Raw genomic sequence first — 41,012 nt, 5'->3', positions numbered from 1 at the left:
TACGCTACCAGAATCGTTGGGCTGTCTAGCACAGTTGACTAAGTGTTCTTTGAGACTGGATAGTCTAACAGCACTTCCCGATTCGATAGGCAACTTGACAAAGCTTACTGAACTCAGATTGACGGGGCATAATCTAACTACGCTACCAGCGTCGTTGGGTAACTTGATGAAGCTTACTAGGCTTTATTTTAGTGGTAATCACTCACCTGAGCTATCTGAATCAATATGTAATTTAACACAGCTTACTTATCTTTCTTTGAGTCTGGATAATCTAGCCGAGCTATCAGAATGGTTTGGCAACTTAACTAAGCTTACTAAGCTTACTGAGCTTAATTTGAGTAGCAATAACATAACAGAGCTACCGGAATGGTTAGGTAACTTGACGCAACTTACTCATCTTTCCTTGAATTTTAATAGCCTAACAGAGCTACCGGAATGGTTAGGTAACTTGACGCAACTTACTCATCTTTCCTTGAATTTTAATAGCCTAACTGAATTACCAGAGTCGTTAGGTAATCTCACACAACTTACTTATCTTGGTTTGAATAATAATGACCTAACAGAGGTACCGGAATGGTTAGGTAATTTGACACAACTTACTCATCTTTCTTTGGGTTTTAATAGCCTAACTGAATTACCAGAGTCGTTAGGTAATCTCACACAACTTACTTATCTTTCTTTGAATGATAATGACCTAACAGAGCTACCAAAATCGTTAGGCAAACTAACACAGCTTACTCAACTTGATTTGAGAAGTAATAATCTAACAGAACTACCTGAGTGGTTAAGCAACTTGACACTGTTTACTTGGGTTAATTTGTATGGCAATGACCTGACTGAACTACCAGATAGGGTACGTGACAACCCGAATGTAAATACTGAATATATTAGATAATACCTAGTATCAATAAGCGAACGAGCTTCTGAATTACCACTAACATAAATAAACACGTAAGACTAATTATGCAAGAACTATTAAAAAGATTTGAGCTAATCAAGACCTGCATTAGCTTAGAAGACCACACTATTATTGATTTACAGTTGCCTTTGCTAAAAGAGTTAACTGTTAGCTCTGCTTCTGATGCAATTATATTACTTTTAGAACGTCAGCTATACATCGATGCACAGCAAGCCATTGAATATTTTATTAAATCTCAACACGGACTTATTAGTTATGAAGATGCGCAAATAACAGCTATTCGATTAGAGTTAAAAACATTAGAACAACGCTTACAGAATCTAATTGCTCATCGAAATGATGCTCAAAATTCATTACAAGATTTTAATCGAGAATATCACCTTAATCTAGGACCTGTGGTATTGCGTGTTCTATCTTTGCAAGAGCAAATTGCAGCCCAAGCATTAGCGATAAAATTAAAATCATATCGTAGTTTAGAAACTCAATTTAAAGACATTAATACACAAATAAAAAACAAAAAAGAACATATAAACCAAGTAGAGCAGGAAATTGAAGCAGTCGATTTTTTAAGTGATGCTTATGATGAACTTATTTCAGAGTTGATGTTCCTGAAGCAAGAGTTAGGTGTATTAGAAGCTGAACTTGAAGAAGTACGCCTACAAGCTAAAGCAGAACTTCAAAGCGTTAAAAAAGATGATGATGGAATTTTTCAGCAGCATCAGGAAGCGCAACAGGATTCGGATAGCTTTGAGTATGAATATGAAGAAATCAAGAGTTCTGTAACAACTAAACTTGATGCTGATGAAAAGCAGCTACTTAAAAAACTGTATCGTAAGATTAGTAAATTATGCCATCCAGATATTGTCAGTGATGAACTGAAAGATAAAGCTCATGAGCTTATGGTTGCGGTTAATGTTGCGTATCAGGAACAAGATTTAAATCGATTGAAACAACTTCTAATTCAAATAGAGAATGGTGGGGAACTAACGTGTATAAGTGACGTTATCGCTGACAAGGAGTTTTTATTACAGAAGCTGAAAGAACTAAAAGAACTATACCAACAAACGCTAGATGAAGTGCAAGTATTAGAGAATTCAGATTCTTATCAGACCATTATACAAATGGATGATGATTTTGAAGGCTACTTTGCTGAGCAACAACATGAGCTAGAACAGTTTTCCCAAGCTTTAGAACAGGAACTAGCCCAGTTAAAAGAAAGCGAAGATATGGCTGCCACCGTATGACAACCTTTACTACCCATCTTGGTTAATCGTATCTAATCCAATTTCAAGAACATATTAATACCTTGTATCCCTAATCAGACGAGGTATTAATATGATCAGCAACACCACATCCAATAATCACAATCCCATCACCACCAAGAAATTCAAATTCACCAATGCCAATCTAAAGTCCCTACTATCTAATCCAGCCAATTCATCATCAACAGAACTAGAAGTCTCCGATACAGAAATCATCGGCTTGAAATACCTATCCGGTCAAATGGATGATTTTTTCGTAATTGGTAACAACAGGTAAATCCTTACGAGATAAGGTACTTGAGAGGGTGTGTAATAAGCACGTAGGGGATAGATAACACCGCACACTATCAGTATTCACTATCGGGTATTACCTCATTGCTATTTAATTCATTCATAATTAAGGAGTATCTTTATGGAATACTTTCAAATCTGTGATATTCACGATAGTTCTGCTCTGATTGCCTAATGTATTATCAAATTTATAGTCTTGATTTTTAAGAATAACGGAGTTTTCGTAGCTGTTTTGGCTGACGATCCTAAAGGAATGATAATGGCAATTTGGGCGTTTAATAAACCTGGTGATGAAGCGGTGAAATATATATCAAACAGTGCTAAAAATGGTGTGTCTCGCTTTGGTTGGAGTTGGTTTGATTCAGCCAACTTAAATGGTTTGAAAAGCAAGCCTTGGGAGAAGATGGATGATGATGAGCACAATGTTTGGAAGCAAGCTAGATTCTTATTAGACATTACAGAGGGCGATTGGATTGTTCATATCAATGTTCCTTCTTGGGGGAAGTGTTTAGCCGCGAAAGTTGATAAGCAATATAGTTTTGATGCAAAAATTGAAACCGATGATTTTGATGATTATAGACATTGCATAGGTATTGACAGAGAAAGTGTTGTTATATTTGATCGTAATGACGCTAATGTTATGCCACTAGTCAGTCGGAAACTGAAATTGAGAGGACGATATTGGAGAATATATTGTGAAGATAAATTTCATGAATCTATAACTAACTTAAAATCAAATAATGTTGATTTAAAAGGTGAAAGTCATGGTACTTACTTTTTAAAGAAAGATTTATCGGCACCTTTGGCTACTATTACTTCGTTAATTCAACAAAATCATCCAGAGAAAAAACTTGAATGTTTTTTGGCTGAGGTATTCCGTAATATTCCAACTGTAGAGAATGTAAAAGTAAACGGCTCTGGTTGGGGTACAGATTATGGCGCAGATCTTATCGTTGAATATAAATCAGGCCTTCCTATTGTAGGATTGGAGACAATAGAGAAAGTTGTCGTTCAAGTTAAGTCATATACAAATGAACATTGGGAAACCAAAGCTGTTGATCAGATTGAGGTGGCTATCCAGCAGTACGATGCAGATGCGGGTATGTTGATTACAACGGGTAATAAGACTGAGCATTTAGAGCAAGCGATTGATAAGTTATCTTCCGATATTAACAAGCCTATTTCTCTGTTGGCTGGTACTGACGTCGCAAGGTTTGTGCTGAAATTTTACGGTGATGAGTTACTGTCTGGTATGTAAGTATCATTATGACAAACAGGTACAACGGAGCGCAGGTTTGCGAGTATCTGTTGTACCTGTTTGTGTATCTGGTACTTTCGTATGTAGAATCTGTGCGCAAGGCAATCTCACTAGATCCAAGGCTGTCCTGTACTTTACGGTCCATTTCTTGTCCTAGTCCATCAACTACCCGTTGGCATCGGTATGCGTAATTAGGCTTATTTATTAATGTGGAAGGTTGAAACGTTATTTTAATTATAGTTACACGTTTGATGTATAAGAGTTTTATTTACATGTGGCATAATAGTAAGCAGTAACATCTAAACACACCCATTATCGTTAATTAGGACGTTGAATCGCAGGTAAGTAAGTGAATAAAATAAATAATAGATGGTTGATAGGAGCAGGTCTAACATACTTATTCTTGCTTTTCTCAATACCAAACCCTAAATTTTTACCAATGTTTTTAGAATATAAGAGGCAATTTACTTTGTTTTTCGAAAACTCATCGAATGTACTAGCAACATTATCTGCGATAGCTGCAATAGGCTCTTCTATCGCTACCTTTTTATCTTTCAGAGTTGCGAACTCATCAAGAGAAATTGCCAGAAGTGCCTTAAATTATCAACATAAAGAATCTATTAACCAATCGATAAATATTATTATTTCAACGTTAGTTGAAATAAAATACATCACAGTAACTGTAGGAAGTATTCAACCTAGTGTTAAAAACTATAATCTTTCATTGAAACGAACGGACTGGATTTTTGCAGCTCAAGAAGTTCAAAATATTATTGATGATATTAGAGAGCTTGCTAAAAGTGAAACGGATAGAGAAAGGCTGATGGAGAGATATGGGAGAATATTAAGTGCTAAGTTATGCCCAATGAATACCACTGCAAATGTCGGATTATTTACAACTTCGAAACCAGGTGATACATATTTAGATGTTATGTTTTTAAAAAAAACAAAAACTGTACGCGATAAGGATTTATTCATTGTATATATGTTTACAGAGAGATATCAATCTTATCAAGAAGGCTCAGGCCAATACCCATCCCCAGATCGTTGCTGCTATTTCAATAAGACTACCAATTTCGAACTTTCGTAATATCTATTCGTCGTAAAGATACACACATGACCTACGATAATTAGTGCCCCCAGTGTCGTATAGAATGAAGATATCAGATAATGATGCGCAAGGGTTAGTTTATAATTTCTCCCCAGATAGTAGCAATGTAGAAGTGTTGCTGATATTCCCGCATTGATATTGTATCTGTTATTACCTGTAGGATAATCACCATAATCAAATATAAAAATCACCACTATCAAGGTTTGAGATTTAACCTAAACCCTGATTTACAATTAGGCTACTGATTATTGCTATACTATTCATATGATGGTTTAGTAATTTTATATAGAGTCAGGTGCAACTAGAATAACTTAGAAAAGTTCTCTCTGATTTGGTGAACAAGTGCTTGCAACGAATATTTTTTCTAATGTTTTAAGTCCAATTCCGTCAATTCTTGCTAACTGGTTTAATTGTGTGATGTCATTTGACTGCATGGCGTTTATCACTTTAACAACATAATCTTTCCTTAGCTTTGTTGATGAAGATATAAAGTCTAAATCATTAGAAAACAGCCACAGTTTTGTTTTTTCATATAGATCATCTTTTGACTTTGGATCGTATCTGTATATTTCAACTTTTATTGAAAGATCTTCTAAGTACGACTTCATAATTTCTAGACTTTCCTCTTGCTGTATCCCACCTTTATCCGCCCCAAGTAATGGGAATGCAATTGATTCAATTCCTTTTTCTGCATATGTTTTGACAAACTTTGAAAGCCCCTGATGCAAATATTCTTTTTTTGACGGATGCTTCCAGTCTCTTTTCGTCGGAAAGTTAAGAACCCATTTATCAGTAGATTTATATATCCATAAAAGTCCGATATCAATATTATTGTTTTTACACAACAGGATGTATTTTTTATACATATCTGGATAGCGTAAACGGCACTCGAGTGCAATACCTGCTCCCATTACACCAACACAGTTAATTGTATTTACAATAACCTGACAGTCAGTAGTAAAAATATTCCCATTAATTACTCTTAAGTTCATACGTATCTCATCATTGAATAACACCGACAGTATCACTAGTGTCAAAATAGAAGCTCTTATTGACGACTACCGGAGTATTTATATTTTCAACCGCTAAAAGTTTACTTACAACGTTTTGTGTAGATGGGTTCTTACAAATAAATTTAAGTATCGAGCTTGGTTCTACAGAGCTATAAACTAACACTTCAGACATGCTTTTTCTTTTTCCATCAAAAAAATCATTCCAGTATTTTGAGTTTATGCATTCCCAACTCAGAACGTTTAAATCATCGGATTTATTAGAAAACCCAGTATTGCTTGATGCTGCATTACCATCCGTTGTTAATGAAGATTTTGCATAAATCAAACTTCTATCAACAGCTAAAATAACTATGCTATCTTGAATATGCTTCCTTGAGTACAGCATTGCATTTCTTGGATTAAAGTAAAAAGGTACATAAGAGTGAATACTTCTATTATATATAGGTTCAGTTTTGATTCTTCGACTATTCACATCAGGGTCGCTAATATCGTGTAGTACAGGTGCATTTTTATGTGAAAGAAGTCCTTGCTTCAATATACTTTCAATATTATCGATATGTGTCATGTGATAAATATAATTAATATTTAATTTATCTAAAACACTGCTATTTAATAGGTCTGCCTCTAGGGCTTCTAAACAAATAGGATCACGTTTGTCTCTTAAGTAATCCAGCCTTAATTTTGCAGTATCATGCCCTTGCTTTGCTGCGGAATAATACCATTTCATAGCCTCTTCGTGATTAGGTGGTATTCCTGATTCCATCATAAAAAGTGAACTCAGTGATGGCTCAAAATATTTTGGAATAGTTATTGGCTGGGGGGGGAAGCGTCGCGTATTCTTTATAGGGTGGTCTTTGGGAAAATATTTTCCCCCCTCAAATAACAAACCGAGGAGGTATTGAGCTTGTGCATGCCCCAATTCGGCAGCCGTCATAGCCAACCTTGAAAGTTCCCCGCTGCTACTATTATGTTCAAAGTGCAAATATTTTACAGCTAGATTATATTCATCCTGTCCTAGATTTTGTTTACAAACTACCGCAAGGTTCCTTGAACCGTCCTTTCGGTATCCTTCATCATCAAACCGACAATCTGTTTTTTTGTGAATTGCATTCCTATCCCAGCCATTCGTATTCCAGCCGTCTTCGTCATACCCCCATTTTTCACCCCTCACATCATACTTTGTTCCCGTTTCTCTATTAACACCATCTTTATTCCAAGCATCCCTGTTAAAGCCTGCTCTATCGAAACCATTATCAAAAGCATCCCTCCAAGCCTTTGTATGTGCCTTAACGTCGGAGCCTTGGGTATATTGAGGTAAACAACCACTATAACCATCTTTATTAAATCCGTCTGGATCTAGTTGTGTTCCTGTTAACCTATGAATTGCATTCCAGTACCAATTATTTCGATCATAACCGTCCTTATCGTAACCATCTTCCTTATACTTAGTACCTGTTACTTTATGAATTCCATTACGATCAAATCCATTTGACTCGTAGCCATCTTTATCGTAGCCATCTTCGTCTTTCCCCCATTGGTCAAATTTGATTCCAGTGGTTTGATTTATTCCATCTCGGTTCCAGCGATAATGAATATTAAATCCTTTGAAGCCATTTTTATCATAACCATCAACATCTTCACCATCTCGGTTAAAGCCAAATTTATTATAACCGTTATCATCAAATGCAAAACCTATAAAGTATAAAATTGATTTCCAAAAAGACATTATTTTCCTTTCCTTTCCTTTACTAGTAATCTCTAATATTACAAGCCAGTTATAAATCTGACATGTTGAAATTTCTTTTTATTTATATGTAGCTATTAAGTTAACCACTTAACTAGATGTGAATCTGTGTAGTGGTCAACAAATTTTGGCCACGGTTTTGTATTTTAACCAGTATCTTCGTACCTAACTCCATTTCAAGAACATATTAATACCTTGTATCCCTAACCAGACGAGGTATTAATCATGACAACCATCACCACCAAGACATTTAAATTCACAAATGCCAATCTAAAACCCCTTCCATCCAATCAAGCAAATTCATCATCAACAGAACTCGAAGTATCTGACACTGAAATCATCGGTTTGAAATGCCTAGCCGGTAAAACAGGTAATAAACGTTTTCTATTACGTTATAAATTCAGCGGACGTAAATGCAGTGTCACCATCGGACGTTCCCCTGATATTGATATTAACCAAGTAAGAAAGGTAGCGCGTAAGTATATAAAGTATGATTGCTGATGGGGTAGATCCTAAAGCTGAACGTGACAATCAAGTTGATTACCCAACCGTTAAGTCATTCTTCTACGATACATACTTACCACTAACAAAACGTCGCAAGAAAACATGGGGTATTGATGAAAAACGATTTCGTAAGCATTGTAATTCTATTGCTAACATTAAATATAACGAGCTAACTGTTAGCCATGTAATGAAGCTTCACTTAACCCTGAGTGAAACTAAGTATAAAGATAAACTATAGGCACCGCTAGTTGTAATAGGGTTTTGGCACTCCTCAAGACTATGGGGAAATTGACGTACTCAATGCACGATATAATCAATGTGGCAGACTACCCGAGAATAATGCTCGTACTCGTTATTGTGACATTAATGAGACTAAACGCATCATCAAAGCTGCTAGAGCCTATCCGAAACCGAGTATTGGTAACTTCATTGCATTGCTACATTTAATTGGCTGTCGTGAAGGTGAGTTACGTTTCAGACAGCATAGTGATATTAACTACGAGAAACGCACCCTAACCATCCCACGCACCAAGAACGGCACATATCACATCATTTATCTCTCCGACTTGATGATAGAGATCCTGCAATCGGTCCCTAAAAGATCGGGCAATAATTACCTCTTCCCTGCACCACATAAAAAGGGGAAGCCAATAGCGCGTCCTCGTGACGCCTTCGATATTATTAAACGAATAGCGAAGATAGATAATCCTGATGAAGTATTGCTGCATACGGCAAGGCATTCGGTAGCGAGTAACCTGATCTCTAACGGTGTTGATATCAGTGCCGTTCAGAAGCTGCTAAATCATAAAGACATATCTGGCACATTACGCTATGCCAAATTAAGTGAGGGTAAGCAACGTGAAACGGCATCAATGATATCGAGCATGGTAGAAGGTTAATACAGATCAGTAGCGTAATAAAACAAGGCTGAAGAATATATAAATATCATGATTATTGATTATTGATTGTTGATTGTTGATTGTTAATACATAAGGAATACAACCAATGAAAGTGATTAAGAACTTCAACCTTATTAATGAGCTCGCACTACCAGAACAAGTTAAAACAGCATTGAATAATGAGTTGATTAGCCCATTCAATGGTTGCTTGAATACCACTGTTGACATCTGGAGTGAATACGATGCCTTTCTCATACTGCTGGAAGAAAGTGATGTTGATAGTTCATTATTTGATGCTGATGAAGAAATCCAATATTTCATTCAACGAATGATAGATAACCCTGAATTTGTCGTGTTATTGAATGATGATGCCTGTCACTATCTACTCGCCTTATCAGTCATTACCGATGCAGGTGGTGGTTGTTATCTACTAACACCTTTAACTTCGTTGACCAGCGCTTCCAGTGTTGAAGAAAGACCTGTTCATCAATCCAGAAACCCTCGATTAACTAATGCCTATTGTACTGAGACCAGTTGGTGATTTTATGTTTCGATTTACCCACATTGATATTTCCGATAGCAACGTTAGTTGATCAGATTGCATATTTTGGGATATCCGAACACAGGGGGAATAGCCGATCGGAATTAGCACTCTAAAACCGGCATAATTATTTATGAGAGGAAGGACATCTTATGCGGTGGTAGGGCTAGGCTAAGATGGTCTGTGATTATTTAAACATATCTCTTTGATTATTTTTAAGGCATCTATACTTTTATTTATATAATAGATAGTTACGTTAAAGAATTATTTGTTTTTGCATCACAAACCGTCCACATAATAATTCTCTTCTATTACTGTATTTTTATGTGCTTAAAATCAATGTCTTACAATTTACGTTTCATAATCGTGCCAATAAAAAGTAGGCTGATCACTTACGTTTTTAGTTGTTGTTTTTTGTAAGTCTTTGGTCATGTTAAGCCTTATCCGGGTAAATATTAATCGAATTAACGATTTGTTTTCTGTTTTGCAGAGCGGCGATATATCTCTCTACTAATAGCTTGAGGTTAAGCTAAGCGCAGCAAGAGAGCAAGAAATTAAGCTTTACAGAGGCGAGTTTGCTATGAGTGTGATGTTAACTTGGCTGAAATTTATTCAGAGTGACAATTGGAACGTCATGATAGAAGGAAAGCAGCGGTTAATTTAGACGTACACAGCAAAGATTACGGTGTACGTCTTTGTGATTTCTTATGCCTTAGTCAAAATGATTAATTTAATGCGTTGATTAAGATAACTTGCTGCTGTAATAACACTTTGTCTTGCTTTGATGCTGCTGAGATCTGTTGTTTAAGTTCAGTGAGTTTAAGCTGCGCTTTTTCTGTAGAAGCAAACATAAAATCTTTGACGTTGATAGCGGCTACATTGCTATAGCGACCATTTTTGCTTTTCAGTACGTCCACTTCTCCGCTATTGATGAGCTGTGTTACGATCTGGCGCTGCTGCTCATATCCACTAAGACCGGATAGTTTCCAACGTTGCATTGTTTGGCCTTGATATTGACCTTTTTTCTCTTCAGTCAAATAGCGCATGGTTAGATTACGAATTGTGCCCGCATCTTCACCGTATTTCGCTTTTGTATCAAAAATAACAGGGAATTGTCTACCCGCTAATACACCACCTTTTCGGGTTAAATGTCCCATGCGGTAACTATTCATGCCCAATCTAATGTCACTGTCCATCTTAACCGGTGTACCATCTGCAAACTGTAATGCAGTAATACGATCGCCTGCTGGTTTAGTGAGGTCGATAGTGTAAGTGACGCCAGCAAAAAAATCATTGGTCGAATATTTTGATGAACGTCTTTTTAGATCAAAGCTATACGTTACATCGCCTGCTTTAACAGAGTTGAAATAACCCGCAGACCATTCCATGTAGGTTTTTAGATCTTTGCCGGTCATTTCATAAACCGTTATTTCACCACCCGCATATTGGTAGTTATAAGCAATGTCTTTGGCTTTTATTTTACCCGTATCTAACTCGGCAAAATCATTATCAATTTGTAATGCGATCACATTTGCTTTGGGCGCATAAAAGAAGCTAGCTTCTTGGTATAGGGCGCTAATACCGGTATCTTGAACGTGTACTTGCGGGATACCGCGGACTTCATTTTCTGGGACTAAGTCAGTGCCAGTTAACGTGGCGACAACGCGGTTAGCATTGGCACGAAGGCGTTTGTGGTAAGGCTGGTAGAGCGCTTCCATTTTTTCATCAGAGTGAGTGCCTGAAATTTTGTAGGTGAAGCTATCTTTGTTTACTAATGTGAATTTACCGTCTTTTTCCACAAATTGTAAATCAATACGCGATAGTGCGCGTCCGTATTTATCTGGTTCGGTAACAATCACCCCGTTAACGACGGTTTTGTCTATTTTCGTGTGCATATGTCCAGCAACAATGGCATCAAGTTCTGGGTTTGCGTTAGCAATATCGGTCACACCAGTATCGGCGATGTTGTTTTCATTATCGAGTCCCATGTGGGCGACAAGCACTATCGAGTCGACGTTATCTTTTATTTTACTGATTACTTTTTTAACTTCAAGCGTAGGGTTGGTAAAGGTCATGCCACCTAAACGGTTGGTGCCTTCTGCAAATACTTGGGTCATCGGTGTATCCATACCGATAATACCGATCTTAATGCCGTTACGCTCTATGATCTTGTAGCTTGGTAGGAAAGGGTTACCGTCTTTTGTTTCGATATTACCTGCAAGTGCATTGCCTTTAAATTGTGTTAATGCACGATTAAGCACTTTTAACCCAAAATCAAACTCATGATTACCTAGCACCCAAACATCGTATTGCATTTCATTAAATCCAAGCATCATAGGGTCTGTTTTTTCATGCTTAAACGTTTCGACAAAATTGCCTTGGGTAGTGTCACCAGCATCGACTAAAATGACATTCTTTTCATCGTGGCGGATTGCTTTAACTTTGGTTGCTATTTGGCTGAGACTGCCGCGTGTATTGGCTTTATCACTGGCATAATCCCATGGCATAAAGTGACCATGTAAGTCTGATGTACCTAAAATCGTAACATCGTGTAAATCGCCATCAGCGGCAAGTAGAGGTAAAGAAAGCGATAAAATAATAGCACTAGAGAGTAATTTGATTTTCATAGTGTAACTCATTGTTTGATTGAGTAAATAGTGGGCCATATTAGCAATGCAAACTAGCAAGTATTGTGATGTTTATCTAAAACGCCAGATTGATGCGATATTTTATACTAATTTATGGGTTAATAATTCTATTTTAAGCCTCAATTTTAGCTTGATTAACTTTCATTGAATTCGCTGTCATTTTGCCCTATTTATTAAAATTAAACACAAGTGTCCTGTAGTGGACAGTTTAATTTCCCATTGAACTTTATATTAGCTGACGATGTCATTTGATAAATATACATATGGTTTTATATTTATTTATATAGCTAGGTCTAGTCGTAAGCGAGTTAGGGAACATAATGAAAAAAGAACAAGTTGAATACACGGTGCAGTTATTACGCGAAGGTTATGCATTAACTGATGTGGCTAAGTTAGCTGGTATCAATGTGATGTATGTTAGTGTTATTCGCAAATTAATGGTGATGGGGTTATTGAACGTTGATGGTTGATTTTATTATTGATAACGATAATTTAATGAGGGGCAAAGCGGACTGCGACTGCCCCAAAATTTGTTTGTAGATTAGTTACTCGTGATCTAACAATCTAAAATTCCAATTCTCAACAATATTTGTTGCTAAGCGTTTACGCGCTGTATCACCCCAGATCGGTGACAGCGCAGGCATGTCGATTATGATCGCCAAGTTTACTTTGTTCAACGGCTTACTAAAGAATAATTCACAGACTTGTCTCACTGTTGTTGGTGACTCAAGTCGTTTAATACGGATTAGCGCATCGTTGTGACTGACCAACCCCGGTTTAATCACGCGATATAACCAGCCACAGCGGCTCAGCGCTTGCATTTGAACTGAGATGTCTTTGGTATCCCAACGTATATTGAGGTTGTTACAAGGCAGGCGAGGCTGGCTGACTTCGATCACTGCTTCACCCCATTGATATTGATCGCCAATGCAGACATTTTCTTCTGTCATGCCTATGGTACTGATATTTTCGCCCATGCCTGGTGCTTCAAATTGCGGTTGAGTATCACGGCGTGGTGAAAATGTTTGTTGCCAAAATGAATAATGCTCGGCAGGGTATTGATGGAGTGCTCGTTCCAGACCACCGTGGTATTCTTTATCCGCGCTGGTGTCTTCTGCAAGCCCCATTTCTGATAGATAAATACGGTCGTTGACCGCGTCTTTATCAATGGCAGAATCAAAACCATAATGTTGCTTAACCTGACCGACATATACTTGAATCGTGTGTTGTTGCTGGGCAGGTGGTGATGAGTAATCAGCCATATTGATATTTCCTTATAAATAAGCATTTAGTTTGGGTGATTTTACAGAAGCAATGCTAAATCGCAATGAACATTGAAATACGCTGGCATAATAGACTTTTAAATTTAGGTGTTATTATCATGGCTAAAAAATAATGTTATTTTTTTGTTCAGCTGGAACACTAAAAATTTAATTTAGTCTAGTCTAAATGGAGTTGAAAGTGCATATTTATGAGTTAACACATTATTTTTAGGTTTTTTTTATAAATATGCTTTTAATTTCGGCGGTAAAGGTATAGAATCCGCCTCCTAATTTTTACAGAAAGCTACTAAAATGTAGCCGGTTATCTGCAAGGTAGACAATGAGTCATTACACAGTATTAGGTTTATCAACATGGTTCGAACTAGTCGAACGCATCGGCTCAGAAGCAGAAGCCAAGACATATTTCTCAGAAACGAAATTGGTTGAGTATAACAACAGAACTTGCCTAGAATTAGTTGAAGCAGGTATGTTAATGCATTTGAAAAATTGGTTAGCAGTACAATACCAAGAATTCAAATCAACGGGTGAACGCTTACGTCGTGAGCAAGTCTCACAGTCGACAAACTCTATCTCAAGTAAACTTTACTCGATAGAAGTGATTAGAACTCGTCCGCAAGCGGATGTGCAACAACAAGCGCATCAACAAAGACAACATGTTGCATCGTCACAGTTTGCGACGAATCAGGTTCGCCCTGTACATGCAACAGCTGCACAGCCTGTTAAACCGGTTGTACCTGTAGCACCTGTTGTTGCGGCACCAGTTGTACCAAGAAAACCACGCGTAATTACGTCAAAAGCGCCAGCGCCAGAAAAGAAACCTGCTGCTGCGTCAATGGCTAATTTCTTTATGCGTCAGGTTCGTGCGACTAAATCTGAATTGGAAGATCGTAAGCACCATAATTAAGTAACGCTTGACGCGTACCTAAATATGTTAATGACCTAGTAGCAAGTGTTGTCCCACGACGGTGAGATAGAACTTGGTACTGGGTCATTTTTTTATCTGTAATTTAATCATTTATTTTTAAGTGGTATCACTTTATGCGCATTCATAATGTTCATCGATTAGCAACACAGCGTTTAGCTGACAGTACCAAACCTTTCAATGCCCGTGGCGGTCGATTAATTCGTTGTGATTTCTGTATGTTGGGCAAGCAGTTTTGCATTTGTGAGCATCGACCATCGGTCAAATCAACCGCTGGTTTTATGTTGGTGATGTTTGATTATGAAATGATTAAACCAAGTAATACCGGCCGTCTTATCGCCGATGTAATTGAAGACACGTTTGCTTATAAATGGTCACGTACAGCGCCGAATCAAGAGATGCTCGACATCATTAATACAGATTGCTGGCAGCCATTCATTATCTTCCCAGAAGAGTACGTGATTGAGCGTGAAAGAGTGCAAACCGGTGCGTTAACGATTGCACCAGGTAAACGCCCGTTATATATCTTGTTGGATGGTAGCTGGCGAGAAGCGAAGAAGATGTTCAAGAAGAGCCCTTGGTTGCATGATCTTCCGGTTATTTCATTTGATCCCGAGGTGGTTTCACAGTATCAGATCCGTAAAGCCGCTAAAGATAATCAACTCGCGACAGCAGAAGTTGCGTCATTGGTACTTGGCCATCACGGCGAAACATTAAACGCAGACATTCTGTCTTGTTGGTTTGATGTTTTTCGTGAACGTTACCTTGCAGGCACCAAACAAATTGATGTCGGTGTTGACGCAGCGCTTAAACGTTTACAGACGTTAACAGTCTAATGCTCTGTCGTCATGTTTAAATAGTTATCAGTAAATAACGCCCAATAAATAGTTATTTAAACAGTATGGTTGTATACATGGATTTATGTGTGCAACCCATTTCAACATTCCGCTTTGGTTTTATCTCCCCCTCTTTCTTTTTTAATATCCATGTTCTTTTCTTATTTATATTAATAGCCTATATTACTACCTCGCTTTATAGAAAAATTAAAATGGATAGAATATGCAGAACAACATGCTAACAGCACCTATTCGCTGGGGTATTATTGGTTGTGGCTCGGTAACAGAGCTGAAAAGTGGCCCTGCTTATCAAAAAACAGCTGGTTTTGAACTCTCCGCTGTCATGCGCCGTGATCTTGGACTTGCTAAAGATTATGCACAACGACACAGCGTAAAAGCATATTCTGCAAATGCAGCTGATATTATTAATAACGATGATATTGATGCCGTGTATATCGCTACACCGCCTGATAGCCATAAATTTTATGCCCTGCAGGTTGCAGCAGCGGGTAAACCTTGTTGTGTTGAAAAACCACTTGCACCGAGTTACGCGGATAGCCTGGCTATTGTGACGGCTTTTGAGGATAAAAACATTCCGCTGTTTGTGGCTTATTACCGCCGTTCATTACCGCGTTTCAACAAAGTGAAAGCATTACTTGAATCTGGTGCGATCGGCGACATAAGAACAATTAACGCATTTTTGAATAAACCCGCCAATGCATTAGATTTATCGGGTGAGTTTAACTGGCGCACAGATAAAACCGTTGCTGTGGGTGGCTATTTTGATGATCTGGCCAGTCATGGTTTGGATCTGTTTGCGTATTTGTTAGGTGAGTTCGATATTGTTAAAGGACTGGGGTCGAATCAGCAAGGCCTGTATTCATCGTTAGATGCGGTAACGGCATGCTGGCAGCATAAAAGTGGCGTGACGGGCATTGGCAGCTGGAATTTTGGTGGCTGCACAAGAGAAGACCGCGTTGTTATAACAGGCAGCAAAGGCGAAATCAGTTTTTCAGTGTTTGACGAGGCTGCGGTTGTGTTGCAAACGTTAACTGAACGCCAAGAATTTAGCATTGATAATCCCGAAAATATTCAATTACATCATGTCGAGAATATGCGTGAACATCTTGTGAATGATGTAACTCACCCCTCAAGTGGTAAAACGGCGTTACATACGAGCTGGGTAATGACGCAGATTTTACATGGTGAACCTTAAAGTGTCGCTTATACCCATCTCTTTTAAAGAGGGATTTATTAAGTATGTTACATCATGTTCGTTATAAGCTGTAAATAACAATATATAAAAGCGTTCACCTATACTTTTTTGTTATACATATGTTGTAAAAATGAAAGCGTACATGATGTCACTTCATCGGGCTTATCACAAAACTACCTCTTTATTTCCATTTTATGTCGTTTAGATCATATTTCTTGAAAACGGTATATTTACCGTATTTTATATATGTAATAGTCTGGATAATGAGACAGAGTGTCTAAATAGTAAAATATAGTTCATATGGATAAGAAGGTATTGCAATGGAATCGCACCGCAGAGAAGTCATGTTTGAATACGTGCCGACCACCCAAGAAGTGGAAACTCTATTACAGCAAACACCGAATGCAAAAATTAATATTGCCAACACGAAGCAGGCTTTTGATATTAGTCAGATCAGCCATCTCACACATTATGGTCATTGTATTAATGGTATTAATATCGAGATTGATATATGTGACGAATCAGAGATCGCGCCGTTATGGTCGTTTTTAGAATTAGATTTTTTAAGAGTTAGTTTTGCCAGTGATCAAGTACTTGAAGATGACTTTAATGGATTTTTGACTTGGTTAGAAAACGCAGACAAGCTTGAAGCCTTATCGGTCGAAACGCAGCTGTTACACCAAGAAGATGGATTACAATTACTGTCGATTTATTTTGCCGCGTCGAAACAATTTCCAGTTTCTTTGTTTCTACAACAGAATACCAGCACAATGACAGTGCCATCGATCCCATCGCTGCAAGTATTTAATCATGCTAGAACGGAGATGAGCATCGCGAGTTATAATTAAAGTAACAAACCAATAGCAATTTCAGTAAGAATGGTGCTGGTGTACTCGCGCTAGCGCCTTTGATACCGACTGTCGCATTGCACGCTTGCTGCTAATTTTTCGGTTCGTTATTTGCTAATACGCGTTGCATCAGTGTGTTCAGCTGTTGGCGTTCTGCAGTTGATAAAACACTTAATAAGTCTCTTTCACTTTGGTGCAATGTCGGCATAACAATCTCAATTAATTGTTTGCCTTTGCTGGTCAACTGCACAAGCTTACTGCGTTTATCTTCAGGGTTATCAATTCTATCAATCAAGTCTGCTTGGCTTAAACGATTCAATACCTTTGTTAACCCCCCCGAACTAAAGATCATCGATTGATATAATACCGTTGGAGATAAAGAGTGGGGGATTGGGCTACGTCGTAACGTACTCAGTACGCTGAACTCTGCACGTTGTAAATCATAAGTCGCGACCAAAGCTTCCATCTGTTTGTGAAACAAGTCACTGACTTGAAGTAAACGCAGCAAGTCTGGAGACACTGTTTCACCACATTCAGGCCAGTTATCATCCATCGCTTTTACTATATCGTTAATGCTATTAGCCATTACTCTTTCCCTCTCCATTTCTATCGGCCTGTACAATCGTTTGACAATATATCTTGCCAGAAAGCTAAAGTCTAGTTACTCTCTTTCCAGAAAGATAAGTTTGAGGCGTAATATGACAATCAGTAATACATGCTCGGCGGTGAAGCGCGAGATGAGAGTAGATAATAGTAAGCAAGACGTTAGCGCAGAGCAAGTCTCTGGGACTAAACAATCGGCGGTTGCCGGTAAAATGAGCAAAACATTAATACTGACTCTGGCGGCGGTATTTGCGCTTACCCCATTTACGATAGACAGTTACCTGCCTGCGATGCCAACAATGGCGAAAGCAATGGGTGTCGATATCTCGTTGATGTCCGTGACGGTGAGTTTATATATTTTTGGTCTGGCGATAGGGCAGTTAATAGGCGGGCCTTTATCCGATAAGAAAGGCCGTCGTTATGCCATGATCGCCGGTTTAGTGGTATTTGCCTTGGCCAGTATATTGCTGACGACAGCAACACAGATTGAAGTATTGTGGTTTTGGCGGGTGATACAAGCTATCGGCGGTGGTATGGCCGTGGTCGGTGTACCGGCGACAATTCGTGATACAACCAGCGGTAAAGAAGCGGCTAAACTGTTTTCGTTAATTGCACTGATTATGATGATAGCCCCTTCTATCGCACCGACTGTTGGCACGATTATTATGTCGGTAGCAGATTGGCGTTGGATTTTTTATTCATTAGCAATCATCGCTGTGCTGGTGGCGATGCTTGTTATGCGTTATATGCCCAAGGCTGTTAAAAAAGAGACTGTTGCAGACAAACCTGGCGAAATCCCACAAAAGTTTGGGTTATTGTCTGTGTTCAGTGAAAAACGCGCTTTAGGGTTTATGGTTGCTCAAGCATTTGCTTATACAGTCATGATGATCTTTTTAACCAATGCGTCGATGATGTATATGGAAGTGTTCGGGCAAACGCCACAACAATTTTCAATGCTATTCTTTGCCAATATCTGTGGCTTGGTTGTGGTTAACCGCGCTAATACATTCTTATTAGCGAGTTTCGAACCTGAGGTGCTACTCAAGGGCTTTTTATGCTTACAAGTACTTGGCGGTATAATATTAGTGACAGCATCTGTATTCGTGCCTGACGCTTTATATGTGATGGTGGTTGGGTTTGTTATTACGATTTCAGCCAATGGCGCCGTTATTGCTAATGCCAGTGCCTGTTTTATGAAACGATTCGGTCGGAATGCGGGTTCTGCTTCTGCGGTATTAGGAGCAACTCAATTTACCATTGGTGGTACGGTGAGTGCGATATCGGCATTTGTCAGTATGGGGTCAGTGCAACCTGTGGTGATCATCATGCTCATGTCATCTATCACGGCACTGACGGGCGCAACGATTGCTGCTCGCTATTCTCTTAAATAACGGATTTGCGAGATAAGTAACGATAAAAAGTGACTGGAAAGTCGTCACGATAAAATGCCAATGTGGTGAATAGGCTGATGAAGGATTACCAGCCTGTAGTGTACTTTTTATCACCGCGATTACTGATTCAGTAAGTGCGCGCACAATTTAACAAAGTCAGATGAAGTAACAATGCCAATGACCTTATTGTCATTATCAATAACCGGTAGGCAACCGAGCTTATTATCAATGAAGTATTCAACAACAATTTTCAGTGGTTCATCTTCCGTTAGCTTTTGAAAATCTGTTTCCATCAAGTCTTCGATTAACTGGCCGCGTTCTTTCCTTGCGAGTGCATCTGTACCGTATTTGTTGATCATTGACATAACCGCACTGATCATTTTTTTATGCGTTAGCACGCCAACCAGAGTGCCATCAGTTTCGGAAATAACAGGTAAATGACGTACCCCACGAGTTTGCATTAATTCATGTGCGTCTTTTAAACTGGCTTTGTGGCTGATACAAATTACATTGCTGGCCATTATATCTCTTACTTTCATACTTAACTCCGTCGTATTTTACTATTAATAGGGTAGAGACTCATTCGTCTAGCATACGTTAATATACCCCAAGTTCACATTGCTTTATTTCAAATAATCAATATGTTAACTATACTTTTTGTTTATTTTTTCAATAAATTTTTAAGCCGTTATGCTGTTAAATTAACCGCTGAGCATAAAACCTTACTTAATTTATGTTTTTATAATATAAAACTGATTTATGTATTGTTTGTAGGGTTTTATATAAATATACTCACACGCTTTGGCGATACTCGGTTTAATTCAATTAACCGTTATTTTATTATAATTTATGTATGATTAATGAAGATGAAACTACCTGTCATTTTGGTGTTATTGTTAATAATTGTGTGATAATTTAGTTACTTATATATTATAAATGGAGTTTAGTGATGAAGGGATCGATCCTTGAATTTAATATTGGGAGTAAAGCAGGCATTATTTCTGATAAGGATGGGTGTCATTATAGCTTTAATACCGCGCAGTGGATGGACAAGAGTAGTCCACGAGTCGGCAGCGACGTTAGTTTTATTTTAGAATCGGGTAAAGTGGATAAAATAAAAATGACAACCAAAGGTAAATCCAAGAAAATATGGGCAGTATTATTATCCTTTTTCTTTGGTGCTGTGGGCGCGCATAAGTTCTATTTAGGCTATTACAAACAGGGCCTGTGTATGTTGGTATTGTTTGTATTTGGCTATGTATTTCTCGGTTTACCTTCGATGGTTATTGCGGTGATTGCCATGGTTGAATTCGTTATTTATGTGTGTAAATCAGATGTCGATTTTGAACGTGATTATGTGTTAGAAAACCGTCCTTGGTTCTAGGTTTATTTTTAGTCTCAGCCTTAATTTGATTAAGCTATTATTTTTTCAATGGCTTTACCCGAAAAAGTCCCCAAAATAACATTCTTACGTTTGTCTGAGCGTGGCTTACGCATATGTGACGCTATAAATTCAGCGACTTCATTAGCTTCTAGTGGTTGTACTTGTATTACGATTATCGGTAATGGTGCGGTCACTGTTTTCAATCCCGATACCTTGACAATATTAGCTGCTGGCTGCACTTTTACGGGTCTACGCACGCGCAGTTCATGTTCTGCAGTTGTCGCGATCTTTTGATGTAACTGCGTTAATGCCAATTGATTATCTGGCGTTGCTCTGTCCTTCTCCGTATTTATTTCCCCTAACAATTTGATCTTATCAGGTTGGTGTAACGAATCTTTACGTTGCCAACTGAAACGGACTGATTTAACCCCCTCATTATCTAAGCAATGTATCTTGCGGTACAGGTGCACTGTCATCACGCCTGGGCAATTATCATGAATGGCACTGAAGCGAGCTTGGCGCGTGTCATTCTCGCTGACAACGGCGTGTTCTATTTCGGCCTTGAGGCTATTAATGGTGCTAATTTGAGCCACGATCTTAGCGCTGTTTTCGTGTTCTGGATGTAAGTGAATAATCCCCACATAACGACGGGCCGATTTTTGCGAGAAGGGGTGCTTAATGTGGATGTCTTTAAACGCTTCAGCTGCGAGTTTCATTGCCAGCATATCGGTTGCTAACTCGGGTATTATTTCGTTGATGACGGCTTGTTCTTGGCCTTTAAGCACGGCAGGGATCCGGCTGACTAATGCTTGCACTGGCTTTGTTGTTGCCAATAGCTTTTCTAGTTTTTGTAGGTGTTCTGTGAGTTGATCAAATAGGCTTTTAATATCCGTCATGTCTAATTCTAGTGTCCGTTATCGGCGTTATTGATAACTAGCATAGTAACGAGTAGACCATCATGCAATAGGGAGAGGATCCGGATGATCACTATGTGATCATCACTGATCATTCGTTGATCGATATGAAGAATTAAAGGGTTATTTCAATATTTTGTGACCGGTGTTGGTTAGGTCGGGCGACTTTTTTATAAAAATGATACACACACAGTAAAGCAAATTTGTACTTACGTTAATGTAGACGTTACAATAATATTAATGCCATAAGCTGTATATAAAAGAGGTAGTAACAGATGTATTCTTACGTAGCCAGACAACCGATCTTAGATATCGATAAAAATACGATCGGTTATGAGCTGCTATTTCGGGATGGTCCAAAAAACGCGTTTCCGGATATGGACGCAGACCAAGCAACTAGCCGCTTGTTATCTGATCAATTTATGAATTCATGTTTCAATACAACAGGAAACAAGCTTGCTTTTATCAACTTTCCATACAATAGCTTAATTTCACTCATACCTACGTTATTCCCCAAAGATAAACTTGTTGTTGAGATCCTGGAAGACTGCGAACCAACAGATGAATTGTTCGAGGCTGTCGTTACTCTTTTTGAAAAAGGCTACAAACTGGCGCTTGATGATTTTATCCCTGACGCTAGATGGGAACGTTTTCTACCTTTCATCGATTTTATTAAGTTTGATATCCAGTCTTTTCCACTCATTAAAGCAAAATTTTTTATTCATCGTCATCTTGAATATAAGATTAAATTTTTAGCTGAAAAAGTAGAAACATACGAAGAATTTCAAAAGGCGAAAAAAATTGGCTTTGAGTTTTTTCAAGGTTATTTCTTTAGTAAACCTGAAATGTTGCAGCAACGAGTTATTCAACCATCAGAACAGGTGACATTGCAATTATGCAAAGAAATTGCCACTCCTAAACTTAATTATGCGGTGATAGAAAAGCTGATCGTTAAAGATCTGACTTTATCTTACAAACTACTTAAATATGTAAATGCATCCTCTGTGATTGTCAAAGAGATAACCTCATTTAAACATGCGATTATTTATTTAGGGGAAGATAAATTACGCCTGTTTATTTCTTTAATGACAATCGCGCATGCTAACCAACACAAACCTCAGTCGCTCTATGTCCTGTCTATTCAAAGAGCGCACATCTGCGAACAGCTAGTGACGAAAGGCTCATTCAAAGCAGATCCAAGCCAAGCCTTTTTAATGGGCATGTTTTCTTTGTTGGATGCTTTACTGAATAAACCCTTACCTCTGCTTATAACCGATCTACCGCTCAGTGACGAACTTAAATTGGCATTGAATGAAGGTAAAGGTGAACTTGGGCACCTGCTTAATGCAGTAAAATCGTATGAAAAAGCAGACTGGGATAAAGTGAGTCATTATTGTAATGAACTCGGCATTTCAGAAGAACACTTCGCAAGTCAATACGCTGATTCAGTTAAATGGAGCGATGTTTATACGCTTGATGATTGATAGGCTAAGTGTTAAAGCAATCAATAGCACCTTATTATCCCCTGTGTTAATATTAATAGGTTAATAAATTGTTATTTTTTGCTGCACTTTACCTATAATGCTAGCAGCTACCCCTCTCTGCGTTACGGCTCAGGGTATCTTGCGGAGAGAACGATGAAAATATTATGTCTTTGTGTGTTTGTATTTTCATTTTCAAGTTTTGCAACCTCGCTTACGTGGAGTCAGCAAAGAGATTTGTATACGCAAGCGGCCGACTTACAAACCCAAGAAATGTGGTCGGAAGCAGTACAAACAACAAAGTTAATCCCCGCATACCCATTAACTTATCTCCTAGAATACCAACAACTTAAAGCGCATTTTAGTCGCGATAGTTTGTCTGCAGTACAAGCTTTTATAAAGGATAATCTTGATCGTCGAGCCAGTTATGATCTGCAGCGAAATTACTTATATTACTTAGCAAAAAACCAGTATTGGCATGAGTATCTGTCTTTCTATCCGCAACTGCCCAACTCAGTCGACTTGAAGTGCTACCATTTTCAGGCTCGAATAGCAGGAGACCAAGCGGATGAAATTTGGTCTGATGTGCAAAAAATCTGGTTAACGGGCTCTTCCTTACCGAATGCCTGTGATAGCGTTTTAGCGCATTATCTTGATAGCAAGCAAATATCGCAGGCATTAATTTTAAAGCGTTTTCATTTAGCTTATACAAATAATAAAAAAGCCCTTATGTCCTATTTAATCACCTTAATGGACAAGGAAAATGAATTGTTGGCTAAGCAGTTATATGCTTTACATAGAACCCCGAAAAAGCTATTAAACAGCCCCTTATTTAACAACAAAGAAGATGCTAGCCACGACTTTTTAGTCGCCAGCATTAAACGATTGGCTAAAAAAGATATTGAGTTAGGATTAGATGCTTATCTGAGTTATGAGCGTCAAAAATCATTTACATCGGCAGAGCAAACCAAGTTAAAAAAGTATCTTATATCACGCATTATGAGCCGTAATGAAAGCACATTGTTTCCTTGGTTAGATAAAACGCTTTCGGCTTTACAGGATGTAAAATTAACGGAGCGTCGTATTCGTTATGCGATTAGATTTAATCATTGGCCCGATATAGAACATTGGCTGTCGCAGTTGAACGAAATTAAGCAAGTGGATAGTAAACAGCTGGATAGTAAATGGTTGTATTGGCAAGCACGGGTATTTGAAAATAAACAGCAACAAGATCAAGCTGATAAACTTTATCAAAATATCGCGACAGAACGTAATTATTATGGCTTTCTGTCTGCGCAAAAATTAGGGATGGATTATCAATTTAATGCGAATATTGTCAGCAGACAGCAGCAAGATTTAGATCCCCTTAAAGCACAACTTGCACATATTGATGAACTATATTTCCACAAACACATGTATTTACTTAAACGTGAGTGGCGGGTCTTAATTACCGGTAAAAGCATCAATTTGCAAAGGCAGTTAGGTTTGTTCGCCTTTCAAAAAGGCTGGGCGCACCTTTCAGTCGTTGCTAGTATTCTGTCTAAAAGTTGGGATGCTTTAAATATCCGTTTTCCCGCTGCTAAACCCCAATTGTTTTATGCGAATGCCAATCTGTATGAACTTGATTCAAGCTATATTTATGCCATTACGCGCCAAGAAAGTTCGTTTGACGAGTTTGCCAATTCGCCGGTCGGGGCGCGTGGTTATATGCAACTGATGCCGGGAACGGCAAAAGAGACTGCACTTAAAATCGGGTTGAAAGATTATAAGAGAAGATCACAATTAACCGATGGCGAGATTAATGTCCAGTTAGGTGCAGCCTATTTTGATAGCTTACTTACGCGATATGAAGGGAATAGGGTGTTGGCAACTGCGGCGTATAATGCGGGCCCTAACCGAGTTGATCGCTGGCAAGGTAGTGAAGACGGCAGGGCAGAGAAAGCCTTAGCCATGGACAGTTGGATTGAAGCCATTCCCTATAAAGAAACCCGACGTTATGTCAAAAATGTTTTAGTCTATAACGTTATTTATCAGCATATCTTAGATAAACCGCTTGAGTTTCTTAAGCCTAAAGAGCTCAACGCGCGTTTTTAATCTTCTCGTCAGCATTGCTTATTGGTAGTGCTGCCTTCACTATTGCTTTTGCAACAACTCTAACTCGATTCTGCCCCAAAACCATTTAGCATCAAACATTCATGATTTACTCACACCTCTCTGTTGCCCAAGATTTTCTAATGGTTCATTATGCAATGATGGGTCATAGATACGATAAGAACTTGAGACGTCATAATGGACAGAATGCTTGAACTTTTCCAACAAGAAAATCAACCTGTAAAAAGGTATTGGCTACTCATGAAAGTAGCACCTTTAGAACGTTTGCAGCAGATGCAGAAAGGCCTTCTCTATATGAATAGTATTGACTATTTCAGTGAGCTTAAAGGTGAAGATGGAGTAAAGGTTCGTAGTGATGAATTGGAATCTACTTATGTGCAATTTCAAACAGGCGTCGTACATAATAATCACAGAATAGAGATTGCTTTGAACCATCCGTCGTTTAGTGAAGTAAATATACCTAAAGGAACAGAGGTTTCTTTGGGTGTTCCATCACCTAAAAACACCTTTATTTTCTGTATGAGCTGTATAGGTGAGGATAAGCAAGGAAATATCCGTCACTTAAAAGATGATAAGTATCATATGGATCGAAGAATGAAAAAGTTTGGTTCACATACTCTACTCATTAATAAACCAGCAAAGTTCTTCCAGCGATATTCTGACGCTATAAATCGAGCCGATTTTTTCGTTAACGACTACATGGATGGAGGCTGTGGAATTGTTGACTATAAGAAAATGTCCAAGCACAAAGGCAAAATCGGCCTATTCGTTAAAGATAAACACTATGATTGGCAACGTGAGTATAGGTTTGTACTAGGAGCCAAGGATTCACTTCTAAACGCAAGTGGAGCGCTAGAACTGAATATTGGTGATATCAGTGATATTAGCTCAATCATTGAAACTAAACGTTTAATTGAAGAGCCTATCACTGTGACGAGAGGTATAGCCTCATTGAAAGCAGATGGAAAATACCACTGGAGGAAGTTAGACGTTTAGTTGTAGTTAAGGGGCTTGGTCTCACATTAGCCAAAAACAGGGTTAATTCCCCTATGCAAACATTTAATACTCCAAGATACTTTTTCTTATCTGAACCATTCGCGTTAGAGTGAAATCCCTAACGCGTTTCTGTCCATTAATGGCTTAGGGTGATCGAACCAAGCCTATAATAACGCTAAGCCAAAAACATCCCTCATCCATGTTCCATTTTACTGGATGCTTAGCGCCTCACGTTTCAGTATTCAACGTCAGCCCTTCCTGATACATCATCTGTTGAATAGAATTTCGTTGCAGCATCGCTTGCTGGTGGCGGAGTAAGTTTGGCCAGTCCTGCGCACTACTATCATATCGACGGCTCCAATAGGCTACCATAAACAAATGAAAGTCGGCGCCGCTTATGTTGTCGCCTAAAAGCCATGGGCCTTTGTTACCCAGTTCATCATCGATGATGCTCCAACAACGGTTCAGATCTTGGGTTGCTTTATCCATTATTCGGTTCAAATCAGTATCGTTATCATCAATGACGTTGTCATTGTTAGTAATATAGTGCTCCGGGTGAGCCCAGCGGTTAGCTGCGTCCTGTAGTGTGTTCGACATCCAAGTGAGGTATTGATAATAATGACCGCGTAGTGGAGACGTTAGTGCGGGCGCTAAACCACTTTCTGGGTGTTGGTCAAGTATATACATTAGAATCGCCGCCGATTCATAAATGATCTCGCCGCGGTGCTGTAATGTCGGCACCTTACCGTTCGGGTTTATCGCTAGATACTCAGGTGTACGTTGCATTTTTTTCGCTAAGTCGATCTCGACTAACTCATAAGCCACGCCTAATTCTTCCAGTACGGCGTGAGTGGCCATGTTGGCGCCACCACGATCCCAATATAATGTGTAAATAATATCTCTCCTTTTAATCAACGCAATGAAACTACTATATCACCATCGGTATTTAATGCTGTTTTTCATGCTAAATCATCTAACTAACAGTATAAAGTTCATAAAACACCCGTATTAATGCAAACACTATAGTTTATTACCATTTAAAGCATTATTGATTCACTAGCCATTAAGAGGTATTTGCGTATGGATCAATTATAAAAATACATAAAACATGCTGATTCAGAGGTCGAAAAAAACATTCGTCATATTCGCAAATCTTTGTTTTTAAAAGGTGATCAAAACCCACTTTATTAAAAACAATAGAACGTATTATCCTCCCATAATCTTTATATATCCTTTAGACATTATCCAATTAGCAGAGTGTACTCATGACAGTATTAACAACCAATCCAACCGTAGAAACTAACCTAGAAACCCGTCTAGAAACTGATTTACTCGGTGTGAAACAAATACCAGCTCAGGCTTACTACGGTATTCACACATTAAGAGCGATGGTAAATTTTAACATCAGTAAAGAGAAAATTGGCGATTGTCCTGAGTTTGTTCGCGGCATGGTAAAAACCAAAAAAGCAGCGGCATTAGCTAACGGTATTCTCGGCACTATCCCAGAAGAAATCAGTGAAGCTATTGTTAACGCATGTAATACATTGTTAGCAACCGACCGTTTTTACAATCAATTCCCGGTTGATGCATTCCAAGGTGGCGCGGGCACATCGGTAAACATGAATACCAATGAAGTTATCGCCAATATCGCGTTAGAGCAGATGGGACATGCTAAAGGTGCTTATAACCACATCAACCCAAATGACCACGTGAATAAAAGTCAAAGTACCAATGATGCTTATCCTACTGGCTTCCGTGTAGCCTTGTTTGAACGCAGCAATGCAGTATTAGTGGCGCTAACGTCATTAAGCGAAACCTTTTTAGACAAAGCCGAAGAGTTTAACGACGTATTGAAAATGGGCCGTACGCAGTTACAAGACGCAGTACCGATGACATTAGGTCAAGAATTCCACGCCTTTGGTATTACGCTAAAAGAAGAAATTAGAAGTATTAACCGTTGCCAAGAATTATTGCTTGAAATCAACCTCGGCGCGACTGCTATCGGCACAGGTTTAAACTCGCCAGTTGGTTATTCTGAACTAGCGATTGAAAAATTAGCTGAAATTACAGGTCATGCATTTGTACCTGCAGAAGACTTAGTTGAAGCAACGTCTGACTGTGGCGCTTATGTCATGTTGTCGAGTGGCTTAAAACGTTTAGCAGTGAAACTATCTAAAATTTGTAACGATTTACGCCTGCTTTCTTCTGGCCCGCGTACTGGTTTAAATGAAATTAACCTACCAGAAATGCAAGCTGGTTCATCAATTATGCCTGCAAAAGTAAACCCAGTTATTCCAGAAGTGGTTAACCAAGTTGCGTTTAAAGTATGTGGTAACGATTTAACTATTACGATGGCTGCTGAAGCGGGTCAATTACAATTGAACGTAATGGAACCTGTGATTGGTCAATGCCTGTTTGAATCATTGTCGTTATTAGAAAATGCGTGTTTCACGCTACAAGATAAATGCGTTAAAGGCATTACTGCTAACCGCAAGGTATGCCAAGACTTCGTGTTAAATTCAATTGGTATTATCACTTACCTAAACCCATTCATTGGACACCATGAAGGCGACGTTATCGGTAAAATCTGTGCTGAAACAGGTAAGAACGTACGTGAAGTGGTATTGGAACGTGGGTTATTGTCTGAAGCAGAGTTAGATGAAATCTTCTCTATCGAAAACCTAATGAAACCAAAATACACAGGCCAACGTTTTACTAAAGCGGTTTAATCAACGCTAGATAGTATAAAATCAAGTTAAAAATATATTGACTGTTCGCTAAGCATAAATCTGTATTCGAAAAATACAGATTTATCTATCAGATATTTTTTAATCTTAATCGGAGTTTACTATGATTGTTGTACAACTTTTTGTCGTACTGCTGTTCATCTATTTAGGTGCGCGTATTGGCGGTATTGGTATCGGGTTTGCGGGTGGTGCGGGCGTACTTGTCTTAACCATGATCTTAGGTCTCGATGCGGGTTCTATCCCTATCGATGTTATTTTAATCATCATGTCAGTGATCACCGCAATTGCAGCAATGCAAGTGGCTGGTGGTATGGATTGGCTAGTTGATTTAGCTGAAAAATTTCTACGTAAAAACCCAAAACGCATTACTTTCTACGCACCAATCGTGACTTATTTCATGACTGTGTTAGCAGGTACGGGTCACACGGCGTTCTCGACACTGCCTGTGATTGCTGAAGTAGCAAAAGAACAAGGTATTCGTCCATCGCGTCCCTTGTCTATTGCTGTTGTTGCGTCGCAAATTGCTATTACTGCGTCGCCAATATCAGCCGCAGTGGTATTCTTCTCAGGTATTCTTGAGCCACTTGGTGTTGATTACTTATCACTATTAGCTGTTTGTATTCCGTCAACATTCTTAGCGTGTATGGTGGGTGCATTTGTTGCAAACTACTTAGGCTGTGAACTAAAAGACGATCCTGTGTATCAAGACCGCCTTGCAAAGGGTCTGATTAAAATGAACGGTGAAGGTAAACGTGACATTTTACCGACAGCCAAAACATCTGTTTATATTTTCTGTGCCGCTATTGTGGCTGTTGTCGCTTATGCAACGATGATCAGTGGTAGCGTAGGTCTTATTGAAAATCCAACAATTGGACGTAACGAAGCCATTATGGCGTTAATGCTGACTGCTGCAGCGTGCATTGTGAGTTTCACTAAGATTGATGCCTCGCAAATTGCTAACGCGGCGACATTCAAATCAGGCATGAGTGCTTGTGTGTGTGTGCTGGGTGTTGCTTGGTTGGGTGATACGTTTGTGTCGGCTCATATCGGTGACATCAAAGAGTTTTCAGCCAGTATCCTTGAACAATATCCTTGGATGTTAGCGGTTGTTTTATTCTTTGCGTCAATGTTGCTTTACTCTCAAGGCGCAACAACGACAGCATTGATGCCAGCGGCGCTTGCGATTGGTGTTGCACCTATTACCGCTGTGGCTTCTTTTGCTGCTGTAAGTGCGCTGTTTGTATTACCAACTTACCCGACATTGCTTGCCGCGGTAGAGATGGATGATACCGGCTCAACACGTATTGGTAACTTAGTCTTTAACCACCCATTCTTCATTCCTGGTGTCGCGACTATTTCAACGTCTGTTGCACTTGGTTTTGTGTTTGGCGGGCTTATTCTTTAATTGGCACTAGCCTAAATAAAGACAGTGAAGCGAACAAAGACGTCATTTAGTTAAATGTCGTCTTTTTCGTTCAGGCATAAAAAAACCACCAAGCAACTATATAAGTAGAGCGGGGTGGTTTTTTATTCTCATATAGATAACTGCTTAAACACGCAATTGTTTAGTGCGTATAAAGCAGCTCTAGATACTGTTTAGTGCTTTCTTGCCAGCTAAAGCGTGCTGACTTGGCGTTGTCTGCAATCTTAGCCCATGTCTTTGGCTTGCTTGCGTGAAGCTTGATCGCATCATTAAAGGCGGCAATTAAGTTATCGCTCTGTTCTTGTAGTGATGAACCATTAAAGCTAAAGCCATTTTCTAAATGCTGCACTGTGTCTTTCAAACCACCAACCGCATGTACAAGACAAGGTTGACCGTCACGCATTGCTAACATCTGGCTGATACCACAAGGTTCAAATGAGCTTGGCATTAAGAACAGATCGCCATGTAGATACATCTGATCTGACAATGCTTGGCCATAACCATTCAAGAATAAGAAATTGTCATGACTTGCCATTAGCTGCATGAATTCAAATTCAATTTGAGTATCACCCGAACCCAGAATAATCATTCGACCATTCACACGCGCAAGATCATCAAGCAATACCGACAATACGGTTTTACCTTGATAAGGTTGACGTAACAACAGTGCTTTTTGATCGGTTAAACGGCCAATGCTCGTGACTAAGAAATCAGTGAAGGGGGCTTGGCTGTTCCAGCTATTAATCTGTTCGTTAGCGAGGTAATGTACAGTTTTTAATTGTGCTGATTGTGCTAACCAACGTTTAACTTGCTGTTGTGCTGGCGCTAAAAATGTTTTTAGCGCTGGTTTCTTCGCGCGTATCTTACTTACCGTGTCTGCGTATTCACAGCCATTTAAAATACCGACTAAGCGACCCTGCTTTTTAGCGGCTGCTAAGTCTTGTTCTAGGCCTTCACCACCGAAGAAACCATTTGCAGCATCACTGGCGTGTAATACTTCTTCTGCGTACGTTGGTGATACTACATGGACTTTATTACACAGGTTGATACCAGCACGCATTGGGTTATAGCAATGGGTATAACGCGGGTCGCAAATAACACTTTGATCAAAATTAAGGCTAGGGAACCAATGGCGTAAGCTTGATTCATCGTCTGCAATAGGTCGAATACCTTGCAAAGCAATGTTGTGTACTGTGTACACGGTATGAATGCTCGCAAGCTGTTTATACTGCGGTGCGTATTCGCTTAATACCGCGACTGTTGCACTGTGCCAATCATGTAAATGTAATACATCAGGTCGGGTGAATTTCGACTCGATAAGCAGTTGGCATACAGCAAGGTTGAATAGCGCGTATTTGGTTGCGTCAGTGGCGAAAGGGCGATTGCCTTCGTCGTGACTGTAAACACTGCCGTCTTGAGAAAATAGCGGGTGTTGCAATACAAATTGACGGACTTTCGCAACACTTGCAGGTAAGAAAAGTTCGAATAGGGTAACTGTTTCTGTTTGGCCGGCAAACTCAACGTTAACACGAGCAAGTTGATGTGACTCAAATTTTGTCGCGTAATGACCATAATCTGGGATCACAACGTCAACCGTTACATCATGTTGAGGCAAGGCTTTTGGTAAATCTCGAACGACGTCAGCAACGCCACCAACTTTAGCACCTGGTATCGCATCATTTTCGGCCGCTATCATTAAAACGTGCATGAATAAATTGTCCTTAAAGCAGAATAGTAAAGTGGTATTATTAGGGATATCTTGAAGTTATAAAACAAAAACAGCAATAAGTCACTTAGTTAAGTGGCTTATTGCTTATTGCTTATTATTTATAGCGCTTGTTGACCGTAGTTGGCAATAAATAACCTAGGCTACTTATTGCCAATGTCTCGTTATTAACTATCCGTTAAACAAGTTCCGGCGTTGTTTTCGGCGCGAGTTCAGCAACTAGCTCCGGCGCTGCTTTCGCTTGTTTCTCTGCCATTCTTTTCAGCATATCAGAGGTGATTAACGTGATGCCTTTTGGCGATACACGGAAGCCATTAGCAATATCTTGTTCTGCATCATGACCAACGATTAAGCCTGCTGGTAATTCGCAGTTACTGTCAACGATAGTACGACGTAATTGACAGTTTTCACCGATATTAGCACCCGGTAGTATCACCGACTCTTCAACTGTCGAGAACGAGTGCACATGTACGTTAGAGAATAACAGTGATTTACGGATCGTTGATCCAGAAATAATACAGCCACCTGAAACCGTTGAATCAACAGCCATACCACGACGTACATCGTTATCAAAAATAAACTTAGCCGGTGGTAGTTGTTCTTGGTACGTCCAAATCGGCCAGCTTGAATCATACAGGTCAAGCTGTGGTTCTGGTGTAACCAGTTCCATATTCGCTTCCCAGAATGAATCCAGTGTACCTACATCGCGCCAGTACGGTTGTTTGTCGCTATCAGGGTCGCTGAATGGGAATGCAAACACTTGATGATCATCAATGATTGATGGAATGATGTCATTACCAAAATCACGATCTGAAGTTTCACGAGTTGCATCTTTTTCTAGCTGTTCGAATAGGAACTCAGTATTAAATACATAGTTCCCCATTGATGCTAAACATTGACCTGGTTTACCCGGAATTTCATTCGGTTGTGCTGGTTTTTCATCAAAACGTTTAACACGGTTATCAGTATCAACTGTCATTACACCAAATTGACCAGCGGCTTCTTCCGTTGGTACTTCAATGCAGCATACCGTCATGTCTGCGCCATTTTCCAAATGCTTAGCTAGCAGATCACCGTAATCCATACGATATACATGGTCACCAGACAAGATCATTACGTATTTTGGCTTTTCAGCGCGGATAATATCCATGTTTTGGAATACCGCGTCTGCCGTACCTGAATACCAGTCGTTACCGTAACGCTGTGATGCCGGTAAGATCTCTACAGACTCAGACAATTCTTTTTTGAAGTGTCCCCAACCACGGTTTACGTGACGGATTAATGAATGTGATTTGTACTGTGTTGCAATACCAACACGACGGATCCCAGAGTTAATGCAATTAGATAATGGGAAGTCGATAATACGGAATTTTCCGCCGAAAAATACGGCTGGTTTTGCGCGCCAATCAGTTAACTCATGTAAACGACTACCGCGGCCACCTGCAAGGATAAGGGCGTAAGTATCTTTAGTTAAGTTACTAATATAACGATGTGCACCTTGTGACATATTACTTCTCCATAAGCTTTGTCGAATTCGGTTTATATCAAGTGCTTTAAATAATCAATCAAATAAAGCACTTAATAAGTAATGTGCAGGGCTTTGAAACTTTGCTGAAGCCCTGATTTTAAACGTTTTTGTAATTGTAAGTGCAGTTAAACATTCAGTGGTGTTAGATTCCAAATGTCGTTGTTGTATTCATTAATGGTACGGTCACTTGAGAACGTGCCACTTGCTGCTGTATTCAAAATACTGAGACGTGTCCACGCTTCTTTATCTTGATAGACAAGGGCAGCTGCTTGTTGTGCTTTACAGTAACCAGCGAAATCATGCGCGACTAACCATTGATCATGCTCATTTAAAATCGAGTCGATTAATGGTTGGAATAAGCCACTTTCAAACAAGTTGAAGTGACCGCTATTAAGTAATTCCATCACGTTATTCAAGTTGTGGTCGTTAGCAATTAATTGCGCAGGATTATAGTGTTCACGGATACCGGCTACTTGTTCGCTACGCGCGCCAAACAAGAAGAAGTTATCTGCACCAACCGCATCGCGGATCTCGATGTTGGCACCATCTAACGTACCGATAGTCGCCGCACCATTCATCATGAACTTCATGTTGCCAGTACCTGACGCTTCTTTACCGGCTGTAGAAATCTGTTCTGACAAGTCGGTTGCCGCACAAATCGTTTCCATCGCGGTAACGTTGTAGTTTGGTAAGAAAGCAACACGTAACCAAGGTTGTGCTAGCGGATCGGCGTTGATCGTTGCTGCGACATTGTTGATTAATTTAATCGTTAACTTAGCAATGAAGTAACCCGGCGCGGCTTTACCACCAATTAATACACAGCGTGGCGTCATGCCGTCTGTATCACCGCGACGAATGCGGTCATAAAGATGGATAACATGCATGATATTAAGCAGCTGACGTTTGTATTCGTGCATACGTTTAACTTGTACGTCAAACATCATGTTGGTATCGAATTCAACGCCACAAGCTTCTTTCACTAAATCAGCTAATTGTTGCTTGTTGTGTTGTTTAACGTCTTGCCATTTAGCATGGAACTTTTCGTTATCGTAGTAACGACGTAGTTGGCTAATTTGGCTTAGATCACGAGTCCAGTCATTACCAATCTTGTCACTGATTAACTCACTCAGTTTTGGATTGCAATGCGCTAACCAACGGCGTGGGGTAACACCATTGGTTTTGTTGTTAAATTTGTTTGGTGTTAACTGATAGAAGTCGTTAAACAAACCTTCGCTCAGTAGTTGGGTATGCAATGCTGCAACGCCGTTTACCGAGAAACTGCCCACGATCGCAAGGTAAGCCATGCGTACTTGTGGGTCGTCGCCTTCTTCAATAATTGACAAGGCGCGTTGCTTATTAACGTCACCAGGCCATTTACAAGCTACTTCCGTTAAGAAGCGAGCGTTGATTTCAAAAATGATTTCCAGTACACGCGGTAATAGGTGTGAGAATAAACGCACAGACCATTTTTCTAATGCTTCAGGCAATAACGTATGGTTAGTGTAAGCCATCGTTGATGTGGTGATCTGCCATGCAGCGTCCCAATCTAAATCATGGTCATCGAGTAATAGACGCATTAACTCAGCAACAGCCACACTTGGATGGGTATCGTTAAGTTGGAATACGTGGTATTTAGCAAAATCAGTAAAGTCGCTACCGTGTACTTTTACCCATTCAGCCATAATGTCTTGTAAGCTAGCTGAAGTCAGGAAGTATTGCTGACGTAAACGCAGTTCTTTACCGTTTTCACTGGCATCGTTTGGATACAATACCATGGTGATTTGTTCAGCTAAGTTTTTACGCGCTACGGCTTCTGTGTAGCTACCAGCGTTGAATTCACCTAGGTCAAACTCATCAGTCGCCGCTGACTTCCAAAGACGTAACGTATTGACGATACCGTTTTGGTAACCCGGAACTGGCACATCATAAGGTACAGCTAGTACATCTTCAGTACCTACCCATTGGTGATGAGTACGGCCTTCTTTGTCTTGGTACGTTTCTACATGGCCAAAGAATTTAACGCGGCGTTTATGTTCTGGTGCTGCGACTTCCCAAGGGTGACCATCACGTAGCCAGTTATCTGGATGTTCTACTTGATGTCCATTTTCAATGCTTTGGTTAAACATACCGTATTCATAACGGATACCATAACCTGTTACTGGCAAGGCTAAACTTGCGCAACTATCTAGGAAACAAGCGGCTAGTCGACCTAGACCGCCGTTACCTAAACCAGCATCGTGTTCTGACTCAGCAATTGATTCTAGCTCGCTGCTGTAATGTGTTAAGCCTTTACGGACGCTGTCTTCTAAATCTAAATTTAGTACTGCGTTACCCAATGCACGACCCATCAAAAATTCTAACGACAGGTAAGCGGCGCGGCGGGTAGGTTGTGCTTGCTGTTGTTTCTTGGTCTCGCGTGATTTTTCCATCAGGCGGTCACGGATTGTTAATGCTAGCGCATGATATAAATACTGCGGAGACTCACCAACTTCATCACGCCCTAGGGTGTAATGGAAATGACGCTTTAAATCTTCAGGCAAAGTGCTGGCATTTACCACAGGCCCATTTTTTGTCTCTAATTTACAAACTTTGTTTGTTTTAGATTTTTGTTTTTTTAATGACATATAACTTCCTTTATTATGACATTTGGGCTGATTAATTGTTTTTAGCTGTTGTTCGTTTGTTATTCTTTTTTGGTGCTAAGTACACTGTTGATAACGGCGGTAGGGCGATACAAATACTTTGATGATAACCCTGCCATTCAACGTGCTCAGCGGTGTAACGTGTTTGCGTTGCAAAACCGCTACCACCAAATTGCGCATCATCGGTATTGACGATAACGTCATAGTCACCGTTGCTTGGTACACCAATACGATAGTGTGATTGGCAGGCTGGTGTCATATTCGCTACCACGACAACATGTTCAGCTTTGGCTTTGCTATAACGTAAGAAACTAAACACAGACTGTTCGGCGTTACTGGCGTCAATCCAATCAAAACCGTTATGATCAGTGTCTAACTCAAACAAGGCAGTTTGATGACAGTAGTTGTGGTTTAATGTTTTTATGAGATCTTGCACACCTTGGTGTGGTGATTGCTCAAGTAAATGCCAGTCGAGCGATTGATCATGATTCCATTCGGCACGTTGACCAAACTCACAACCCATAAACAACAATTTCTTACCTGGGTGCGCCCACATGAAACCGTAATAAGCGCGTAAATTAGCAAATTTCTGCCAATCATCGCCCGGCATCTTGTTAAGCAATGAACCTTTACCGTGCACAACTTCGTCGTGGCTTAACGGTAAGATAAAGTTTTCACTAAAGGCATACGCCAATGAGAACGTCATTTCATGGTGGTGATGTTGACGATAGAGTGGGTCACAGCTCATGTATTCTAAGCTGTCATTCATCCAACCCATGTTCCACTTGTAACCAAAACCTAGACCACCTTGGTCGACAAAGTTAGTCACACCAGGCCAAGCTGTTGATTCTTCTGCAACCATCATGATGCCGGGGTGGTTTTTGTAGCAGCGTTGATTCACTTGTTTTAGTAATTCAATCGCGCCTAGGTTTTCACGACCACCGTGTTCATTCGGGATCCATTCACCTTCTTTACGGCTGTAATCGAGATACAGCATAGACGCAACGGCATCAACACGCAGGCCATCAATGGCAAAGTTATCAAACCAAGCGAGGGCATTAGAAATTAAGAAACTTTGTACTTCGGCACGATCATAATTAAAGATGTGGGTATTCCAATCGGGGTGGAAACCTTGGCGTTTATCGGCGTGTTCAAACAGGTGAGAGCCATCAAACTGAGCTAAACCGTGGTCATCAGCAGGGAAGTGTCCCGGCACCCAATCGATGAGTAACCCTATGTTGGCAGCGTGACAAGCATCTACAAAGAATTGGAAATCTGCTAGGCTACCAAAACGACTGGTCGGTGCGAATAAACCAACAGGCTGATAACCCCACGAACCATCGAATGGAAACTCACTAATTGGCATTAATTGGATATGGGTGAAACCAAGCTCTTTAGCATAAGGTACAAGCTGTTCTGACATCGCTTTATAGCTGAGGAACTGGTTATTCTCATCACGTTTCCACGAACCCGCATGGACTTCATAGATAGTGATTGGTGCGTCTATCGCGTTGCGTTCAGCACGTTGTGTCCAAGCTTTAGCTGGCGATTTTTGCCATACCGCAGAGCGGGCTTTAGTCGGTACACATGATGCTGTTTGTGGTCGCAGTTGCATTGCTGACGCGAACGGGTCGGCTTTTTCTAAGCGCTCACCATGTTCGGTAACAATACTAAACTTGTAGTTATTATCGTCTTCAGAGTCGGCTATATCCGCAATGAAAATTTCCCAAATGCCCGCACCTAGGTGTTTACGCATTGGGTGACGCGTGGTGTTCCAATGGTTAAAGTTACCAATTAAGCTGACCGAACGTGCGTTGGGTGCCCAAACTGTAAAACGGACACCTTCCACATTATCAGTGGTCGTCCAATGTGCACCTAAATGACGTTGAGCTTGTTCTAACGTACCTTCGTTAAACAGGTAAACTGCATTAGCATCAAGCGTAGACGAGAACTTATAAGGGTCTTGTTCAACAATCGTTGAGAAAGGATAAGCGATCGTTAGTTGATAATTGGCGTTGTATCGTTTTGCTGACAAGATAAGGATGAAGAGATCACTGGTGCCGACGCGTTGATAACGACACTGCTGATTCTTATCTTGATAATAAACGTGCTGTGCACCGGGAATGAATACTTTCAGTTCGTATTCATCTTTACTAATTTGGTGCGGGCCTAAAAAAGCAAACGGGTCATAGAGTTCACCTTTATTAAGGGCATCTATTTCATGGTTAAAACGATCTTCAAAACGAGTCGCTATTGTTGGTGTAGTCGAAATGTCACTCATGCTCCATCCTGGATTAAAGGTAGTGTTAACTATTTATGCAGACCGTAACGTAGATACAACGCTGTTGTCAGTGCCGAACGTATTAGGTAAATATAAGTCTGCTTTATGATCGTTATGCCATTCGTTACTATTAATTAAGTAACGGAAATGAAATTGTTTATTTTCAGGTAAACGAACCTTGGTGCGAAATACTTTTTCTTTCTTAATGTATTTCATTGGTAATGCTTGCCAGTCATTAAAGTCGCAAAACAGTTCAACCGTATCACTACTTAATAGTGCGTTATTTGTGTCACAGGCGAATTCAAACGTTACATCGGCTTCCGATTTTGTTTTAAAAAAACGTTTTTTTAACATTTTATCTTCCTTGTTACATGTCGCAGCTCTAATCACTTAAGCCAGGTTTCGTTTTGGTACCCAAATTAAATAAATCAACCTAATTGAGTATTCCTATGTGGGTATTATCGTGTCTTTTTGAGCTTGTTAAAAGTTTTTAGACGATGTTTTGTGATCTGTGTCACGATTAATATCTTTCATTCGTAACTGAGTGTCGTTTCTTGTGTGTGAACAACAGTTTTTGTTTATTTTAATTAAAAATTAACTAATTAGTAATACTTTTTGCCTGGACGGATGAGTGAAATACTGGTCGCTAGAATCGATAAGGTAGCGTGTAATCAATAATAAACCGCCTGAATTTTAACCATGACAGTGATATGGTTTATCAATAGATATAGTAATTTAATAAAGCTATAAATAAACGTATAGAACTTTGTAGATTGGTCTTTTATTTTCTTAACGTAATATGCGGCGTGCTATTTAAAGGTTATTCTAAGGCAAATGTTAATAAGTATTTTCAGTTATGGGTTGGCAAGGCATGCGTTCGGTTTCATTTCGTTGGTATATTTCAGGTATCTTTCTTTCTATTGCATCCTTGCTAAGTGCTGTACTTATCTATGTGAGCGTGCAGCATTCTCAAACAGTCTCTATTTCTTTATCTCAAGACATTGTAAAAAACTATTCCAATGAACTCAAAGTTGAATTAGAAGAATTATCAACCCCACTTATTACCATGCTTAATACCTTGGCCAATGCCGGTTTTACTGCTGAAGAATTTCATGAGCAGTCGACACAATGGTTAGACATGATGAATATGTTGTTAACTAAAAACCAGCATATTGCCTCGTTTTATGTGGGTCATAACGATGGTAACTCTTACCTTGTTAGATCGATACATAACAAAACGGAACGATTGCGTTATTTAGCCCCTGATACCACCACTATGATGCTAGATATTAATCGTAATAATGGTCAGAAATACAGTATTTTCTTTGATCATAAAATGCGCCGTATTGGCTCGACACGCTCGCACAGTAATCATTTTGACCCCCGTACGCGTGATTGGTTTAAAAACGCCAAAGGCGACATGGATATTCACATGGCGGAACCTTACGCATTTTATTTCTCGCGTAAAATTGGCATCACATTTTCAAGAATGTTGAAGAATAAACAAGGGGTGATAGCGGTTGATTTTACCTTGGATTCACTCACTGATATGATCCAAAAATTAGAATATTCAACTAATTCAAAGGTACTATTACTGACTGAATCAAAACGTATTATTTCCAGTAATCAAGAAATAGCACTCATTAATGGTGAGCAATTGTTTACTGCGGAAGAACTCGAAATAGCCGAGTTTTTACCTGACTTTCATGACATCAAGGTAGATCAAACTTTATTTAGTACCATATTTTGGCAAGATCAAGATTGGGAGTTGGTCGTTACGCCATTGGCTATTAGCAATGAAGATATTTTGTATCTGGTGAACTTTGTTGCTTATAAAGATCTGTTATATGGTTCATCAATATTACGTAATGAATTGATTGTAATATCTTTAATTACCGTGTTCATCTCTTTTCTTATTATTTTGGTCATCACCGAAAAGATCGCTAAGCCGCTCACTTATCTGACTAAATCGCTTGAAAATATTCAACGGTTTAGCTTTAAGCGTAAGGCATATAGAAAATCAGACATTAACGATATTAATGCGCTTAATGAAGCCATGAGTTCAATGGAAAATGTGCTGGTCGACTTCTTCGACAACCTCCGTGATATTGCTCGTTCGACAGAGTCAGAGCAGTTATCAACGTCTATCGTAACGCAGGCAAAAGCAATGCTGGCCAGTGATGCATGCCAATTATTTGTTAATTCGCCCCTGGATCGCCATTCATTTAAAATGACGGCAAATTCAGAAACGGGTGAGTGTTTTGATTTACAATCGCTTTATGACTGTAATAAAACGATTTTGTCAGAGTCTATCTACGAGTTAAAGCAAAAAGACAGTAAAGTCTTATTTGTGGGGGCGCAATGTACAACAGGTTTTATCATTCCATTATTAAACCGTGCAAATATACATATAGGTGCGTTAGTTGTCGGTGTTAAAGGGAATATAAACGCCTATTCCCGTAATCGTATTCATTTTGTGCGTGAATTTT

At 39.5% G+C, this 41,012-nt stretch carries 34 protein-coding genes (1 of these 34 running past the window's edge); 21 read left to right on the top strand and 13 right to left on the bottom strand.

What is annotated here, in order from left to right; all coding sequences use genetic code 11:
• The 4 genes from A923_RS21965 to A923_RS0102915 form a co-directional block, all read left to right on the top strand.
• Positions 1–895, top strand: an 895-nt coding sequence (locus tag A923_RS21965; protein ID WP_017220150.1) for a leucine-rich repeat domain-containing protein, incomplete at its 5' end; no start/stop codon positions are given.
• Positions 896–963: 68 nt separating this feature from the next.
• Positions 964–2,163, top strand: a complete 1,200-nt coding sequence (locus tag A923_RS0102925; RefSeq protein ID WP_017220149.1) for a J domain-containing protein — start codon at positions 964–966, stop codon at positions 2,161–2,163.
• A gap of 568 nt (positions 2,164–2,731) precedes the next feature.
• Entirely contained in the window at positions 2,732–3,730 is a 999-nt protein-coding gene (locus tag A923_RS0102920) for a restriction endonuclease (RefSeq protein WP_017220148.1), read from the top strand.
• Positions 3,731–4,079: 349 nt separating this feature from the next.
• A complete protein-coding gene (locus tag A923_RS0102915) occupies positions 4,080–4,820 on the top strand; it encodes a hypothetical protein (RefSeq protein ID WP_017220147.1) in 741 nt (246 codons plus the stop codon).
• A gap of 332 nt (positions 4,821–5,152) precedes the next feature.
• On the opposite strand, the gene A923_RS0102910 is transcribed toward A923_RS0102915, so the two are convergent.
• Together A923_RS0102910 and A923_RS22600 are read right to left on the bottom strand one after the other, a co-directional pair.
• The gene (locus A923_RS0102910; RefSeq protein WP_017220146.1) at positions 5,153–5,833 is read right to left on the bottom strand and encodes a macro domain-containing protein; all 681 of its coding nucleotides are present in this window, start codon (positions 5,831–5,833) and stop codon (positions 5,153–5,155) included.
• A gap of 10 nt (positions 5,834–5,843) precedes the next feature.
• Positions 5,844–7,580, bottom strand: a complete 1,737-nt coding sequence (locus tag A923_RS22600; protein ID WP_017220145.1) for a DarT ssDNA thymidine ADP-ribosyltransferase family protein — start codon at positions 7,578–7,580, stop codon at positions 5,844–5,846.
• A gap of 243 nt (positions 7,581–7,823) precedes the next feature.
• On the opposite strand from A923_RS22600, the gene A923_RS22470 reads away from it, so the two are divergent.
• The 4 genes from A923_RS22470 to A923_RS21945 all read left to right on the top strand — a co-directional run bounded on the left by A923_RS22470 (position 7,824) and on the right by A923_RS21945 (position 9,542).
• Positions 7,824–8,099 (top strand): Arm DNA-binding domain-containing protein, encoded by a 276-nt coding sequence (locus A923_RS22470; RefSeq protein WP_237716161.1) that lies wholly within the window; start codon positions 7,824–7,826, stop codon positions 8,097–8,099.
• A complete protein-coding gene (locus tag A923_RS23070) occupies positions 8,089–8,340 on the top strand; it encodes a hypothetical protein (RefSeq protein ID WP_192810666.1) in 252 nt (83 codons plus the stop codon). The genes A923_RS22470 and A923_RS23070 overlap by 11 nt, the downstream gene beginning before the upstream one ends.
• A gap of 49 nt (positions 8,341–8,389) precedes the next feature.
• On the top strand, positions 8,390–9,001 hold the full coding sequence (locus tag A923_RS21950) for a tyrosine-type recombinase/integrase (protein WP_083849949.1): 612 nt from the start codon (positions 8,390–8,392) through the stop codon (positions 8,999–9,001).
• A gap of 106 nt (positions 9,002–9,107) precedes the next feature.
• Positions 9,108–9,542: a hypothetical protein gene (locus tag A923_RS21945; RefSeq protein ID WP_017220144.1), complete on the top strand. Its 435-nt coding sequence runs from the start codon at positions 9,108–9,110 to the stop codon at positions 9,540–9,542.
• Between the two features lie 725 nt (positions 9,543–10,267).
• Here the strand turns inward: A923_RS21945 and A923_RS0102885 are convergent.
• Entirely contained in the window at positions 10,268–12,169 is a 1,902-nt protein-coding gene (locus tag A923_RS0102885) for a bifunctional metallophosphatase/5'-nucleotidase (RefSeq protein ID WP_017220143.1), read from the bottom strand.
• Positions 12,170–12,510: 341 nt separating this feature from the next.
• Between A923_RS0102885 and A923_RS23065 the strand changes: the two genes are divergently transcribed.
• Positions 12,511–12,660: a hypothetical protein gene (locus A923_RS23065; protein ID WP_017220142.1), complete on the top strand. Its 150-nt coding sequence runs from the start codon at positions 12,511–12,513 to the stop codon at positions 12,658–12,660.
• A 75-nt stretch (positions 12,661–12,735) separates the two neighbouring features.
• On the opposite strand, the gene A923_RS0102875 is transcribed toward A923_RS23065, so the two are convergent.
• Positions 12,736–13,452: an MOSC domain-containing protein gene (locus tag A923_RS0102875; RefSeq protein ID WP_017220141.1), complete on the bottom strand. Its 717-nt coding sequence runs from the start codon at positions 13,450–13,452 to the stop codon at positions 12,736–12,738.
• Between the two features lie 340 nt (positions 13,453–13,792).
• Between A923_RS0102875 and A923_RS0102870 the strand changes: the two genes are divergently transcribed.
• The 4 genes from A923_RS0102870 to A923_RS0102855 all read left to right on the top strand — a co-directional run bounded on the left by A923_RS0102870 (position 13,793) and on the right by A923_RS0102855 (position 17,295).
• Positions 13,793–14,377 carry a hypothetical protein gene (locus tag A923_RS0102870; protein ID WP_017220140.1) on the top strand — a complete coding sequence of 195 codons (585 nt, stop codon included), beginning with the start codon at positions 13,793–13,795 and terminating at the stop codon, positions 14,375–14,377.
• Positions 14,378–14,511: 134 nt separating this feature from the next.
• Positions 14,512–15,231 carry a tRNA-uridine aminocarboxypropyltransferase gene (locus A923_RS0102865; protein ID WP_017220139.1) on the top strand — a complete coding sequence of 240 codons (720 nt, stop codon included), beginning with the start codon at positions 14,512–14,514 and terminating at the stop codon, positions 15,229–15,231.
• Positions 15,232–15,454: 223 nt separating this feature from the next.
• Positions 15,455–16,447, top strand: coding sequence for a Gfo/Idh/MocA family protein (locus tag A923_RS0102860; protein ID WP_017220138.1), 993 nt, complete (start codon positions 15,455–15,457; stop codon positions 16,445–16,447).
• A gap of 320 nt (positions 16,448–16,767) precedes the next feature.
• The gene (locus tag A923_RS0102855; RefSeq protein ID WP_017220137.1) at positions 16,768–17,295 is read left to right on the top strand and encodes a hypothetical protein; all 528 of its coding nucleotides are present in this window, start codon (positions 16,768–16,770) and stop codon (positions 17,293–17,295) included.
• Between the two features lie 91 nt (positions 17,296–17,386).
• Here A923_RS0102855 and A923_RS0102850 read toward each other — a convergent pair whose 3' ends face one another.
• On the bottom strand, positions 17,387–17,881 hold the full coding sequence (locus tag A923_RS0102850) for a MarR family winged helix-turn-helix transcriptional regulator (protein ID WP_017220136.1): 495 nt from the start codon (positions 17,879–17,881) through the stop codon (positions 17,387–17,389).
• Positions 17,882–18,110: 229 nt separating this feature from the next.
• On the opposite strand from A923_RS0102850, the gene A923_RS0102845 reads away from it, so the two are divergent.
• The gene (locus tag A923_RS0102845) at positions 18,111–19,289 is read left to right on the top strand and encodes a multidrug effflux MFS transporter (protein ID WP_026006033.1); all 1,179 of its coding nucleotides are present in this window, start codon (positions 18,111–18,113) and stop codon (positions 19,287–19,289) included.
• A gap of 119 nt (positions 19,290–19,408) precedes the next feature.
• On the opposite strand, the gene A923_RS0102840 is transcribed toward A923_RS0102845, so the two are convergent.
• Positions 19,409–19,828, bottom strand: a complete 420-nt coding sequence (locus tag A923_RS0102840) for a CBS domain-containing protein (protein WP_017220134.1) — start codon at positions 19,826–19,828, stop codon at positions 19,409–19,411.
• Between the two features lie 410 nt (positions 19,829–20,238).
• Here A923_RS0102840 and A923_RS22880 point away from each other — a divergent pair, with 410 nt between their 5' ends.
• The gene (locus A923_RS22880) at positions 20,239–20,673 is read left to right on the top strand and encodes a TM2 domain-containing protein (RefSeq protein WP_017220133.1); all 435 of its coding nucleotides are present in this window, start codon (positions 20,239–20,241) and stop codon (positions 20,671–20,673) included.
• Between the two features lie 29 nt (positions 20,674–20,702).
• Here the strand turns inward: A923_RS22880 and A923_RS0102830 are convergent, their stop codons facing one another.
• Entirely contained in the window at positions 20,703–21,569 is an 867-nt protein-coding gene (locus A923_RS0102830) for a DNA replication terminus site-binding protein (RefSeq protein WP_017220132.1), read from the bottom strand.
• A 293-nt stretch (positions 21,570–21,862) separates the two neighbouring features.
• On the opposite strand from A923_RS0102830, the gene A923_RS0102825 reads away from it, so the two are divergent.
• From A923_RS0102825 to A923_RS21935, 3 genes are all read left to right on the top strand, one after another.
• The gene (locus A923_RS0102825; protein ID WP_017220131.1) at positions 21,863–23,071 is read left to right on the top strand and encodes an EAL and HDOD domain-containing protein; all 1,209 of its coding nucleotides are present in this window, start codon (positions 21,863–21,865) and stop codon (positions 23,069–23,071) included.
• A gap of 153 nt (positions 23,072–23,224) precedes the next feature.
• Positions 23,225–25,162 (top strand): transglycosylase SLT domain-containing protein, encoded by a 1,938-nt coding sequence (locus A923_RS0102820; protein WP_017220130.1) that lies wholly within the window; start codon positions 23,225–23,227, stop codon positions 25,160–25,162.
• A gap of 195 nt (positions 25,163–25,357) precedes the next feature.
• Entirely contained in the window at positions 25,358–26,176 is an 819-nt protein-coding gene (locus A923_RS21935) for a hypothetical protein (RefSeq protein WP_157532742.1), read from the top strand.
• A 228-nt stretch (positions 26,177–26,404) separates the two neighbouring features.
• Here the strand turns inward: A923_RS21935 and A923_RS0102810 are convergent, their stop codons facing one another.
• Positions 26,405–27,091 (bottom strand): glutathione S-transferase family protein, encoded by a 687-nt coding sequence (locus A923_RS0102810; RefSeq protein ID WP_272942714.1) that lies wholly within the window; start codon positions 27,089–27,091, stop codon positions 26,405–26,407.
• A gap of 350 nt (positions 27,092–27,441) precedes the next feature.
• On the opposite strand from A923_RS0102810, the gene aspA reads away from it, so the two are divergent.
• Both aspA and A923_RS0102800 read left to right on the top strand, forming a co-directional pair.
• Positions 27,442–28,905, top strand: coding sequence for an aspartate ammonia-lyase (gene aspA / locus A923_RS0102805; RefSeq protein WP_017220127.1), 1,464 nt, complete (start codon positions 27,442–27,444; stop codon positions 28,903–28,905).
• A gap of 121 nt (positions 28,906–29,026) precedes the next feature.
• Positions 29,027–30,328, top strand: coding sequence for an anaerobic C4-dicarboxylate transporter (locus A923_RS0102800; RefSeq protein WP_017220126.1), 1,302 nt, complete (start codon positions 29,027–29,029; stop codon positions 30,326–30,328).
• A 160-nt stretch (positions 30,329–30,488) separates the two neighbouring features.
• On the opposite strand, the gene A923_RS0102795 is transcribed toward A923_RS0102800, so the two are convergent.
• From A923_RS0102795 to A923_RS0102775, 5 genes are all read right to left on the bottom strand, one after another.
• Positions 30,489–32,054, bottom strand: coding sequence for a glycogen synthase (locus A923_RS0102795; RefSeq protein WP_017220125.1), 1,566 nt, complete (start codon positions 32,052–32,054; stop codon positions 30,489–30,491).
• Positions 32,055–32,250: 196 nt separating this feature from the next.
• Positions 32,251–33,579: a glucose-1-phosphate adenylyltransferase gene (gene glgC / locus A923_RS0102790; protein ID WP_017220124.1), complete on the bottom strand. Its 1,329-nt coding sequence runs from the start codon at positions 33,577–33,579 to the stop codon at positions 32,251–32,253.
• Positions 33,580–33,725: 146 nt separating this feature from the next.
• The gene (locus A923_RS0102785) at positions 33,726–36,224 is read right to left on the bottom strand and encodes a glycogen/starch/alpha-glucan phosphorylase (RefSeq protein WP_017220123.1); all 2,499 of its coding nucleotides are present in this window, start codon (positions 36,222–36,224) and stop codon (positions 33,726–33,728) included.
• Positions 36,225–36,255: 31 nt separating this feature from the next.
• Positions 36,256–38,523 carry a 1,4-alpha-glucan branching protein GlgB gene (gene glgB, locus A923_RS0102780; protein ID WP_017220122.1) on the bottom strand — a complete coding sequence of 756 codons (2,268 nt, stop codon included), beginning with the start codon at positions 38,521–38,523 and terminating at the stop codon, positions 36,256–36,258.
• Between the two features lie 33 nt (positions 38,524–38,556).
• Complete coding sequence (locus A923_RS0102775) at positions 38,557–38,877, bottom strand: isoamylase early set domain-containing protein (RefSeq protein ID WP_017220121.1); 321 nt, start codon at positions 38,875–38,877, stop codon at positions 38,557–38,559.
• Between the two features lie 517 nt (positions 38,878–39,394).
• Here A923_RS0102775 and A923_RS0102770 point away from each other — a divergent pair.
• Positions 39,395–41,012 carry the 5' portion of an HD domain-containing phosphohydrolase gene (locus tag A923_RS0102770; protein ID WP_237716159.1) on the top strand. 1,217 nt of this gene lie beyond the right edge of the window, so only the first 1,618 of its 2,835 coding nucleotides appear in the window; its start codon is at positions 39,395–39,397; the stop codon falls past the right edge of the window.

Origin of the sequence: Moritella dasanensis ArB 0140 (assembly GCF_000276805.1) — a bacterium.
GTDB classification, from domain to species: domain Bacteria; phylum Pseudomonadota; class Gammaproteobacteria; order Enterobacterales; family Moritellaceae; genus Moritella; species Moritella dasanensis.
Note: the sequence above shows the minus strand (reverse complement) of the source record. Positions and strands in the feature narration are given on the sequence as shown.

Coding starts and splice junctions, on each gene's coding strand:
- A923_RS23070 (WP_192810666.1), top strand. CDS start 8,089: ATGATTGCTGATGGGGTAGATCCTAAAGCTGAACGTGACAATCAAGTT.
- A923_RS22600 (WP_017220145.1), bottom strand. CDS start 7,580: ATGTCTTTTTGGAAATCAATTTTATACTTTATAGGTTTTGCATTTGAT.
- A923_RS0102910 (WP_017220146.1), bottom strand. CDS start 5,833: ATGAACTTAAGAGTAATTAATGGGAATATTTTTACTACTGACTGTCAG.
- A923_RS0102925 (WP_017220149.1), top strand. CDS start 964: ATGCAAGAACTATTAAAAAGATTTGAGCTAATCAAGACCTGCATTAGC.
- aspA (WP_017220127.1), top strand. CDS start 27,442: ATGACAGTATTAACAACCAATCCAACCGTAGAAACTAACCTAGAAACC.
- A923_RS21945 (WP_017220144.1), top strand. CDS start 9,108: ATGAAAGTGATTAAGAACTTCAACCTTATTAATGAGCTCGCACTACCA.
- glgC (WP_017220124.1), bottom strand. CDS start 33,579: ATGTCACAAGGTGCACATCGTTATATTAGTAACTTAACTAAAGATACT.
- A923_RS0102795 (WP_017220125.1), bottom strand. CDS start 32,054: ATGCACGTTTTAATGATAGCGGCCGAAAATGATGCGATACCAGGTGCT.
- A923_RS23065 (WP_017220142.1), top strand. CDS start 12,511: ATGAAAAAAGAACAAGTTGAATACACGGTGCAGTTATTACGCGAAGGT.
- A923_RS0102830 (WP_017220132.1), bottom strand. CDS start 21,569: ATGACGGATATTAAAAGCCTATTTGATCAACTCACAGAACACCTACAA.
- A923_RS0102825 (WP_017220131.1), top strand. CDS start 21,863: ATGTATTCTTACGTAGCCAGACAACCGATCTTAGATATCGATAAAAAT.
- A923_RS0102840 (WP_017220134.1), bottom strand. CDS start 19,828: ATGAAAGTAAGAGATATAATGGCCAGCAATGTAATTTGTATCAGCCAC.
- A923_RS0102820 (WP_017220130.1), top strand. CDS start 23,225: ATGAAAATATTATGTCTTTGTGTGTTTGTATTTTCATTTTCAAGTTTT.
- A923_RS0102775 (WP_017220121.1), bottom strand. CDS start 38,877: ATGTTAAAAAAACGTTTTTTTAAAACAAAATCGGAAGCCGATGTAACG.
- A923_RS0102850 (WP_017220136.1), bottom strand. CDS start 17,881: ATGGCTAATAGCATTAACGATATAGTAAAAGCGATGGATGATAACTGG.
- A923_RS21935 (WP_157532742.1), top strand. CDS start 25,358: ATGGACAGAATGCTTGAACTTTTCCAACAAGAAAATCAACCTGTAAAA.
- A923_RS0102845 (WP_026006033.1), top strand. CDS start 18,111: ATGAGCAAAACATTAATACTGACTCTGGCGGCGGTATTTGCGCTTACC.
- A923_RS22880 (WP_017220133.1), top strand. CDS start 20,239: ATGAAGGGATCGATCCTTGAATTTAATATTGGGAGTAAAGCAGGCATT.
- A923_RS0102920 (WP_017220148.1), top strand. CDS start 2,732: ATGGCAATTTGGGCGTTTAATAAACCTGGTGATGAAGCGGTGAAATAT.
- glgB (WP_017220122.1), bottom strand. CDS start 38,523: ATGAGTGACATTTCGACTACACCAACAATAGCGACTCGTTTTGAAGAT.
- A923_RS0102785 (WP_017220123.1), bottom strand. CDS start 36,224: ATGTCATTAAAAAAACAAAAATCTAAAACAAACAAAGTTTGTAAATTA.
- A923_RS0102860 (WP_017220138.1), top strand. CDS start 15,455: ATGCAGAACAACATGCTAACAGCACCTATTCGCTGGGGTATTATTGGT.
- A923_RS0102855 (WP_017220137.1), top strand. CDS start 16,768: ATGGAATCGCACCGCAGAGAAGTCATGTTTGAATACGTGCCGACCACC.
- A923_RS0102875 (WP_017220141.1), bottom strand. CDS start 13,452: ATGGCTGATTACTCATCACCACCTGCCCAGCAACAACACACGATTCAA.
- A923_RS22470 (WP_237716161.1), top strand. CDS start 7,824: ATGACAACCATCACCACCAAGACATTTAAATTCACAAATGCCAATCTA.
- A923_RS0102865 (WP_017220139.1), top strand. CDS start 14,512: ATGCGCATTCATAATGTTCATCGATTAGCAACACAGCGTTTAGCTGAC.
- A923_RS0102800 (WP_017220126.1), top strand. CDS start 29,027: ATGATTGTTGTACAACTTTTTGTCGTACTGCTGTTCATCTATTTAGGT.
- A923_RS0102885 (WP_017220143.1), bottom strand. CDS start 12,169: ATGAAAATCAAATTACTCTCTAGTGCTATTATTTTATCGCTTTCTTTA.
- A923_RS0102870 (WP_017220140.1), top strand. CDS start 13,793: ATGAGTCATTACACAGTATTAGGTTTATCAACATGGTTCGAACTAGTC.